Below are 49,891 nucleotides of genomic sequence, written 5' to 3'. Positions count from 1 at the left end.
GTGGCGACCGGGGGCCTTCTACTCCAGGCGGAGGTCAGGAGTCGCGCTTGCCCACCAGCGCCCAGGCGGCGGGCAGCACGCCCGCGGCCAGCGCGGTCTTGATCAAGTCGCCGACCAGGAACGGCAGCAGGCCCTTGACCAGGGCTTCGGTGACGGTGAAGTCGGCGGCGATCATCAGCCAGGGCACGCCGACGGCGTAGATCACCGCGTTGCCCAGCAGCATGGTGCCCGCGGTGCGCAGCGGGGTGCGGTCGCCGCCGCGCTGGGCGAGCGCGCCGACCAGGGCGCCGGCCAGCACGAAGCCCACGATGTAGCCGATGGTGGCCGAGCCCGCGCTGGTGTGCCACGGCACGCCTGCCAGGCCGGCGAGCAGGTAGACCAGCATGGACAGGCCGCCGCGCTGCCAGCCCAGGGTGGCGCCGACCAGCAGGGCGGCGAAGGTCTGGGCGGTCACCGGCACCGGGCTGCCCGGGATGGGCACCGCGATCTGGGCGGCCAGGCCGGTCAGCGCGGCGCCGCCGAGGACCAGCGCGATGTCGCGGACCAGGGCACCGGGCACCAGGTCGGCCAGGACCCGGCGCGGCGGGGAGACGGTGAGCACGGACACCCGTGACCTCCAGGAGACGTGGGATCTTTTGCCCGCCGACCCTAACCCGGCGTGCCCCGGCGCGAAATTGTCGAGTACCTACAAACTTCAGGCGACTTGTGGCGCTGTGACGTAGGTCGCTCCGGCTTGCGCTCTGACATCGGCTACAACCGGCGAGCCGGTGAACGCGGCCGAGACCTCGGCCGGGCCGCCAGCGGGATCAGCTCGATCGGCCTGCCCCGCCTGGCGGCCAGCACGGACACCAGCGCCGGCACGCTGAACGGCCGTGGAATGTCCACAGTGGACACGACCTGGGCGCAGCGCCGCCACAGCGCCTTTCGCGAGCGCCGCACGTCTCTCCCCTCGGCGTCAGCGAGTGCTCTCGCCGCCGCCCCGTTATCCCGCACCGCGGTGTTGCGCAAGGCGCCCAGTAGCTCCAGCTCCCTGGCGATCACCTTCCCCTGCTCGTCGTCGAAGAAGTAGGCCGGCGGCACCTGGAAGAACCCGGCGAGGGCCTCCAGGTGCCGCTTGGTCGGGTTGTCCCTGCGGCCGGTGCGCAGCTGCCACAGGTAGGTCGCGGAGAAGGTCTCGCCGGTGCTCTCCCGGCAGGCCTTGGCCACCTCCTCGTTGCTGTGCGGCTCGCCGTTGGGCCGGCGGATGACCTGGAACACGTGGTCGATCCGCTCGGCGAGCGAGCCGGTTTCCGGCCGGCTGTCCGTGGCGCCGACGCCGAGGGTGGTCAGGGGATATGTGGTGCTGGGCTGCCGCCGCGCGCGCGAGAAGGCCGCGCCCGCACCGGTCAAGGCCAGCGCGTGACCCGCTGACCTGCGCCATCGGCAACGCTGAGTGTCCACATCGGACGTTACTCCCCGGTTGGGTTATTTGACCTTCCCGAACGGGTGGCGGCGTCTGATGTGGCTACCAATCAACCACTCGCTGTCGATGAATGAACCGTGGGCGCGACCCAGGTGGCCGACAACCGGCCACCCGGGCTCACAGGGTCAGAAGGAAGGGGTGACGGCATGCACGCGAATCGTGCGTCCGGACTGCGGCGGGCTGGTGTCCGGATCGGTGTCGTCGGCGCGGCGGTCGCCGCGGTCATGAGTGCGGGCCTCACGCCCGCGTACGCGGATCTCGGCGATGCGGGCGTCGCCGAGCTCGGTTCGGTCACGGTGACGGGCGCCAGCCCGTCCAGCTCGGGCCCGATCATCCCGTGCCGGCTCGGCGAGCAGGCCTCCGCGAGCACGCCGGGCGTGAGCTACCCGGGCGTGCGGTTCGGCTCGGGCACCACCACCTGCAACCAGGACGCGGCGGGCAACGCCGACATCAAGGTCGCGGGCAACACCTTCGAGCTGAGCTTGTTCAACAAGGCCGAGTACGGCAGGCGGCTGATCAGGGTCCGCAGCTTCGAGGCCACCTGCAAGTCCACCGAGAACGGCACCAGCGCGGGCTGGAAGCTCGGCGGCTACAGCGGGTTCACGCTGCCCAGCCCGGTCCCGCAGAACCACGTGGTCACGGTGCCCGGCAAGACCGGCATGCCGCCGGTGGCCAAGATCGTGGTGAACAAGGTGGAGACGGATCAGGGCGCGATCGCGCTGACCGCGATGCACATCACGCTCGACCCGGACGACGGCTACGGCGCGATCGGCGGCACGATCACCGTGGGCGCCACCGCCTGCGCGCCGACCTGGCCGCCCCGCTAGTCAGGGGCTTGGGCCTGGAGTGCCGCCCCGGGTGGGAGCGGGGCGGCACTTCACTCACCAAAACCCTTATGCCACAGCAGGTTCACCGATCAGCTCGACCCCGGCCGCGCGCAGCTGGCTGAGCGCGATGTCCACCGTCGGCCGGGCCACCCCCGCGGTCAGCGACAACAGCACGGTGGTCTCCAGCCCGGCCGCCCTGGCATCCAGCGCGGTGGCCCGCACGCAGTGGTCGGTGGCGATGCCTGCCACGTCCACCCGGTCCACCCCGCGCTCGCGCAGCCAGTCCGCCAGCGACTCGCCCTCGGCCCCCGCGCCCTCGAAGCCGGAGTAGGCCGCGGCGTAGGCGCCCTTGGAGAACACCGCCCGCACCGGCGTGACGTCCAGCTCCGGGTGGAAGGACGCGCCCGCGGTGCCCGCCACGCAGTGCACCGGCCAGGAGTCCACGTAGTCCGGCGTCTCGCTGAAGTGCGGGCCGGGATCCACGTGGTAGTCCCTGGTGGCCACCACGAAGTCGTAGTCCTGCTCGCGCACGTGCCGGGAGATCGCCGCGGCCACCGCGGCGCCACCGGCCACCGCGAGCGAACCACCCTCACAGAAGTCGTTCTGCACGTCCACGATGATCAGCGCGTTGGCCATGTCGGGACCTCCTACGGCAGGAAGACGGTGGGGATCGCGGGCTCGCCCTGGGACAGCGCCAAGCCCTCCCACGGCACGCTGACCAGCGCCTGGCGCAGCCGTTCCCGGCCCTGTTCCAGGGTGGGCAGGCCCTCGACCCGCTGTCCAGCGCGCACCAGGGGGATCTGCAGCTCGACATCGCCGTCCTGGCGCTCCGGCTGCTCACCGGCCAAGCGGTAGATGACCTCCTCGGTCGCGGTGCCGGTCGGCTTGTGCCGCCGCAGCGCCGCCTTCCGCCCGCCCCTGGACTCCTTGTGCGAGCTGCGCTTGGCCACCGGCCTGCCCTCGACCTCGACCAGCTTGTAGACCATGCCCGCGGTCGGCGCGCCGGAGCCGGTGACCAGCGAGGTGCCCACCCCGTAGGCGTCCACCGGCTCGGCTCGCAGCGCCGCGATCGCGTACTCGTCCAGGTCGCCGGAGACCACGATCCGGGTGGCAGGCGCGCCCAGCTCGTCCAGCTGCGTCCGGGCTTGCCTGGCCAGCACGCCGAGGTCGCCGGAGTCGATGCGCACCGCGCCCAGCTCGCTGCCTGCCACCTCGACCGCGGTCTTGATGCCCTTGGTGATGTCGTAGGTGTCCACCAGCAGCGTGGTGTTCACCCCGAGCGCGGCCACCTGGGCGCGGAAGGCGTCTTCCTCCGAGTCGTGCAGCAGGGTGAAGGCGTGCGCGCAGGTGCCCGCGGTCGGGATGCCGTAGCGACGGCCCGCCTCCAGGTTGGAGGTGGCGGTGAACCCGGCCAGGAAGGCGCACCGGGCCGCGGCCACCGCGGCCTCCTCGTGCGTGCGCCGGGTGCCCATCTCGATCAGTCCGCGCCCGTTGGCCGCCGACACCATCCGCGCCGCGGCCGAGGCCACCGCGCAGTCGTGGTTGAGGATGGACAGCGCGAGCGTCTCCAGCAGCACGCCCTCGCCGAAGCTGGATGTGACAGTGAGCACAGGGGAGCCCGGGAAGTACAGCTCGCCCTCGGCGTAGCCGACGATGTCGCCGCTGAACCGGTAGTCGGCCAGCCAGCCAAGGGTGTCCTCGTCCACCACGCCGGAGGCCCGCAGGCGCTCGATCTCGGCGTCGGCGAAGCGGAACTTCTCGATCGCGTCGAGCAGTCGCCCGGTCCCCGCGACCACGCCATATCGCCGCCCGTTGGGCAGTCGCCTGGCGAAGAGCTCGAACACACAGTCGCGGTCGGCGGTGCCGTCACGCAGCGCGCCCGCGAGCATGGTGAGTTCGTAGTGGTCGGTGAGCAACGCGGTGCTCTCCGCACGATCTGCGGCCGTCATGTGATCACCGTAGTCCGCGTCCTCCCCTAACGGGGCTCCTTCGCTGCGCCGTTCCAGTGGCTCATGACACCATGGAGTCATGTCCACGCCCCTGGAGCTGGAGAGGACAGAGGTCGAGCCCACCAGCGACGAAGCAGTCGCCGCTGACCGGCCCTGGATGACCGTGGTCTGGAACGACCCGGTGAACCTGATGTCCTATGTGACCTATGTCTTCCAGAAGCTGTTCGGTTTCAGTCGCGACAAGGCGACCAAGCTGATGCTCGACGTGCATCACAAGGGGAAGGCGATCGTGTCCTCAGGGGACAAGGAGAAGTGCGAGGCCGACGTGGCGAAACTGCATGCCGCCGGGCTGTGGGCGACCATGCAGCGTGACACGTGATCGGCTGGCGCCGCGACGGCGGCCAACTCGTCGCCGAGCTGACCCAGCAGGAGGCCGCGGTGCTGCGCGGCATGGTCGGCCAGATCAAGGAGATGCTCGACGAGCGCGCTGACGAGGCGCCGCAGGACGAGCTGGCCCTGATCACCGGCATCCGCACCGGCCCGTCCACCCCGCCGGACAACCGGATCATGGCCCGCCTGCTGCCCGACTTCCACCGCGGCGACGAGGACGGCGACCTGCTGCCCGCCGACGCCGACTCGGCCGCCGCGCTGCGCTCGATCTACGAGCCGCAGCTGGTGGAGGCCAAGGTCGGGGTGGCCGAAGTGGTGCTGACCACCTGCCCGCGCGAGGGCGGGGTGGCCGCGTTGAGCGAGGAGCAGGCCGAGGCCTGGCTGTCCGCGATCAACGACGTCCGGCTGGCCCTGGGCACCGCGCTGGACATCAGCGACGACGAGAACCAGGAAGAACCGCTGGACGCCGATGACACCCGGTCCGCGCACATGGGCGTCTACCAGTGGCTGACCTGGGTGCAGGACACGCTGATCGCCACCCTCTCCGGCGACGACGAGGAATGATCCCGGGACCGCTCAACGCGCTCACCGACGTGCCCGGCCTGCTGGTCGGGCAGCACCACCGCCTGGACGAGGGCTGGGCCACCGGAACCACGGTGGTGCTGGCCCCGGACGGCGCGGTGGGCGCGGTCGACGTGCGCGGCGGCGGCCCCGGCACCCGCGAGACCGACCTGCTGGACCCCACGCACCTGGTGCAACGGGTCAACGCGGTGGTGCTCACCGGCGGCAGCGCCTACGGCCTGGCCGCCGCGGACGGCGTGATGCGCTGGCTGGACGAGCGGCACCAGGGCGTCCCGGTCGGCCCGGACCCGCACCAGGTGGTGCCGATCGTGCCTGCCGCGGTGCTGTTCGACCTGTGGCACAACGCCTGGGGCAACCGCCCGGACGCCGGGTTCGGCGCGCTGGCCTGCGCCGCCGCCACCGACGGCCCGGTCGCCCAGGGCACCGTCGGCGCGGGAGCGGGCGCGCAGGCGGGCTGGCTCAAGGGCGGCCTGGGCACCGCCAGCGCGGTCCTGCCCGACGGCACCACCCTGGGCGCCCTGGTCGCGGCCAACCCGCACGGCGACCCCCTCGCGCCCACCGGCCTGCCCTGGGCCGCCCACCTCGGTCTGCCCGGCGAGTTCCCGCTCCGAGTCCCTGACCAGCGCGAACTGGACCGGGTCAGCCGCGAGTTCCCGGCCAGCAGGCTCAACACCACCATCGGCGTGATCGCCACCGACGCCACCCTGAGCAAGGCCGAGTGCCACCGCCTGGCCGTGGTCGCGCACGACGGCCTGGCCCGCGCGGTCCGCCCGGCGCACTCGATGTTCGACGGCGACACCTTCTTCGCGCTGTCCACGGCCAAGCGGGAGCTGCCGGTCGCGGACGGGGTCTTCGGCGAGATCGGCCGGGCCGGGCGGCTGGACGAGCTGTGCACGGTCGCCGCGGACGTGGTGTCCAGGGCCATCACGCACGCGGTGCTGGCGGCCACCGGCCTCCCCGGCCTGCCCGCTTTCCGGGACCTGTTCCCCTCCGCCCTCCCGACTTCTGGACCCTCTCCCAAATCCTGAGAAGGGGTTCCCAGGGTCATTTAGGATGGTCGGCGTGCTGGTGATTCGACGTGACCTCGTGGACGCGATGGTCGACCACGCCCGCCGGGACCACCCGGACGAGGCGTGCGGGGTGATCGCCGGCCCAGCCGGGTCCGACCGGCCGGAACGCTTCATCGAGATGGTCAACGCCGAGCGCTCGCCCACGTTCTACCGGTTCGACTCCGGTGAGCAGCTGCGGGTCTGGCGGGCGATGGACGCCGCGGACGAGGAGCCGGTGGTCATCTACCACTCGCACACCGCGACCGAGGCCTACCCCTCGCGCACCGACGTCTCCTTCGCCGCCGAGCCGAACGCGCACTACGTGCTGGTCTCCACCCGCGATCCCGAGGTGCACGAGCTGCGCTCGTACCGGATCGTGGACGGGGTGGTGACCGAGGAACCCGTCGAGGTCGTCGAGTCCTACATGTTCGCCAACACCGGCAAGGACGACGTGCCGGACTCGCGCTGAGCCGCTCGCTCGCGTCCCCGTACCCCGGTTTTTGTGTCCACAGTGGACTGAAGGAGTGTCAGCAATGGCCGTCACCGTCTCGATTCCCACCATCCTGCGCACGCACACGGGTGGCGAGAAGTCCGTCGAGGCCCAGGGCGCGACCCTCGCGGAGGTCATCAACGACCTGGAGGGCAAGTTCGGCGGGCTCAAGACCAAGCTGGTCAAGGAAGGCGTCCTGCACCGGTTCGTCAACGTCTACGTCAACGACGAGGACGTGCGCTTCGCCGGTGGCCTGGAGGCCGCGGTCAAGGACGGCGACAACGTCACCATCCTGCCCGCCGTCGCCGGTGGCTAGGTACGACTCGCTGCTGGACGCCCTCGGCGACACCCCGCTGGTGGGGTTGCCGAGGCTGTCCCCAGCGGCGGAGGTGCGCCTGTGGGCGAAGCTGGAGGACCGCAACCCGACCGGCTCGATCAAGGACCGGCCCGCGCTGGCCATGATCGAGGCGGCCGAGCGGGACGGCCTGCTCACCCCCGGCGCGACGATCCTGGAGCCGACCTCCGGCAACACCGGCATCTCGCTGGCCATGGCGGCCAAGCTCAAGGGCTACCGGCTGATCTGCGTGATGCCGGAGAACACCTCCACCGAGCGGCGGCAGCTGCTGCACGCCTACGGGGCGCAGATCGTGTTCTCCCCGGCCGCGGGCGGGTCCAACCAGGCGGTCGCGGTGGCCAAGGAGCTGGCGCAGAAGAACCCGACCTGGGTGATGCTCTACCAGTACGGGAACCCGGCGAACGCGGACGCGCACTACAACTCCACCGCGCCGGAGATCCTGCGTGACCTGCCCACGATCACCCACTTCGTGGCCGGGCTGGGCACCACCGGCACCCTGGTCGGCGCGGGCCGCTACTTCCGCGAGCACAAGCCGGACGTGCAGATCATCGCCGCCGAGCCGCGCTACGGCGAGCTGGTCTACGGCCTGCGCAACCTGGACGAGGGCTTCGTGCCCGAGCTCTACGACCCCTCGGTGCTCAGTGGCCGGTTCTCGGTCGGCTCCTACGACGCGCTGCGCCGCACCAGGCAGCTGCTGGAGACCGAGGGCATCTTCGCCGGCATCTCCACCGGCGCGATCCTGCACGCCGCGCTGGCCGCCGCGGACAAGGCGGTGGCGGCGGGCAAACCGGCCGACATCGTGTTCGTGATCGCCGACGCCGGCTGGAAGTACCTGTCCACCGGCGCGTACAGCGGCACCCTTGAGGAAGCCGCCGAACGCATCGACGGCCACCTCTGGGCCTGACCTGGGGGGCTGCTCAGCCAGCGAAGGCTGTGCTGGGCAGCCCTGAGCCCACTCCTGGGAACACGAACAGCGCGCCGGCGTGCGGCTGCTCGGCCTGCTGCTCCGGCGACAGCCCGTCGCTGGCCGAGGTCACGTACAGGTCCTCGAACCTCGGCCCGCCGAAGCAGGGCGCGGTCGGGTTGGCCACCGGCATCTCGTACTCCGCGTCCAGCCTGCCGTCCGGGGTGTAGCGGCGCACCGCCCAGCCGTCCCACAGCGCGACCCAGACACAGCCCTCGGCGTCCACGCACAGGCCGTCCGGCGAGCCCCGGTCCACCTCGGCCACCGTGCGCCGGTTGCTGATCTCCCCGGCGTCCCGGTCGAAGTCGAAGACGTCCAGGCGGCCGGTCGGGGTGTCCACGTAGTACATCAGCCGCCCATCCGGGCTCCAGCCCAGGCCGTTGCTGATGGTCACCGCGTCCAGCACGACCTTGGCCGCGCCGTCGCCGTCCACCCTGGCCAGCCAGCCGCCGCCGGTGGCGGTGTCGTAGCGCATGGTCCCGGCCCACAGCCGCCCCATCGGGTCCACCGCCGCGTCGTTGCCGCGCACGCCCTCGCGGGCCCAGTAGACCAGCCAGTTGCGGCCCACGCCGTCGGCGTCCAGCAGCGCGATGCCCTCGGCCAGGTTCAGCACCAGCCCGCCGTTGGCCCTGGGCTTGGCCGCCCCGACGTGCTGCGGCACCGCCAGCGACTCGTCGGTCCCGGTGCGCGGGTTGTAGCGGTGCACCCGCTTGCCCAGGATGTCCACCCACAGCAGGGTTTCGCTGGCGGCGTCCCAGGTGGGGCCCTCGCCCAGTTCGGCGGGGGCGGCCACCGCGATCTCGGGGTGTCGATCAGCCATGGGCGGCAGCCTATCGGGCGCCTAGCTGGTGAAGCCGGGGTCGGACTCGCGCGGGGCGGCGACGCGGCCCTTCGGCTCCTCCCAGTCCTCGTGCCTGCCGCGCGCGGTGATGTCCAGCAGCCGGTAGGCGTGCATCATCACCTCCACGCCGCGGCCGTAGGTGGCGTAGGTGTGGAAGACCTCCTCGCCCTCGCGCAGGAAGGCGCTGACCCCGGGCTGCTCGCCGACGTAGTCGATCAGCCAGCCCTGCCCGGCCGCGGTCAGCTCCTCGCCGGAGCGGAAGTTGTAGCGGTTGGGGCCGGTCGCGGGGTCCATCGTGGCGTCGAAGTCGTAGTTGAAGTCGCTGCCGTGCGAGGAGTACCAGGGGAAGGTCCAGCCCCTGCTCTGCTTGTAGGCGGCCAGCTTCGGGTACGGCGCGCGGGAGACCGCGGCGAAGGCGGTGTCCCTAGAGGCCAGGTGCGCGCGGGCGCCCTCGCTGAGGTCGTCGGCCATCGCGGTGCAGCTCGGACAGCCCGCGTCCCAGGACGGGTCGAACATGAAGTGCTGCAACACCAGCTGGCCGCGCCCGTCGAACAGGTCCAGCAGCCGGACCTCGCCGTCCGGGCCGGTGAAGCGGTAGTCCTTGTCCACCCGGGTCATCGGCAGCCGCCGCCGGTCGGCGTTGAGCTTGTCCAGTGCCCTGAACAGCTCCTTCTCCTTGACCAGCAGCTCCTTGCGGGCGGCCAGCCACTCGTCCCTGCTCACTACCTGCGGTTGGTCCACGACGTCCTCCCGGGTCGTTGACTTGCGTGATGCAAGTAACCGTAGGGCGGCAACTTGCATCACACAAGTGGAAACCGGATCATCCAGCCTGTGCTCGGTCGGATGTATGAACGCGAGAACTGCTCAGCGGCCCGCGCGCTGGAGATCGTCGGCGAGCGGTGGAGCCTGCTGATCATCCGCAACGCGGTCTTCGCGGACATGACCCGGTTCTCCGACTTCGAGCGCAGGCTCGGCGTGGCGCCCAACATCCTGGCCAAGCGGCTGGACGGGTTCGTCGCCGACGGGCTGATGCAGCGGCGCGAGGGCCGGGAGTACGTGCTCACCGAGAAGGGCCGCGAGCTCGCCACGGTGCTCATCGCGCTGACCGAGTGGGGCGACCGCTGGGCCGCGCCGCAGGGCCCGCCGGTCCTCTACGAGCACCAGGACTGCGGCGGCCCGGTGCACGTGCACGCCCGCTGCGCGCACTGCGGGGCGGAACCCGCGCCCGGCGAGGTGCTCGCGGTGGCCGGTCCGGGCGCGCATCCGCACCGCCGCCCGCCGCGCGACCCGAGCCCGCTGCACGCCGCCATGCTCGAACTCAGGGACAACCCCGAGGTGAGCACCGCGAAAGGCCAGTAGCCTCGATCTCGTGCAGCCGCTACCAGTGCCAACGTCACCGCGCGACGACTCGGGCCGGATCTTCCCGGCGCGGCCCAAACAGGCCGCCCTCGTCATCCTCGGCTTCGCCGCACTGCTGTACCTGCTGGAACTGGTGGACGCGTTCTCCGGCCACGCGCTGGACTTCGGCGGCATCGTGCCGCGCGAGTGGTCCGGGCTGGACGGCGTGCTGTGGGCCCCGCTGCTGCACCTGGGCTGGGACCACCTGGCCGCGAACACGGTGCCGTTGCTGGTGCTCGGCTTCCTCAGCTTCGCCGGCGGCCTGCGCCAGTTCGTCGCGGTGACCGCGACCATCTGGCTCGTGGGCGGGCTGGGCACCTGGCTGACCGGGGAGTCCGGCTCGATCCACCTCGGCGCCTCCGGCCTGATCTTCGGCTGGCTGACCTTCCTGCTGGTGCGCGGCATCTTCGCGCGCCGCGCCGGACCGATCCTGCTGGCCGTGGTGCTGTTCTTCTGCTACGGCTACCTGCTCTGGGGCGTGCTGCCCGGCACCCCGGGCGTGTCCTGGCAGGGCCACCTCTTCGGCGCGGTGGCCGGTGTGGTCGCGGGCTGGCTGACCGGCAAGGCGAGCCGCCGTCCCGCCGGGAGCAACCTCGGGGCATGATCGAGGCGTGAGCACCGCGCCGATCGGCATCTTCGACTCCGGCGTCGGCGGGCTGACCGTGGCCCGCGCGATGCTGGACCAGCTACCGGCCGAGCGGCTGCGCTACGTCGGCGACACCGGCAACGGGCCCTACGGTCCGCTGTCCATCGCCGAGGTGCGCCGCCACTCGCTGGCCATCACCGACTCGCTGGTGGAGAGCGGGGTGAAGCTGCTGGTCATCGCGTGCAACACGGCGACCGCGGCCTGCCTGCACGACGCGCGGGAACGCTACGACATCCCGGTGGTGGAGGTGCTGCGGCCCGCGGTGCGCCGCGCGGTGGCCACCACGCGCAGCGGCCGGATCGGCGTCATCGGCACCAGGGCGACCATCACCTCCAGGGCCTACGAGGACGCCTTCGCCGCCGCCCCCGACCTCACCGTGACCAGCGTGGCCTGCCCCCGGTTCGTGGACTTCGTGGAACGCGGCATCACCTCCGGCCGCCAGGTGCTCGGGCTGGCCCAGTCCTACCTGGAACCGTTGCAGCGGGCCGAAGTGGACACCGTGGTGCTGGGCTGCACGCACTACCCGCTGCTCACCGGCGTGATCCAGCTGGCCATGGGCGATGCGGTGACCCTGGTCTCCAGCGCGGAGGAGACCGCCAAGGACGTGGTCAAGGTGCTCACCGAGGCGGACCTGCTGCGCGATCCGGACAGCCCCGAACTGGCCCATTCCTTCACCGCCACCGGCCCGGCCGAACCGTTCGCGAAACTGGCCCGCCGCTTCCTCGGCCCGCAGCTGGGTACCGTCATGACGGGCGCTGTTCCGAGATCGTCTGCCATGCCAGGCTGATCCGGTGCTACTGACCGTTCTCGGCTGTTCCGGCAGCCTGCCCAGCGCTGACTCGCCGGCTTCCGGTTACCTGGTGGAGTCCGACGGGTTCCGTGTGCTCCTCGATCTCGGCAATGGGGTGCTGGGGGCGCTCCAGCGGCATGGCGACCCGTTCGGCGTGGACGCGCTGGTGCTCTCTCACCTGCATCCGGACCACTGCGCGGATTTCGCCGCGCTGACCGTGCTCCGCCGGTACCACCCGGACCCGCCGTATGACACCAGGGCCCGGCGGCTGCCGGTGTACGCGCCCAGCGAGGCGGCCACCCGGCTGGCCGCGGCCTACGCGCCGAGTGCCGCCGAACGGGCCGAGACCGACCTCAGCGATGTCTACCAGTTCCACCGGCTCACCCCCGGCACCGTCCACATCGGACCGTTCGAGCTGACCACCGAACAGGTCGCGCATCCCTGTGAGGCCTTCGGTTTCCGGCTCACCGCCAGTGGCAGGACACTGGCCTACACCGGCGACTCCGGCCCCTGCGAGGCGCTGCGCAAGCTGGCCGACTCGGCGGACCTGCTGCTGGCCGAGGCATGCTGGCCGCACGACCCCGAGGCGCACCCACCCGACCTGCACCTGTCCGGACTGGAGGCCGGGCAGTTGGCGGCGGCGGCCGGGGTGCGCAGGCTGGTGGTCACGCACGTGCCGCCGTGGGCGAACCGCGAGCAGATGGCCGAGGAGGCCGCCACCGCCTTCGCCGGCCCGGTCGACCTGGCCTTCCCCGGCGCTTCGTTCACCGTGGGCTGCTGACCCGGCGCTACTGGCCACCAACCCCGTTCCACACCGCGGTGGAGCCGCTGTGCCCGATCCGCACCACCTGCACTGTGCTGGCCACCCCGGCCACGGCGACCAGCACAGCGGCCACCACCGCCACCCGCCGCCAAGTCGCCGGCCCGTCCGCGGTCTCCTGGTCCGCCTTCCGGCCCACCAGCAGGAAGGCGACCACGAGCACGCCGAAGGCCAGCGCGTACGGCAGCAGTTCCCCACCGAGGTCCGCGTGCCGCTGGATCAACGGGTTGGCCACCCCCAGCGCGCCCTGCAACTGCTCACCGCTCACCTGCGCCACCGGCACCGCGGCCACCCCGGCCACGGTCAGCGCGAGCACCGGCCAGCCGAAGCGCCGCCGCCAGGCCGGGCGGAGCGCGATCAGCAGGGCGCACAGGGCGGCCAGCGGCAGCAGGACCACCACGGCGTGCACGACCAGCGGGTGCAGCGGCAGGCCGTCGACGGTCGTCAGGTTCATGGGCACCTCTCAGGGAACTGTTTCCGCACGTGACAGGAGCACCTGCGTTGGACAGCGGACCACATCAGTGTGGGAATCCGGGTGATCACGCGTTCGTTGATCACCCGCTTGGGTGGCAAGTCTGGCCTGTCTCCAGTGACAGCCGGCGATCCCGGTCCGCGTCCATGGCATACGACGGCCGTGCCAGGACGGTTCACCTGGGTGACTAGGCTAGCCGCGTGGTGCGCATCGATGGCAGAAGCGACGAGGCCCTGCGGGATATCAAGATCACCAGGGGCTACCAGGACTGGCCCGCCGGCTCGGTGCTGGTGGAGTTCGGCAAGACCCGCGTGCTGTGCGCGGCCAGTGTGTCCGAGGGGGTGCCGCGGTGGCGCTCCGGCTCCGGGCTGGGCTGGGTGACCGCCGAGTACGCCATGCTGCCCTCGGCCACGCACAGCCGCAGTGACCGGGAGTCCATCAAGGGCCGGGTCGGCGGGCGCACGCACGAGATCAGCCGCCTGATCGGCCGGTCGCTGCGCACCTGCATCGACCTCTCCGCCCTCGGCGAGAACACCATCGTGATCGACTGCGATGTCCTCCAGGCCGACGGCGGCACCCGCACCGCGGCGATCACCGGCGCCTACGTGGCGCTGGCCGACGCGGTCACCTGGCTCGGCGCGGCCGGCAAGCTCGCCGACCCCAAGCCGCTGTCCTGCCAGATCGCCGCGGTCAGCGTGGGCGTGGTGGACGGCCGGGTGCGGCTGGACCTGCCCTACGAGGAGGACTCGCGGGCCGAGGTGGACATGAACGTGGTGGCCACCGACGCGGGCACCCTGGTTGAGGTGCAGGGCACCGGCGAGGGCGCCACCTTCGCCCGCTCCACCCTGGACAAGATGCTCGACCTGGCCCTGGCCGGGGTGGCCGACCTGTGCCGCCTGCAGGCCGAGGCGCTCGCGCTGCCCTACCCCGGCACGCTGCCCGAGGGGAAGAAGGCATGAGGGTCCTGCTGGCCAGCCGCAACGCCAAGAAGCTGGGCGAGCTGCGGCGGATCGTGGCGGCCGAGCGGCTCGACGGCATCGAGATCCTCGGCCTGGACGAGGTGCCCGAGTTCCCGGAGGCGCCCGAGACCGGGGCCACCTTCGAGGAGAACGCCATCGCCAAGGCCGTGGACGCGGCCGCCGCGACCGGCCTGCCCTCGATCGCCGACGACTCCGGCATCGCGGTGGACGCGCTCAACGGCATGCCCGGCGTGCTCTCCGCCCGCTGGTCCGGCAAGCACGGCGACGACCTCGGCAACCTGGAGCTGCTGCTCGGCCAGCTCGGCGACGTGCCGGACGAGCGCCGCGGCGCCGCGTTCGTGGCCGTGGTCGCGCTGGCGGTGCCCGGCGCGGAGCCGGTGGTGGTGCGCGGGGAGTGGCGGGGCACGCTGCTGCGCGCGATGCGCGGCGCCAACGGCTTCGGCTACGACCCGATCTTCGTGCCCGAGGGCGAGACCAGGACCTCGGCGGAGATGACGCCAGCGGAGAAGGACGCGGACTCCCACCGCGGCCGCGCCCTTCGCCTGCTGCTGCCGCACCTGCGCGCGCTGGCCGAGCAAAGTTCTTAGAACAGACCAGCCAGCGCGCCCGCACCCGTGTTGAGCGACTTGGCGGCGCGGGCGTAGCTGGTGCCGGGGGAGTGCGTGCTCAGCAGCACCACCACCCTGGTGCCCTCGGCCAGCACTCCGCTGGTGTGCAGGTCGGTGCCTGCGCGGCCGGTCGCCCAGCCCTGTTTGACCGCCCACTGCACCTTGGGCAGCCCGTTCGGGATGCCGAAGTGCTGGTCGAACCGGTCCGCGGCGATCTTCGGCGCGGCGGCCAGCGCGCTCATGATCAGCTCGCGGTGCGCCTTGGGCAGCTCGGTCAGGATGTGCCGGTACATCTTGGCCACATCCCGCGCGCTGACCTTGGTGTCGCCCCAGTGCATCGGGTCCAGCGGCGGCAGGGTCCGGCTCAGGCCCATCCGCCTGGCCTGGCGCTGCACCATGGTGTTGCCGCCGAGTCGCACCCACAGTTCGCTGGCGATGCCGTCGTGGCTGGCCGAGAGCATGGTGCGCAGGTCGGTGGCGGTGGACGCGCCGGACTGCAGCGCGTCCACCGCGATCAGCAGCTTCACCAGCGAGGCCGAGCGGAACTGCCGGTCCGGGTCCACGCTGGCCAGCTCCCGCCAGCCGTCGACCTCCAGCACCAGCAGGCCGACCCCGGTGGCGCTGCCGCCCGCGCGCACCGCCCGGTTCACCGCGTTGCCCAGCTCGGTGGGGGAGCCCTTTTCCTGCTTGGGTCTGGTCGTCGGACCCGGCTGCACCACCTCGGTCGGTTCCGGGCCGGGCGCGTCGCTGGGCGGCAGCGCCACCGTGGTCATGTTCGCCTGGTTGGGCGTCTCCGGCGGCCCGGACGGACCGGCCTCACCGAGCAGATGGATCGACAGCAGACCGGCAGCGCACACCACGAACACGCTGGCCATCGCCCCCACGGAGTTCTTCACGACCCGTTTACGCGAAGCCCCGCAACGAAGTTGGCCTAGTTGTCAGGCAACTTTCCCGGTCGGTTCGGCGTAGGTGCGGACGGTCGGATCCGGTTGCACCGCAAGGGGAATCTTCAGTATTCGCTCAGACGCCGAGGTCCCTGCGCAGTTTGGCCACGTGCCCGGTGGCGCGCACGTTGTACTGCGCGGTGGCGATCTTGCCCTCGGGGTCCACCACGAAGGTGGATCGGATCACCCCGGTGACGGTCTTGCCGTACATCATCTTCTCGCCGAAGGCGCCCCAGGCGGTGAGCACCGCGCGCTCCGGGTCCGACAGCAGCGGGAAGGTCAGCTCCTGCTCGTCCCGGACCTTGGCCAGCTTGGCCGGCTTGTCAGGGGAGATGCCGAGCACGGTGTAGCCCGCGCCGTTGAGCTCGGCCAGGCTGTCCCGGAAGTCGCAGGCCTGCTTGCTGCACCCCGGGGTGCCCGCGGCCGGGTAGAAGTAGACGATCACGTGCTGCCCGCGGAAGTCCGCCAGCGAGACGGGCTTGCCGTCGGCGTCGGGCAGGGTGAACCCGGGCGCGGGGTCGCCGGGGGAAAGACGTTCGGTCATGACCGAACGCTAGAGGATCACCCCGACACCCCGCGCGGGCAGCAGCACGGGGGCTCGGGTCAGGTCTGGCCCGGGTGGCGGTGGACGTTGTCGGCGCGGGACGGACCGGGAGTGGCTTCGGCGATCCAGGCCCCTGGCAGGGAGGGATCGAGGATGCCCTCCTCCACCCAGGTGTGCTCGCCCACCATCACCTGGCGGGCCAGGCGGGAGTCGGTGTCGTCGGTGTTGGTCCACAGCCGGGTGAACAGCTCCTCCACCCGCACCCTGGCCTGGCGGCAGAAGGCCTCCGCCAGGTCGCGGGCGGCCGGGGTGTCCAGCCACTGGGCGCGCACGCAGGTGGCGCTGATGGCGAACAGCTCCGCGCCGATGTCCACGATCCGGCCGAGGAACGCCTGCTTGCGCTCCATCTTCCCCTGCCAGCGGGACATCGCGTAGAAGGTCTGCCTGGCCAGCTTGCGGCTGGCCCGCTCCACGAACCGCAGGTGCCCGGCCAGCGGCCCGAACTCGGTGAAGCTGCTGGGCAGCTGGCCCTTGCCGACGGCCAGCGTGGGCAGCCACTTCGCGTAGAACGCCCCGGCCCGCGCCGCCGCCTTGACCTTGCGGTTAGTGTCGGCCTCCGGGTCGATGATGTCGCCCGCCACCGACAGGTGCGCGTCCACCGCCTCGCGCGCGATCAACAGGTGCATGATCTCGGTGGAGCCCTCGAAGATCCGGTTGATCCGCAGGTCGCGCAGGATCTGCTCGGCCGGGATGCCGCGCTCGCCGCGGGCGGCCAGCGACTCGGCGGTCTCATAACCCCGGCCGCCGCGGATCTGCACCAGCTCGTCGGCGACCAGCCAGGCCATCTCCGAGCCGTAGAGCTTGGCCAGCGCGGCCTCGATCCGGATGTCGTTGCGCTCCTCGTCGGCCATCTCACTGGACAGGTCCAGCACCGCCTCCAAGGCGAACGCGGTGGCCGCGATGAAGGCGATCTTGCCGGCGACCGCCTCGTGCTCGCCGACCGGACGGCCCCACTGCACCCGCTCCGCCGACCACTCGCGGGCGATCTTCAGGCACCACTTGGCCGCGCCCGCGCACATCGCGGGCAACGAGAGCCTGCCGGTGTTCAGCGTGGTCAGCGCGATCTTGAGGCCCTGCCCCTCCTCGCCGATCCGGTTCTCCGCAGGCACCTTGACCTGGTGGAACCGGGTCACGCCGTTCTCCAGCCCGCGCAGGCCCATGAACGCGTTGCGGTTCTCCACCGTGACGCCCTCGGCGTTGCCCTCCACCACGAACGCGGTGATCCCGCCGCGGTGACCCTCGGACTTGGGCACCCTGGCCATCACCACCAGCAGGTCGGCCACCACGCCGTTGGTGGTCCACAGCTTCACGCCGTCGAGCAGGTAGTGCCCGTCGTCGGTGGGCACCGCGGTGGTGCCCAGCCGGGCCGGGTCGCTGCCCACGTCCGGCTCGGTGAGCAGGAAGGCGCTGATGTCGGTGCTGGCACAGCGCGGCAGGTACTTCTGCTTCTGCTCCGGCGTGCCGAACTGCTTGAGCGGCTGCGGCACCCCGATGGACTGGTGCGCGGAGAGCAGCGCGCCGATGGCCGGGCTGACCGACCCGACGAGCATCAGCGCCTTGTTGTAGTACACCTGGGACAGCCCGAGGCCGCCGTACTCCGGGTCGATCTTCATGCCCAGCGCGCCGATGCGGCGCAGGCCGTCGAAGACCTCGTCCGGGATCCTGGCCTCGCGCTCGATCCGCGCGCCGTCGATCTCCTGCTCGCAGAACTCCCGCAGCCGGGCGAGGAACTCCTCGCCGCGGCGCCGGGTCACCTCGTCACCCCGCGGATGCGGGTGGATCAGTTCCAGGCGTAGTCGCCCGAGGAACAGCTCCTTGCCGAAGCTGGGTTTGCGCCACTGCGTCTCGCGCGCCTGCTCCGCTACCTGACGGGCCTCGCGCTCGGTCGTGCGGGCTGGATCCACTGCGGTCATCGCTGACCCCCTGCCGTCGGATTACCCGACGGTACTACCGACCGGTAACGCGCGCAGGTCGCCGCTTGGGTGACCTGTCAGTTCGGCGGCAGGGGCTCTGCGTTGCGTTCGACCAAGCGGCGGTCCAGCACGTCCAGCTCGGAGTGCTGGGCCTTGAGGATGTTCTCCGCCAGGTTGCGCACCACCGCGAGCCGGGCGTTCTTGCGGCCGTAGTTGGCCATCTCCGCGCCGCCGATGTGGTGCCGCCGCATGAGCTGGAGGAAGTACACCTCGAACTCCACGCCCCTGAGCTTGCGCAGCTTGGACATCTCCTCCTGGTTGGCCATGCCCGGCATCGTGTAGGTGCCGACGGACTGGCCGGGCTGCACCGGCGCGTGCCCGTGCCCGGGCGGGGCGTCCTTCATCCACTCCATGTACTTGCCGGTCGGCGACTGCTCGGGATGCCCCCACAGCGCCAGCCAGCCCTTCATCCGGCCGACCTGCTCCAGCTGGGTGCTCTGGATGTCGAAGGCCAGCTCCCGGATCAGCCGGTCCTCACTGCGGTCGGGCACCATCGCGGCCATCTCCACCGCCTGCAGGTGGTGCACGGACATGTCCTGGGCGAAGCCGGTGTCCGGCCCGTCCAGCGGCGGTGTGGAGCTGTCCGCGGACGGCTTGGGCAGGTTGATCAGCAGACCGCCCGCCGCGCCGAGCATCAGGATCGCCAGCACCGCGGCGGTGGCCACCAGGATCCGCATCGCGCGGGACGGAGCCCGGCCGGAGACCTGCTCGGTCTCCGCCGGGTCCGTCTCGTCCACGATCCGGGGGTCCGGCTCAGCCACCGGGCGGCGGGTTCTGGCTGCTCGGCGGGTTCTGGCCGCTGGGCTGGCCGGGCTGACCGCCAGGCTGCCCACCGGGCTGACCAGGCTGGCCGCCGGTCTGCTCGTCAGGGGCCTTGGTGCCACCGTCCATCGGCACCGCGTCCGGGCCCGGCTTCTCCGCCACGAACGGCGGCGCGTTGTCCGGGTCGAAGGCGTTGGTGGCGCAGGTGGCGCCGATCTCCGGGTAGATGTACTGGTTGCGGCGCACCGCGGAGATGAACTGGTCGATCCGCTGGTCGTCGGCGCTGTCCAGCTTCAGCTGACGGCCCCAGCCCTGCAACGAGATCGGCTTGTCCAGGCCGGGGTACGGCGACATCATGGTGAACTGCTGGCCCTGCGCGCGCGCCTTCAGCTTGTCCAGGTCGCCGCCCTTGACCTGGTCGGGGTTGTAGGCGATCCAGACCGCGCCGTGCTCCATGGAGTGCACCATGTTCTCGTTGCGCACCGGGTTCGGGTACACCACGCCGGTGCAGGTCGCCCACACCTCGTCGTGCGGCCCGCCGATGGGCGGGTAGTGGTCGTAGGCCACCCGCTGCGTGGCGGGCACGTGCTTGCCGGCCTCGTACTTCTGCTTGAGCACGCCCTGGATCTTCTCCGTGGGGTCCTGGTTGGACTCCGAGGGCGTGTACTCGGCCAGCGCGGCCTGCTTCGCCGCCTGGTCGGCGTTCTGCACGTAGGCGTAGCCGAACACACCGCCCGCGAAGACCAGCACCGCGAGCACGGCGGCGATCGTGCCCCAAGGCTTGGGCTTCTTCATCGCGATCGGCACGCGCGGTGCTGACGCCCGCGCGTTCTTGCTGCTCTTACCGCTGACCATGTCTGCCCGGCCCCTGTCTCACGCCGTACGGGTTACCGCGCGTCAGTGTAAGGATCGGCTGTCAGGTGCGAGTCAGCTCTTTGGGGGAAGCTTCCGGCGCAAGGCCGGCTACCCAGCATTACTTCCGAAACCTCATACAGTTGGATACAAGGTCGAACGGGTATCGAGGCCGCCATAGACTACGAGCCGTGACTCCTGCTGCCTTGGCTGACCTGGTCCGTTCCGTCGCCCATGACGTGCTCACCGCGCGCGGGCTGGACACCGCGGTGCTGCCCGCGGCGGTCACGGTGGAGCGACCCAGAAACCCCGAGCACGGCGACTACGCCACCAACCTCGCGCTGCAGATCGGCAAGAAGCTCGGCCTGGTGCCGCGCGAGCTGGCCGAGGAGCTGGCCAAGGCGCTGGCCACCCAGGACGGCATCACCGCCGCCGAGATCGCCGGACCCGGCTTCGTGAACCTGCGGCTGGCCGCGGACGCGCAGGGCCAGCTGGTCAAGGAGGTGCTGACCGCGGGCGAGGCCTTCGGCCGCGGCTCCGCGCTGACCGGGCAGAAGATCAACCTGGAGTTCGTCTCGGCCAACCCGACCGGGCCGATGCACCTGGGCCACGCCCGCTGGGCCGCGGTCGGCGACGCGCTCGGCCGGGTGCTCGCGGCCGGTGGCGGCGAGATCACCCGCGAGTTCTACATCAACGACGCCGGCGCCCAGATCGGCAGGCTGACCAAGTCCCTGGTCGCGGTGGCCAAGGGCGAGCCGGTGCCCGAGGACGGCTACGCGGGCGACTGGATCACCGACGTGGCCGCGAAGATCGTCAAGCAGGAGCCGGACGTGCTCTCGCTGGATGACGAGCAGCGCGACGCCAGGTTCCGCGAGCTGGGCGTGGAGCTGATGCTGGAGTCGATCCGGCAGAGCCTGCGCCAGTTCCGCACCGAGTTCGACGTCTACTTCAGCGAGAAGTCCCTGCACAGCTCCGGCGAGGTGCAGACCGCGCTGGAGGTGCTCAAGAACTCCGGCCACCTGTACAAGGAGGCCGGGGCCTGGTGGCTGCGCTCCACCGACTACGGCGACGACAAGGACCGCGTCGTCATGAAGGGCAACGGCGAGGCCGCCTACATCGCCGCGGACATCGCCTACTTCCGGAACAAGCGCACCCGCGGCTTCGACCGGCTGATCTACATGCTCGGCGCGGACCACCACGGCTACATCGGCAGGCTGCGGGCCGCCGCGGCCGCCTTCGGCGACGACCCGAACTGCGTCGAGGTGCTCATCGGCCAGATGGTCAACCTGGTCAAGGACGGCGTGCCGGTCCGGATGGCCAAGCGCGCGGGCAACGTGATCACCCTGGACGACCTGGTCGAGGCGATCGGCGTGGACTCGGCCCGGTACGCGCTGATCCGCTCCTCGGTGGACTCCACCCTGGACATCGACCTGGACCTGTGGACCAAGACCACCAACGAGAACCCGGTGTTCTACGTCCAGTACGCGCACGCCCGGCTCTCCTCGCTCGCCCGCAACGCCGCCGACCTGGGCATCACCGTGCCCGCCGCGGCCGAGATCACCTCCGAGCTGCTCGGGCTGCTCGCGCACGAGAAGGAAGGCAAGCTGATCCGCACCATCGGCGACTTCCCGAAGGTGCTCGCCTCCGCCGCCGAGCTGCGCGAACCGCACCGGGTGGCCCGCTACCTGGAGGAGCTGGCCAGCGCCTACCACAAGTTCTACGACAACTGCCGGGTGCTGCCGCAGGGCGATGAGGAGCCGACCGCGCTGACCACCGCGCGCCTGCTGCTCTGCGCGGCCACCCGCCAGGTGCTGGCCAACGGGCTGGGCCTGCTGGGCGTGAGTGCGCCCGAGCGGATGTGACCAGGGTCTATGCCGCCGGACGGCCGCGCGGGCGGTGTGTGAGGATTAACGACCGTGAGGGCACACCCCGCCGGTCCTCGGCACGCTGACGTCATTGTTCCCGCGACGGCCGGACCCCGGCCGTCCACCGCCGACGCGCTCGGCGAGCTGCCGGAGTCCGTGTGGCCGAGGAACGCCAAACGGGGGCCGGACGGCGCCGTGCGGGTGGCCGGGGCCGACCTGCGCGAGCTGGCCGAGACCTACGGCACGCCGCTGTTCGTGATGGACGAGGCGGACTTCCGCGCGCGCTGCGCCGAGCACGCCGAGGCCTTCGGCGACCCGACCCTGGTGCACTACGCGTCCAAGGCCTTCCTCTCCGTGGAGATCGCCCGCTGGGTGGCCCAGGAGGGGCTGAGCCTGGACATCTGCAGCGGCGGCGAGCTGGCCGTGGCCCAGCGCGCGGACTTCCCCAGCGAGCGGATCACCTTCCACGGCAACAACAAGTCCGTGGCCGAGCTGCGCGCCGCGGTGCGCGGCCGGGTGGGCACCGTGGTGGTGGACTCCTTCCACGAGATCGCCCGGCTGGACCAGGTCGCCCGGGAGGCCGGGATCGTCCAGTCCGTGCTGATCCGGGTCACCGTGGGTGTCGAGGCGCACACGCACGAGTTCATCGCCACCGCGCACGAGGACCAGAAGTTCGGCTTCTCGCTGGCCTCCGGGGACGCCGCCGAGGCGGCCCGCCGGGTGCTGGCCGCCGATGGCCTGCGCCTGGTCGGCCTGCACAGCCACATCGGCTCGCAGATCTTCGAGGCGGACGGCTTCGAGATCGCCGCGCACCGGGTGATCGGGCTGCTGGCCGAGCTGCACAAGGAGCACGGCGCGGACGCGCTGGCCGCACTGTCCACTGTGGACTTGGGTGGCGGCCTCGGCATCGCCTACACCGCCGAGGACGACCCGCCGCCGCCTGCCAAGCTGGCCGACCAGCTGCGCGCGATCGTGGCGCGGGAGTGCGAGCTGGCCGGGCTGCCCACGCCCAAGGTCGCGGTGGAGCCGGGCCGGGCCATCGTCGGGCCGGGCACGGTGACCCTCTACGAGGTGGGCACCATCAAGGACGTCACGGTGACCGGCGGGTCCGTCCGCCGCTACGTCAGCGTGGACGGCGGCATGAGCGACAACATCCGCACCGCGCTCTACGACGCGGTCTACGACTGCCGCTTGGTCTCCCGCGAGGTCGAGTCCGAGGCGGTGCTGTCCCGGCTGGTGGGAAAGCACTGCGAGTCCGGTGACGTGGTGGTGCGAGACTGCTGGCTGCCCGAGGACATCGCCCCGGGCGACCTGGTCGCGGTGGCCGCGACCGGGGCCTACTGCTACGTGATGGCCAGCAGCTACAACCGGCTGCCCCGGCCGGCCGTGGTCGCCGTGCGCGACGGCGAGCACCGGCTGGTGCTGCGCCGGGAGACCGAGGACGACCTGCTGCGCCTGGAGGTGCTGTGACCAACGGCGGAGAGCCGATCAAAGTCGCGCTGCTCGGATGCGGGACCGTCGGCACCGAGGTGGTGCGGCTGCTCCGCGAGCAGGCCGAGGACCTCACCGCGCGCATCGGCGCCCCGGTCGAGCTGACCGGCATCGCGGTCCGCCGCCCGCACAAGCACACCGACGTGCCCGCCGAGCTGCTGACCACCGACGCCGCCGCCCTGGTCAACGGGGACGCCGACGTGATCGTCGAGGTCATCGGCGGCATCGACCCGGTGCGCGGGCTGCTCGGCACGGCGCTGACCAACGGCAAGTCGGTGGTCACCGCGAACAAGGCGCTGCTGGCCGAGCACGGCGCGGAGCTCTACGCCGCCGCGGACGCCTCCGGCGCCGACCTGTACTTCGAGGCCGCGGTGGCCGGGGCCATCCCGCTGCTGCGCCCGCTGCGCGAGTCGCTGGCCGGTGACCAGATCACCAGGGTGATGGGCATCGTCAACGGCACCACCAACTACATCCTCTCCGCGATGGACGCCACCGGCGCCGGCTACGGCGAGACGCTTGAGGAGGCCTCCCGGCTGGGCTACGCCGAGGCCGACCCGACCGCGGACGTGGACGGCTTCGACGCCGCGGCCAAGGCCGCCATCCTGGCCTCGCTGTCCTTCCACACCAGGGTCACCGCCTCCGACGTCTACCGCGAGGGCATCGCCTCGGTCACCGCCTCCGACATCGCCGCGGCCCGGCTGCTCGGCCGCACGGTCAAGCTGCTGGCCATCTGCGAGCGGGTGGTCGGCGAGGACGGCGCGGACAGCGTCTCGGTGCGCGTGCACCCGGCGATGATCCCGCGCACCCACCAGCTGGCCAGCGTGAACGGCGCGTTCAACGCGGTCTACGTGGAGGCCGCGGCGGCCGGTCAGCTGATGTTCTACGGCCCTGGCGCCGGTGGCGCGCCCACCGCCAGCGCGGTGCTCGGCGACCTGGTCGCGGTGGCCCGCAACAAGGTGCTCGGCGGCCGGGGCCCTCGTGAGTCCGCCTACGCCCAGCTGCCGGTGCGGCCGATGGGCGAGACGCTCACCGCGTACCACATCAGCCTGGAGGTCGAGGACCAGCCGGGCGTGCTGACCCAGGTGGCCGCGATGTTCGCCGAGCACGGCGTGAGCATCGCCGCGGTCCGCCAGGAGGGCCGCGAGGGCTCGGCCAACCTGGTCGTGGTCACGCACATGGCGCCGGACGAGGCGCTGCGCTCCACCGTGGAGAAGATCGCCGGGCTGCCCATCGTCCGTGAGGTGGCCGCCGTGATGCGGGTGGAGGGTGAGCAACTGTGACCACGCTTGCTGCTGAGTCGTCGACGCGTCCGGGCTGGCCGGGGATCATCAACGCCTATCGGGACCGGATCGCGGTGCCCGAGGGCGCGGAGATCATCACCCTGCACGAGGGCGGCACCCCGCTGCTGCCCGCGGCGCACCTGTCCGAGCTGACCGGTTGCCAGGTCTTCCTCAAGATCGAGGGCGTCAACCCGACCGGCTCGTTCAAGGACCGCGGCATGACCGTGGCCATGACCTACGCCAAGGCCGAGGGCAGCAAGGCGGTCATCTGCGCCTCCACCGGCAACACCTCGGCCTCGGCCGCGGCCTACGCCGCCCGCGCCGGGCTGACCAGCGCGGTACTGGTGCCGCGCGGCAAGATCGCGCTGGGCAAGCTGGCCCAGGCGGTGGCCTACGGCGCGCGCATCCTGCAGGTCGACGGCAACTTCGACGACTGCCTGGAGCTGGCCCGCAAGACCGCCTCCGCGCACCCGGTCTACCTGGTCAACTCGGTGAACCTGGTGCGCATCGAGGGCCAGAAGTCGGCCGCGTTCGAGGTCTGCGACGTGCTCGGCCGGGCCCCGGACATCCACTGCCTGCCGGTGGGCAACGCGGGCAACATCACCGGCTACTGGAAGGGCTACCGCGAGTACGCCGCGGACGGCGTGGTGGCCTCGACCCCGCGCATGTTCGGCTTCCAGGCCGAGGGCGCGGCCCCGCTGGTGCTGGGCCACCCGGTGTCCAACCCGGAGACCATCGCCACCGCCATCCGGATCGGCAGCCCGGCCTCCTGGACCGGCGCGGTCGAGGCCAGGGACGAGTCCGAGGGCCTGTTCCACGCGCTCTCCGACGAGCACATCCTGGCCGCCTACAAGCTGCTGGCCGCCCGCGAGGGCGTGTTCGTGGAACCGGCCTCCGCCTCCAGCGTGGCCGGTCTGCTGGCCACCGCCGAGGACGGCAGGCTGCCCAAGGGCTCACTGGTGGTGTGCACGGTCACCGGCCACGGCCTCAAGGACCCGGACACCGCCCTGCTCGGCATGACCGAGGTCGAGCCGCTGCCGGTGGACCCCGGCGCGGTGGCCGCCGCGCTCGAGCTCGGCTGAGCGGGAGGTCCCCGCGATGGCTCTCCGCCGCTGGGCGCTGCTCGCGGTGCTGGGGACCGGCCTGACCGCCTGCACCGACGCGCCGCCGGGGCCGGAGACCAGCGCGGTGGTCAAGGAGTGGACCAGGGTCGCCAGCCCCAAGTCGGTGGACAAGGACTTCCGGGTCAACCCCTGCGAGACGCTGACCGAGGCCGAGCGCCGCGACCTCGGCCTGCCCTCGCCCCCGGTCACCAGCGCGCAGGCGGACCCGGCCGGCTGCACCTGGCGGGACCAGGACAGCGGCACCGCGGTCCTGGTCGAGCTGGACCCGCTGTCGCTGGCCCAGCGCTACGACCGGGAGCCCGGCTCGGCGGGCGTGTCCGTGGTCAAGGTCGCGGGCTACCCGGCGGTGCGCGCCCAGGAGGGCGGCGACGGGCGGGGCTGCGAGTTCCGGATCGGGGTGTCGGCCACCGAGGCGCTGCACGTGGCCTTCAGCGCGCCGAAGGCCGTCCCGGACGCCTGCGGGAGCGCCCAGCGGGTGGCCGAGGCAGTCATCGGGAAGCTGCCCGCGGGCAGCTGAACCTCCGTATGCTCGCTGCCGTGACGGTACGACGTTGGTTGCTCGGGTCCGTGGTGGTGTTGTCCGCGGTGCTGGTCACCGCCTGTGGGGGCGAGGCGCCCGCGCCGACGCAGCCCCCGGCCCCGACCACCTCGGCCGCGGCCGCGGGGGACTGGACGAAGGTCACCACCCAGCCCAAGACGGTGGAGGGCGCCTTCCGCACCGCGCCCTGCGAGATCCTGCCCGCGGCCCAGCTCAGCAGCCTCGGCCTGCCGGACAAGCCCAAGCCCGCGGCGGCCAGCTGCGCCTGGAGCAACTACGCCAACAGCCGCGCCGAGGTGCGGGTCGAGCTCTACCGGGACACCCTGCTGAAGAAGTTCGGCGCGGAGGCCCCCAAGGCGGGCTCCGGCCTGGAGGTCGGCAAGGTCGCAGGCTACCCGTCCGTGCGCTCCCTGGACGGCGCTGACCAGCGCGGCTGCATGGTCTTCACGGCGATCTCGGACACCGAGACGCTGCGCTCCTACTTCACCTCGTACAAGACCATGCCCGCGGTCACCCCGGACGCCTGCGGGTTCGCCGAGAAGGTGCTCAGCGCGGTGATCGAGAAGCTCCCGGCGAAGACTTGATCCGCCGAATTTGCGAATGTCATGTGAGCTGGCTCACCTGTGGACAAAGCGGGGAACCGCCGTCATGGGTTGTGACATCCTAGGTCCCGTCTGGGAGGACGTTGCTGGAGGGAACCCATGGCGGATCGAGTGATGATCAAGCCGGCCGAGGTGCCGGGGCTGATCGCGAAGCTGGAAGCCGAGCTGGAAGAGGCCAAGGACCTGCGGGAGTACACCGCGGCGATCGGCATCCAGGAGGCGCCCGCCAACGACCCCGCGAGCATCGAGCTGGCCAAGCGTCTCGACCTGCCCGCCACCGGCCCCACCGGGCTCGTGGCCGCCGCCGACAAGTTGATCGCCTCCATCCAGGCGATGATCACCAACTTGAAGAGCGGTCTCGCGGACTACGAGCGTCAGGAGCAGGCCAACCGCTCCTCCATGAAGCGGGCCTGAGCCGCACGGGCACAACTGGGGTGAGGACATGACCAACTGGGACGCGTACAGCCACGAGCAGATCCACAAGATGATCAACGAAGGCCGTGGGCACTATGCCCTGAGCAGTCGTGATCTGCTCTGGGAGAAGCAGGCCGAGCGGCTGGGCCGGATCGGCGAGAACGTGAAGAAGGCCTTCGAGGCCGCCACCGGCGTCATGCAGGGCAAGTCCTTCGACCAGATGCAGGAGCGCGTCTCGCCCGCGCACCAGTGGGCCACTGAGGCTTCCAGCATGGCCGACCTGATGCGGACCACCTCGTCGACCAGCACGAACACCTTCGTCGACACGCAGAAGAAGATCGAGCCCGCCAAGCAGGTCACCTCCAGTGACAACTTCATCTCCCGCGGCTGGGCCTCGCTCACCGGCGGGATGACCGACAAGCAGCAGGAACAGCAGGACAAGGACAACGCCGAGCGCAAGGCCCGCGAGACCATGCGCGGCTACGAGTCCACGGTGCTCTCCTCCACCTCGAACCTGCCCGTCTTCGTCGCGCCCGACCCGATCGACGTCGGCGTCGGCGCCTCCGGCGGCGGCAAGTCCGAGGTCGGCAACCCGGTCGCCACCCCGACCCGGCGCGGCGGCAACTTCGACCAGTCCGACCCGACCCGGCGCGGTGTGGTGGTCGGCGACCGGGACGGCGACGGCATCCCGGACGACCGGGACCCGGTCGACGACCGGAACAACAACCGGGACAACAACCGCCCCGGCGACCGGGACGGCGACGGCATCCCCGACGACCGGGACCCGATCGACAACCGCCGCAACGACGACTGGAACCGGAACCTGCCCAACGACCAGGTCGACCCGAACCGGGTCATCCCGTCCCCGGTGGTCAACCAGCCGCTGCCGATGAACAACCCGGTGCCCACTTCCGGCCCCGGGGGCGGTTCGAGCTTCGGCCCGGTCCCGGTCGGCGGCATGCCCGGTGGCTTCGGCCCCGGCAGCGGCTCAGGCTCGGCGGGCATGCGCCCCGGCTTCGGCCCCGGCGGCATGGGCGGCATCGGCTCGGGTGGCCCCGGCGGTCCCGGCAGCGGCTTCGGTCCCGGTGGCCGTGGTGGCGCGCCCGGCATGGGCGGTCCCATGGGCGGTGGCGCGCGGGCCAACGGCGAGGAGGACAAGGAGCACAAGCGTCCTGACTACCTCATCGAGACCGACGACATCTTCGGCGAGGGCACGCTGGTCGCGCCGCCGGTGATCGGTGAGCGTCCGGGCCTGTGACCGTTTCACTCGACCTCGAACTGAACGCACTGGAGTTCGAGGTCCTCTGGGAGCACCTGCGACTGGGCGACAAGCCCACCGAGCTGAACACGCTGTCCCACGGCGTCACCGACGAGGAACGCGCGCACTTCCGCCGCCTCGCCTGGTCGTCCCTTGAGCAGCGTGGCCGCGCCGAGGACGGCCGGTTGGACGTGGAACTGGAGGACCTGCTGGTCCTGCTGGCCCGCCCCAACCGGTCCATCGACATCCGGTTCTCCTGGCGGGTGGGCGAGCAGATCCTGCCCGAGGTCAAGGCGCTCTGCTCGGCCGTCGGCGACACCGGCGTGTTGGCCGTGCACGACGGCGACCGGTACCGCTTCGGCTGGGTCCGCAGCACCGGCCTGGCCCCCGCGGCCGCCGGCCTGCTGCCCCAGCCCCCACCGGGCCGCGTCGGCTCGGTCACCGTCGCCGCCGACGTGCTGGAGTCCGCGGTCAGCCAGGCCGCCGACCAGGGCAAGGCCTTCGTCCAGATCCTCACCAGCCGAGGCGTCCGCCCAGAAGACGCCCAGCTCCTGTGGGAAATCGGCGACGCCGACCGCACCCTGTACGCCCAGTTCGGCGCCACCGCCCGCGACCAGTACGGCCGCAGCCTGCGCGCGAGCAGCGTGCTCAACGTCTTCGACATCCAGGCAGGCCGCATCGGCAGCCGGGAACGCAACGGCTGGATCAACTTCTTCGGCGTGGACAACCGCAAGGTCGCCGAACAACTCGACAGCCTGCTGGCCGAGGTCGTGGACCGCTGATCCGGTGTCTTTCCCGGAGTTCGGGTGCCGGATCGACGTTGATCCTCTAAGTTCGGTCGCGGACCGACCTGGGGGAGGCGTCGGTCCGGACCGCAGGGGGATGCATGTCGCCGTCCGGCGATAACTGGCTGAGCAAGTTCACTGAGGACTGGGACGAGGAAGAACGGCCCAGAGCACGGCAAGACCAGGGGGAGCCGCGCGACGCGGAGCCGGCGCGGGATGAGCCACCAGTCCAGGTGACGGTGGACCAGTCGGGGCTCGTGGTGGACGTCACCATCGTTGAACGGTGGCGGGACTCGGTGCCACCGCGCGAGCTCGGCGAGCTGCTCAGGACCACGGCGAACACGGCCCTGCTCGAGCGGGTCACCGCGCAGCTGGCCGAGGGTGCGCCCAGACCATCGGGGCCCGCCCAGCCCGCCGCGGCACTGGGAGACGCGGGCGGGGATCCGGCAGGAGTGGTGGCGCGAGGGCTCAAACAGGAGCTACAGCACCTCCTGGCCCGGTTTGACACCGAGCTGGAGCAGTACCGGGCCGAGCTGACCAAGGCCGCCCAGACGCCGACGACCGGTGTGGCGGCCAATGGCGTGGTCTCCGTCTCATTGGGCGGCAACGGCTTCACCGCGGTCGAGCTCGAACCGGCCTGGTTGCACACGGCGCGGCACACCGAGATCAGGGTCACCGTGCTCAGCGCGTTCCAGGACGCCCAGCGCAGGACGGCGCACGCCGCCATCGCCCCGCCCGCGTCCGTAGCCCGCCTCGTGGAGCTCGGCAGTGACCCACAGGCCCTGCTCCGGGCGCTGGGCCTGGGCGGTTGAGCCGGTTTTCACAGAAGGGGGAGCGATGTACCCGTGGGGAAATCCGAAGATCAGCGTCGCACTCGACGCATTGCGGTCGGACGCGGCACGATGGTCAGCCGCGGCTGAGGAGATGCGCACCGCCGCCGAACGCGCGAGCAGGTTCATCCTGACCGAACAGGACTTCTCGGTATTGCTCGGATCGGAGCTGGCCTCGTCCTACTCCACGATCCGGAGCAAGCTCGAGCACCTGTTGACCGGCGCGCACACCGAGTTCGAGCGCATTGGTTCGACATTGCTGCAAGTGGCCGCGACCTACGAGCGCGAGGACGCCGAAGGAGCCCACGAACTCAAGCGGGCCGGGGGTGATCGCCATGGCGCATGAGGACCCGGTCTTCGAGATGTCGCTGCAAGCCATCGAGCAGGGAAAGCGCCAGGTCATCCGCGATGTTGAGACAGTGCGGAGCTGCATCGGGGCGCTGATGGGGTTCTCACCGCCCCTGGCGATCCAATATGCGCTGTCACAGCAAGGTGTGCTGGGGACTGAGGCGAGTGCGGCGGTCGACAAGCTCAACTCGATCTTCGACCGCCCGGGCTCACCGGCCGCTCTCCGCGCTACCGGCGAGGCTTGGACCAGACACGTTGGTGCCGTCACCGACCAGCTGGCAGGCGCGTTGCGCGCGGAGCGACTGGCCACCAACGACGAGTGGAGCGGTAAAGCCGCGAAAGCGTACAGCGACGCGGTGACGCTGCAGAACGAGGCGCTGTCGGTGATCAAGTCGATCACGGACGGGCTGCACACCTCCCTGGTGGACGCAGCGGCGGCGTTGGAGTCGTTCTGGGCCGCGCTCGCAGCCGCGCTGAAAACCCTGCTGTGGAAGTTGACATTGGCCATCGCTGCCTGTGCGGGCGTGGCCACCCTCCCAATTGGTCTTGGCCTGGCCATCGAGGCGGCCAGCGCGTTCTCGGACGCCATGACCTCGATCACCCAGGCATTGACCAAGTTCCAGACAGCCTCAGCCGGGCAGCGGGCAAAGCTGATGCAACTCGTCGCTGGTGGCAAGGCGTACCCGGATGGCTCCTGGCCGAAGGTGGTACCGGCACGATTGGCCGATGCCAGCGTCAAGGACGGGGACGACAGTCAATGGGAACCCAGCTGATGACGGCCATTGACCAGCTCACCGGGCGCGCTGGATGACCGAGTGGCGGTTCTTGCTGGGCGCCCACCGGACCCGGGGTTCGGCGCTCGGCATGGCGATCTTCCTGTGTCTACCGGCCCTTTTGGTGTGGTTCCTGGGCGTCACACTGGGCCCCACCGATTACCCGGAAGGTTCCTGGCCCGCGCGGTTCGTCACGGCGCAGGCGGTGTTCCTGGTGAGCCTGTTGCTGGCGGCTGGACTGCTCCTGCTGTTGCTGCGGCAGACGATCCGGGCCGACCACGTGAACCTGCCGTTGCTCCGCCGACTCCGGACGCTGTACGCCTGGTTCGCCGGTGTCACGGTCCTGCTGTCCCTGACCGGTGTGGTCATCGGGCTGTTGGCGCTCGAGCAAGCCAGGGCCGGGATGGCGGGCTCAGCGGCGACAGCCCAGGTGAGCATGAGCGGGGTGGCCGTGATGTGCCTGCCCATGCCGTACCTGTTCGCGGCCTCGCTCCTCAGACGTGTGAAACAGGCCGAGCGGGCGCGCACCGAGCACGGCTGGCTGTCGTGAACCCCGGACCGCCCGCACCGCCCGTGGCCTGGGTGTTCGTGCGCGGTGCGAGCGAGACCAGGCAGCACTGGACCGGCGTGAGCGTGCTGTTGGCCCTGGTGGGTGGGTGCTCGCTGGTGGCGGGGCTGGCGATGCTGCTGGAGGCTTCGCCGGCAATCGGGAGCCTCGGCGGCATGTGGAAGTGGGCGCTCCCGGTCTTCCCGGTCGGCCCGCTGTGGCCGGTGGTCTTCCTGGTCTGGGCCCGCCGGCTGGTGGTCAGGGACCACGTCGACCTGGCCAGGATGCGCCGGTGCCGCCGGGCCGCGGCCGTCGGCTCCTGGACGATCGGCGGCCTCGCGGCCCTCGCCGTGGTGCCCGCCGTCGTGGTGCCCTGGATCGCCGGCGGAGCTTTTCACGTCCTGCTGATCCTCCCGGTCCCGATGCTCTACCTCTGCTGGGTGTGCGCGAGCCTGCCGTTGGACATGGTGCGCAAGCTGGAGGGCCAGGTGGAGCAGGCGGTCAGGGCCGGATGGGGGCCTCCGCGCCTGATCTAGGGTGTGCGGGTGCGGATCGGAACTGGTGTGCGGGTCACGGTGCCCGCGTCGACGGCGAACCTCGGGTCGGGGTTCGACTCCCTTGGTCTCGCGCTCGCGCTCTACGACGAGGTGGAGGTGCGGGTCGCGCCTGCCGGTGAGGTCCGGGTGCGGGTCGAGGGCCAGGGCGCTGACTCGGTTCCCGCTGATGGGCGGCATCTGGTGGTGCGGGCGGCGCTGGCCGCGCTGGAGCGGTGCGGGGTGCGCGGGGTGGGGCTGGAGCTGGTGTGCCGGAACCGGATTCCGCACGCTCGGGGGCTGGGGTCCTCCGCGGCGGCGGCGGTGGCCGGGGTGGCAGCTGGGTTCGCGTTGGCGGACCGGGAGCTGGATGACGGGGTGTTGCAGCTGGCCGCGGAGTTCGAGGGGCATGCTGACAACGCCGCGGCCAGTGTCTACGGCGGGATCGTGATCGCCTGGCAGGACGACGAGCAGTACCAGGCCATCCGGCTGGAGCCGCACGAGGAGCTCTCACCGGTGGTGCTGGTGCCGGAAACGCGGTCCGAGACGAAGACCACACGCGGGTTGTTGCCGGAGCTGGTTCCGCTCCGGGACGCGGCCTTCGCGGCGGGGCGCTCGGCGCTGGCCGTCTACGCGCTGACCACCGATCCCTGGCTGCTGCTGCCCGGCACCGCGGACCGGTTGCACCAGGAGTACCGCCGCCCCGCCTTCCCGGCGACCATGGCGCTGGTGGACTCGTTGCGGGCCAGCGGGGTGCCGGCCATGGTCTCCGGGGCGGGACCCACCGTGATCGCCTTCCCCCGCGGTGGTCACCTGCCCGAAGAGGCGGACCTGTCCGGGTTCACCCCGATGGCCCTGCCGATCGACCAGGGCGGGGTGGTGGTGGAACCGATCGGGGGTCCGGCCAACCCGTCTGAGGGAGCAAAGCCGAGGTAGCCAAGGCCCTTCCCGCCACGCCACGACCGACCCGGTTGTTGCACCGTGCTGACCCGGGGTCTACCCTCAGAGGCAATCAGTCACCGCGCGCACGGTCGCCGGTGCCGTTCCCGGGCCTCGTTCCCGGGTCGCATCCCCGTTGAAGTAGGTTCCGATCCGTCCAGGGCGGAATCCACGCTGACGGGTACACCGAGGCGGTGATTGACAGTCCCGTGCCGAGTCTTCTCACCGGTACTGGACGACCTGCTGTCCCGCGTTCCGTCGGGCGGCAAGTCCGCTGGTCCACGTAGGAGGCGGGGACCGGTCAGGAAGGACATTCGTGAGCGAAACCGAACTACTGGGCGGCGACGCGGTCGAGACGACCGCTGCCAGCCCTTCGGCCAATGGCACGGCGACTCGACGTCGTGGCGGCCTTTCCGGGATGGTGCTCGCCGAGCTGCGTCAGCTCGCTGGTGAGCTGGGCATCGGCAACACCAGTGGGATGCGCAAGGGCGATCTGATCGCTGCCATCAAGGAGCGGCAAGGCGGCGGTTCGGCGCCACGCGCCGAGGCTGCCAAGCCGGCCAAGGCCGAGACCGGCCAGCTGGCGCTGGGTGCCGAGAGCACCCCGGCGCCGAAGGCCGCCGCGGTGGAGAGCGCCCCACCGGCGCCCGCCGCCACCCCTGCTGCCGCGGACAACGCGGCTGGTGAGGGCGACGCCGGGGGCGACAACGCCCGGCGCAACCGCCGCCGTCGGGCGGCCACCCGTCCGGCCGGGAGCCCGGAGGGCGAGCAGCGGAACCCCCGCGAGCGCGCCCCCGAGCAGGTCCAGGCCGACAAGCCCGTCGAGCAGGCGGAGCAGCCCGCCGCCGCTGCCACCGAGCAGCGGGAGCGGCCGGCCGAGCAGCAACCGCGTCAAGAGCGCGGTGAGCGGCAGGAACGCGGCGAGCGCGGGGAGCGGGGCGACCGGGGCAACCGGAACGACCGCAACCGCAACCGCAACGACCGCAACGATCGTGGTGACCGTGGGGACCGGGGCGAGCGCGCCGCGTCCCAGGGTCAGCCGCAGGGTGTGGAGGACGACGAGGACGAGGACGGCAGGGGGCGGCGGGGACGCCGTTTCCGGGACCGCAGGCGCAACCGTGGCCGGGATGGCGACGGCGGCGGCACTGACCGGGGTGACCGCGGGGAGCGCGGCGGCCGGGGCGGTGGCGGCGGTGACACGGAGGTCCGCGAGGACGACGTGCTGCTGCCGGTCGCGGGCATCCTGGACGTGCTGGACAACTACGCGTTCGTCCGCACCTCCGGTTACCTGGCCGGGCCCAACGACGTCTACGTCTCGCTGTCGCTGGTCCGCCGCTACGGCCTGCGCCGTGGCGACGCGATCACCGGCGCGGTGCGCCAGCCCCGGGACGGGGAGCAGCAGCGGCAGAAGTTCAACCCGCTGGTGCGGGTGGACTCCATCAACGGCCTGGAGCCGGATGCCGTCCGCGGCCGTCCGGAGTTCACCAAGCTGACCCCGCTGTACCCGAACGAGCGACTGCGGCTGGAAACCGAGCCGCACATCCTCACCACGCGCGTCATCGACCTGGTGATGCCGATCGGCAAGGGGCAGCGCGCGCTGATCGTCTCCCCGCCCAAGGCGGGCAAGACCTCGGTGCTGCAGGCGATCGCCAACGCGATCACCACGAACAACCCGGAATGCCACCTCATGGTCGTGCTCGTGGACGAGCGGCCTGAGGAGGTCACCGACATGCAGCGTTCGGTGAAGGGCGAGGTCATCGCCTCGACCTTCGACCGGCCGCCGGGCGACCACACCACCGTGGCCGAACTCTCCATCGAGCGCGCCAAGCGCCTGGTGGAGATGGGTCACGACGTGGTCGTGCTGCTGGACTCGATCACCCGTCTGGGCCGCGCCTACAACCTGGCCGCCCCGGCATCGGGCCGCATCCTGTCCGGTGGTGTCGACTCCACCGCGCTGTACCCGCCCAAGCGCTTCCTCGGCGCCGCGCGCAACATCGAGGGTGGCGGTTCGCTGACCATCTTCGCCACCGCGCTGGTGGAGACCGGGTCCACCATGGACACGGTCATCTTCGAGGAGTTCAAGGGCACCGGCAACGCCGAGCTCAAGCTGGACCGCAAGATCGCCGACAAGCGGACCTTCCCGGCGGTCGACGTGGACGCCTCCGGCACGCGCAAGGAAGAGCTGCTGCTCTCCCCTGACGAGCTGGCGGTCACCATCAAGCTCCGCCGGGTGCTGGCGGCGCTGGACGACCAGCAGGCCATCGACCTGCTGCTGGACCGTCTGCGCAAGACCCGCACGAACATCGAGTTCCTGATGACGGTCTCCAAGAACGCCCCGGGAACGAACGACGACTGATACTCGTCAGTAAGTAAGCGGGCGCTTTCGGCCATGGCCGGGAGCGCCCGCTTTTTTGTCGCCGAACGGACGACCCGATTGTGACCCGTTCGCGCTGTTGCCCCAGAACGATGCTTTTTGGGAGTCGACAAATCCGCCGAGTTAGCCGATCGCCAACAGCGCTGCCCGGGAGTCAGCGGCTGACGATGGATCGGTTGGCAGCGTGTGCAGTAGTCCAATGGGCTGATCAGCCCTGACCGAAAGGCGGCATGGGTAGTCGCGGAGACCGGAAACGCATTGGGCCGTTTAGGTGACGGCTTCTGTTTTGGCTGGTTGCGCGGTATGCATGCCAGGTATTTACCTACTGGGAGTGGTGGGCGGAACGGTGACACGGGCGTCTAGTGGGAGGCGGCTGTCGGTGTGGGCGGGCGGCGCGAAGCGCAAAGCCCCTGACGTGCTCCTGGTCGGAGTGCTCGGGGCGCTGGACCTGCTCGCGCTGTTCCTGGTGCCCGCGCAGCCCTGGCGGCTGGCCGCGGGGGCGCTGGCGGCCTACGGGGTGACCCTGCCGCTGCTGTTGCGCAGGCGCAGGCCGGTGGTGGTCTTCCTGATCGTGGGCGCGATGGTGCTGGCCAGGGCGGCGATCGGCGCGCCGGAGGCGACCGGGGTGATCCCGCTGTTCGTCGCCGCGCACGCGCTGGGCCGCTACGGCGCCCGGCGGCACCGGCCCTGGGTGGCCTGGGTGGTGGCCGGCTGGGGCGGCGCGCACGCGGTGGTGGTCAGCCTGATGTACACCGCGCAGATCCAGCTGGCGGACTGGCTGGTGGCGGCGCTGGCGGTGGGCCTGGCCTACCTGATCGGCAGCCACCAGCACCGCTTCGCCGCGCACGTGGGCTCGCTGCGCCGCAGCGTGCACCGGCAGCGCGAGCGGCGCACCCGCGAGGTGCGCTCGGCGGTGGGCGCCGAACGCGAGCGGATCGCGCTGGACCTGCACGACGTGGTGGGCAACCACCTCAGCGCGCTGTCGGTGCAGACGCACGTCTTCGAGGAGCTGCTGGCCAGGCGGGACCCGCAGGCGGTGCTGGCGGCCAACCAGATCCGCGAGTCCAGCAGGCAGGCGATGACCGAGATGGTCCGGCTGCAGAACCTGCTGCGCGGGATCGCCGACGCGCCCGAAGGGGCCGACTGTGGGCCGGAGGGGGTGACCCGGCTGGCCTCGGCGGTGCGCAACGCGGGCAACGACGTGGAGTTCTCGGTGGCCGAGCTGCCGCGCTCGATGAGCCGCGAGGTCGGCGCGGAGGGCTTCCTGGTGCTCCAGGAGGCGCTGACCAACGTGGTCAAGCACGCCTCGCCGACCAGGGTGAGCATCGAGGTGGGCGTGGACGCCGAGGCGGACGCGCTGCGGCTGCGGGTGGTCAACGAGCCGCCGAGGGCGGCCCGGCTGCCCTCGGTGCCGGGCAGCGGGCTCGGCCTGCTCAGCATGCAGGCCAGGGTGGCCAGGCTGGGCGGTGAGCTGAGCTCGGCGGCCGCGCCGGACGGCGGTTACGTGGTGGACGCGCGGATCCCGCTGCGGAGCGCCTCGTGACCATTCGCCTGCTGCTCGTCGACGACGACGCGGTGGTCAGGGCGGGGCTGTCCACCCTGCTCTCGCTGCGCGAGGACCTGGAAGTGGTGGGCGAGGCGGCCACCGGCGGCGCGGCGCTGGCCAGGGCGGCCGAGCTGTGCCCCGACGTGGTGCTGATGGACGTGCGGATGCCCGAGCTGGACGGCATCGCGGCCACCCGGCGGCTGCTCGGCGAGTGGACCGGGCCCGCGCCCCGGCCCAGGGTGCTGATGCTGACCACCTTCGACTCCGACTTCCACGTCTACTCCGCGCTGGCCGCCGGAGCGAGCGGGTTCCTGCGCAAGGACACCTCGCCGGATGAGCTGGCGCACGCGGTCCGGGTGGTCTCCCGCGGCGATGCGATGCTCTCGCCCGCGGTGACCCTGCGCCTGATCGAGCACACCGTGCACCGGATGGTGCAACCCGATCCGGCGGTCGCCAAGGGAATTGACCTGCTTGGCGAGCGGGAGATCGATGTGGTGAAGTTGGTGGCCACCGGTTGGTCCAATGCCGCGATTGCGGAAAAGCTGGACACCACCGAGTCCTCGGTCAAGAGCCGGGTGACCAGGGTGCTGGCCAAGCTGGACCTGGACAATCGTGTTCAGCTGGCCATCTTCGCATACCGGACCGGGCTGGTCTCGATTTCCCCCGAGTAGCAACGGATTGCTTGCGACTAAAGTTGCACGCCAGAACGGGTGCGCGACTTTCGTGGCGGAAAAGGTAGACCGCGTGGGCTATTGAGAAACATTTGCGGCGGGGTAGGGTTTATTTCTGGATCGAGGGGAAAATCTAGAAATAACTGGGGAGGTGTGCCGGCATGATTGAAGTCGAATATGAGAAGTATTGTTTCGTCGACCGCTACTTCTACGACTCGCCGGCCCACCGCACCGCCGCGGTCGAGCGGTACCCGCTGGTCAGCGCGCCGCTGCCGCCGCAGTGGCGGCGCAGCAGGCGGGAGTCCTGGGTGATGCTGCACCCCAGGGGCGCGGCCACGCCCGAGCAGGGCTGGAAGATCCACGTCTCGGCCACCCCCGACGGCGCGGCCGAGGTGCTGGCGGCGGTGGCCGAGGACTGCCTGCTGCACCGGGTGCCGTTCAAGTTCCTGGACAGCAGGGCCGCGGTGCTCGCGCACAACGCCAAGTACGCCGCCCGCGGCTCCAGCGGCAAGTTCATCACGCTCTACCCGGCCGACGAGACCGAGCTGACCCGTCAGCTGCGCAGGCTCGGCCCCCGGCTGGCCGGGCGGCCCGGCCCGTACATCCTCAACGACCTGCGCTTCGGCGAGGGCCCGCTCTACGTGCGCTACGGCGCCTTCACCGAGCGGTACTGCCAGTCGGCGCGCGGCGAGTTGGTGCCCGCGCTGGCCGACCCCGAGGGCAACCTGGTGCCGGATGAGCGCGGCCCCCGGTTCAGCCCGCCGTCCTGGGTGGCCATCCCGGAGGTGCTGCGACCGCACCTGGACCGTCGCCGGGCCAGGGCCGCGCTGCCCTACCGGGTGCTGCGCCCGCTGCACTTCTCCAACGCGGGCGGGGTCTACCTGGCCGAGGAGCCGGCGACCGGGCGCACCGTGGTGCTCAAGGAGGGCCGCCCGCACGCCGGGCTGGACACCGACGGCCACGACGCGGTGCACCGGCTGGCCAACGAGCACGACATGCTCACCCTGCTGGCCGGACTGCCCGGCGTGCCCGAGGTGCTGGGCCGGTTCCGCTGCTGGGAGCACGAGTTCCTCGCGCTCAGCCACGTCGAGGGCGTGCCGCTGGCCACCGAGCTGGTCCGCCGCTACCCGCTGGCCGGGGCGGCCGCGGACGAGGCCGAGGTGGCCTCGTACACCCGGTGGGCGCTGGAGATCGTGGACAAGGTCACCGCCGCGGTGGCCGCGCTGCACGAGCGTGGCGTGGTCTTCGGCGACCTGCACCCGAACAACGTGATGGTCGGCCCGGACGGCCGGGTGACCCTGCTGGACTTCGAGCTGGCCGCACCGGTGGACGCGGCGACCCGGCCGCCGCTGGGCGCGCCCGGCTACACCGCGCCGCCCGGCGTCGGCGGCTTCGACGTGGACCACTACGCGCTGGCCGCGCTCCGGCTCGCGCTGTTCCTGCCGCTGAACTCGTTGTGCGCCTTGGCACCCGGCAAGGTCCGCTCGCTGTGCGCGGCCGTGCTGGCCCGGTTCCCGGTGCCGCCGGAGTACGTGCGGCCCATCCTCGACCGGCTCTGCGCGGGCTCGGTGCCGCCGCCGGAGGCCGCGGAGGCGGTGCCGCCGATGTTCCCGACCGGACCGGCTGACCTGGACCGGCTGCGCGAGCGGATCACCGCGGCGATCCTGGCCTCGGCCACCCCGCAGCGCAGCGACCGGCTCTTCCCGGGTGACATCGCCCAGTTCGCCGAGGACGGGCTCGGCCTGGCGCACGGCGCGGCCGGGGTGCTGCACGCCTTGCACACCAGCGGTTGCGGGCGCTTCCCCGAGTTCGAGGACTGGCTGCTGCGCGCGCTGATCCGGCGCGGCGCGGGCCGGCCCGGCCTGTTCGCCGGACGGCACGGCATCGCGCTGGTGCTGGCCGAGTTCGGGCACACCGGGACCGCGCTGGAGCTGGTAGAGCGGGCCGCCGCGAGCACCGAGGCCTGCGCGGGCGCGGACCTGTACGAAGGTCTCTCCGGCATCGGGCTGACCCTGCTGCACCTGGGCCGCACGGTCGGCCGGAGCTGGCTCACCGAATGGGGTCTGGACCTCGCCGACCGGGTGGCGGGCCGGGTGCTCGCCGGGGTGGAGGCGGTCCCGTTCGGGCTGCCGGGGCTCAGCCGCGGCGGCGCGGGCGCGGCGCTGTTCCTCAGCCACGCGCACGCCGAGGGCGGCCCGGACCGGCTGCTGGACGCGGCGGGCACCGCGCTGCACCGGGACCTCCAGCACGCCGAGCTGACCGCCGCCGGCGCGCTGCACGTGCGCGCGGGCCGCAAGCTGCTGCCCTATCTGGCCGCGGGCACCGCGGGCATCGCCATCGCCATGGCCGAGCTGTTGCGGCGGCGGCCGGACCCGGTGTTCCTCGGCGCGCTGCCCTCGGTGCGCAGGGCGCTGGAAGCCGAGTTCACCGTGCACAGCGGGCTGTTCACCGGCCGGGCCGGGCTGGTCTGCGCGCTCGCCGCGCTCCGCGGCCTGCCCGAGGTCGACTCCGATCAGCTGGACGCCGCGCTGCACCGGCACGTCAGCAGGCTGGCCTGGCACGCGGTGCCGCACGGCGGCGGCCTGGCCTTCCCCGGCGACGCGCTGCTGCGGCTGTCCCACGATCTCGCCACCGGATCGGCGGGTGTGCTGCTCGCGCTGCACACCGTGGCCACCGGGGCGTTGCCCCTGTTCGGCCGAGTGCGCGAGGGGAGGTGACAACCCGGATGGACGTTCTTGACCTGCAGGCCATCGAACCTGCCGAGGTCGACGGCTCTGCCGAGCTCGGCATGGGCCTGATCAGCACCCTGAGTCTGCTGATCTGCTGGTGATCCACCGCACACCGTGTGTGCCATCGGGGGATGCTCTCGCCGCGACCGGGAGCATCCCCCGACCTATGCCAGGGCCGATCCCGCGCCCGCATCGACATCTCGTACCCCGGCGCGTCCGCTTCGACCGCCTTGCGGGCCCGCGGGCGCAACGTGCCCGACTCTCACTTCGCTGATCCACAGCGGTGCCGCCGCTGGACTTCCAGCCTCGTCCGTGCAGTCCCCGGGCCGCCGGTCGCCCGGCCCGCGGTGTCCGCGCTTCCGTGCAGGTGGGAGGCGCCTGGTCAGCCCGGTGCGCGCCGCCGGGGGCCCGGTCCGAGGAGGCCGCGCGGGGCCGGTGGCGGGTTCACGTTCTTCCGCCCGGCAGTGGGCTATTCGCCGACACACTTTGCACAGGCTTGACGTCTTTTCCCGGAAAAGCGGGGAATTCGGTCGTCTGTTCAATAATAGACTTCGTGTCGGTCGCAAGGGCGAGGGAAAGGTTTGCCGGAGTTAACGCGATGTGTGTCAGCGGGTCGCATTGCACACTCTCCGGGACACGCGAACGGGGTTGACTGATCCGTTCAGCCGGGTGCTTAATGGGCTGTACGGCTTAGTCCCGACGTGAACCGGACTAGGTAGGACGAGCCTGCCCCGTCAACGCCGGTCTGCCGGTCCGGGCGGCCCAGCGGGCCGGACGTCCGGTGATCGGGGCAGATCAGGACGGGTATGGCGGTTCTCCGCAGACGCGGGTGGCGGACTGCCTCCATCGAGCGGTACCTCAGGCGCCGATCGAGTGCGGACGGTCGCGGGGCCCTCGCGCCGGTACTTGCTTCAGGAAGTTTTATCCAGCCGGAAGAACGTCAGAAAGTTCTCATTGTCGAAACGCGACGGTCCCCCGGTAATTTGAGTGGGTGTTCCGACCAATGCTGGAATTGATGGCTCGGAACCGTGACCGGTGGCGGGTCACGAGGAACTGGGGTTGCTGACCCGGGTGGGAACCCACCGTCAGCGGGCCGACACACAACGTGATCAAAAGTAACGCATTGACACTCCGGTAGGCAATCGCGCGTGTCCGTACTCCGGGTACGGACGCGGCCACGCCGGGGTAAACCGGGCGAGGGGTGGGAGACCAGCGGTGGAACCTGTGGCAGCCAGGTTGGTGACAGCGAACTCCGTGCGATCGGCGGCAGAGGTCGAGCAGGACGCGCTGCGGGTGGCCGCGGCGCTGCGCGCACGAGGGCTGTGTCCAGGCAGCCGGGTGATCCTCAAGGCGGACAACTCGGCCGGGTACGTCACCGTGCTCCTGGCCCTGGTGCACCTGGACACCTCGATCGTGCTGGTGGACCACCGGCAGACGCCGGAGGAGACCGCGCGCATCACCGCCTTCGCCAGGGCGGGCTGGGCGCTGGTGCGCCCTGAGGTCAGCAAGGACCTGACGGTGCTGGACCCCGACCACGTGATCAGCCTGGACGGGTTGCTGGAAGAGGCGCAGTCGATCCCCGCGCTCGGCGGCTCACTGTCCTTTGTGGACTGGTTCACCCGGCCGGACGCGCTGATCGCCTGGTCCTCGGGCACCACCGGCGAGCCCAAGGGCATCGTCCGCTCCGGTCGTTCGTTCCTGGGCAACATCGAGCGCACCCAGCAGCGGATGAACTACACCGAGGCCGACGTCCTCATGCCGCTGCTGCCCTTCTCCCACCAGTACGGGCTCTCGCTCGTGCTGCTGTGGTGGGTGGCCCGCTGCTCGCTGATCGTGGCGCCGTACGCCCGCCTGGACCACGCGGTCGACATGGCGGGGCGCTACCGGGCGACCGTGGTGGACGCGACCCCCGCGACCTACCACACCATGTTGAAGCTGGTGGAGCGCAGGCCGGAGTCGGCGGCGAGCCTGCGGGACGTGCGGATGTGGTGCGTGGGCGGCGCGCCGCTGGACCGCGCGCTGGCGGAGAAGTTCATCGCGGCCACCGGCCAGCCCCTGCTGGACGGCTACGGCAGCACCGAGGTCGGCAACATCGCGCTGGCCGCCCCCGGCAACGCGGTCGGCTGCGGCCAGCCGCTGGACGGGGTGGTGGTGCGGATCCTGGACGAGGACGGCAACGCGGTCCCACCGGGCGAGATCGGCGAGATCCTGGTCAGCTCGCCGGGCCAGCTCACCGGCTACCTGGCCGCGGACGGCTCGGTCACCGAGCACACCGAGGACGTCTACCGCACCAACGACATCGGCTACACCGACGCCGAGGGCAACCTCTACGTGGTGGGGCGCAAGTACGCGGTGCACCGGATGGGCCACACGCTCTACCCGGAAGCCTTGGCGCGCAAGGCCGAGGAGGCCGGCGCGCCGGTCAAGGTGGTCGCGCTGGACGACGAGCGCCGGGGCAGCCAGCTGGTGTTCGTGGTGGCCGACCCGGAACTGCGCGAGGCCCGCTACTGGCGGGAGAAGATCTGCGCGCTGCTGCCCTCCTACGAGCAGCCCAACCAGGTGCTGGTGGTCACCGAGTTCCCGTTGAACAACAACGGAAAGCCCGACCTGACCCGGCTCACCGACCTGGCCGCGGTGCCGCACCCGCAGCGGCTGGCCGCCCTGCGCGCGGTGGCCGAGTTCATCCGCAGCGACCCGCAGCCGCTGATCGACGTGCTGACCGAGATCTCCAACCACAAGGCCGTGCTCGACGAGGTCGAGGCCGGGCTGAGCGCGCTGGAGGGCGCGCTGTCGGAGGTCTCGGCCTACCGCCCCGGCCGGGTGCCGAAGATGGCGGTCTTCATGTCCTCCAACGTGTTGTTCTACTCCTACGTGCTCTACACGCTGATCCCGTCGCTGTACACCGACGAGATCATCTTCCGGCCGTCCAGCCAGGTCACCGGCACCACCAAGCGGCTGCACGAGCTGCTCGCGCCGGTGCACAAGCTGGACAACATCGAGCTGACCACGTTGAGCCAGCGGCAGTTCGTCGAGGTGCCGGTGGCCGAGGCGGACGTGCTGGTGTTCACCGGCGCGTACCAGAACGCCGAGCTGGTCCGCGCCGAGCTGCGCGATGACCAGATGCTGCTGTTCTTCGGCCAGGGCGTGAACCCGTTCATCGTGACCGAGGGCGCGGACATCGACCTCGCGGTCACCGACGCGGTGCGCATCCGGATGCTCAACTCCGGCCAGGACTGCTTCGCCCCCGACGTGTTCCTGGTGCACGCCAACGAGGCCGACGCCTTCGTGGACCAGCTCACCAAGCGGGTCTCCGAGCTGCGCTACGGCAGCTACACCGACCCCGGCGCGGACTACGGCCCGCTGTACTACGAGACCGCGATCGAGGCGGCCGCGGACTACCTGCGGCTCAACCGCGAGCACATCGTGGCCGGCGGGCGGCTGGACTTCCGCTCCCGGCACCTGGAGCCCGCGGTCCTGGTGCGGCCCTACAACAAGAAGATGCCGATCGAGGAGACCTTCGCCCCGATCTTCAACGTGGTGATCTACCAGAACACCCAGCAGCTGCGCGCCTTCGCCAACCACCCCACGGTCAACGAGCGGGCGATGGGGGCGATGGTCTACGGCGACGCGCCCGACGTGGTCGCGGCACTGGGCAAGCGGCACATCGTGTCGGTGAACCTGACCGTGCTGGACACCGACGACGGCAACAAGCCGTTCGGCGGGTACGGCGTGGCCGCGAACTACGTGGCGTACCAGGGGCAGCGGGTGGCCGAGCCGCTGCTGATCTCCAAGGCCGTCGCCGAGCACCTGCCGGCAGCCCGCAAGAACCGGATGGCCAACGCCTGACCGGCGGACACACGAGGTGGAGAAGAGCTGATGTCGGTAGAGGAGTTCAGGAAGCGGCGGCCCAGGGTCGTCGTCACCGGCTGGGGAGCCATCAGCCCGGTCGGCCTGACCGCGGAGGACACCTGGGCCGCGTTCATGGCCGGGCGCAGCGGGATCGCCCGGATCACCACCTTCGACGCCGAACCCTTCCCGACCCAGATCGCCGGTGAGGTCAAGGGTTTCGTCGCCGAGGACCACATGCCACGCAAGCTCAGCAGGCGGATGGACCTGTTCGCCCAGTACGGGGTGGCCGCCTCGATCCAGGCGGTGGAGTCGGCCAAGCTGACCATCGACAGCGAGCTGGCGCCGCGCACCGGCGTGCTGCTGGGCACCGGCTACGGCGCGATGAAGTACATGCAGGACTCGGTGAAGCTGTTGCAGGAGAAGGGCGGCCGCGCGGTCGGCGCCTACCAGGCGATCACCGGCGCGCACGACTCGCCCACCGGTGAGGTCAGCCTGATGTTCGGCGCGGCGGGCCCGACGCTGGCGATCAGCGCGGCCTGCGCCACCGGCACCGACGCCATCGGCACCGCGACCAGGTGGATCCAGTACGGCGAGGCCGACGTGGTCATCGCCGGTGGCACCGAGATGAGCGTCACCCCGCTGGACATCGCCTCCAGCTCCAACGCCAGGGCGCTGTCCCGGCGCAACGACGACCCGGAGCGGGCCAGCAGGCCCTTCGACGCCGAGCGGGACGGCTTCATCATGGCCGCCGGCGCCGGGGTGGTCGTGCTGGAGTCGCTGGACCACGCGCTGCGCCGGGGCGCGCCGATCCTGGCCGAGGTGGTCGGTTACGCGGCGACCTCCGACGCGCACCACTGGACCGCCCCGCACCCGGAGGCGGCGGGCGCGGTGCGCGCGATGAGCCGGGCGCTGGCCGACGCGGGCATCGCGCCGGAGCAGATCGACTACATCAACGCGCACGGCACCAGCACCGAGCTCAACGACAAGACCGAGACCTTCGCCATCCGGCAGGTCCTCGGCGAGCACGCCACCAAGATCCCGGTCAGCTCCACCAAGTCGATGACCGGGCACATGATCGGCGCGGCGGGCGCGGTCGAGCTGATCGCCTGCGGGTTCGCCATGCGCACCGGGATCGTGCCGCCCACGATGAACCTGCACCAGCCGTTGGACGCGGAGATGAACTTCGTGGCCAACGCGCCGCAGGAGCACGAGGTGCGGTACGCGATGAGCAACTCCTTCGGCTTCGGCGGGCACAACGCGGTGCTGGTCGCCAAGCGCTGGGACGGCTGATCGCCTCAGGAAAGCCGGAAACGGCGCGTCCCCGGGCCTGCGGGGGACGCGCCGTTCCCGTTTCAGCAGGGGAGCGGGCTAGGTGGAGCTGATCAGGTCCCTGGTCTCGGCGCAGCCGCCGTCGGGGTCCACGGTCTGCAGCTGGCGCAGGGTGCGCACGAGCAGCAGCAGGCAGGGCACGCCGATGGCCACCGCCAGCCCGGAGGGCAGCTCGACCCCGTCCAGCGCGACCCCGGCGGCCACCACCGCGATGAGGTAGGGCCAGCGCAGGCCGTGCCGCTGCCAGGACGCCCGCCAGGCGATGTTGCGGCTGGTGAGCACGCCCATCGCGGCGCCGACGCCGAACATGGCGCTGAACAGCTCGGTGGGGGAGCCGACCGCGAGCAGGCCCAGACCGCCGATGCCGATCATCGACCCGATGACCAGCAGCGGGATGCCCAGCCAGGTCCGCATGGGAAGCCGCCAGCTCGCTGCACACAGCACGTGGTCAGTGTGCTGCTCGCAGTCACCGATAACAGCAGTCTGCGCTGGCAATGCGCCCGATGGTCCGGCCATTGCGCCCGGAGGTCGGTTTCTGGAGGTGAGCGGTCCCACGGCGAGAGCACCCCCGAAGACCTGGCATACTCACAGGTCGGAATAAGGCTCCGGTTCACCCCGTTGTACGGCTGGTGGGGACCCGGCGGCCCCTGAGAAAGGACACAACAGGTGAAGAGCGGTATCCACCCAGACTACGTGGTCACCCAGGTGAACTGCGGCTGTGGCAACACCTTCGAGACCCACAGCACCAAGAAGACCGGCCAGATCACGGTCGAGGTCTGCTCGAACTGCCACCCGTTCTACACGGGCAAGCAGAAGATCCTCGACACCGGCGGCCGGGTGGCGCGCTTCGAGGCCCGCTACGGCAAGCGCAACAAGTAGCCGACTTCACGGCGCCCATCCCATCGGGGTGGGCGCCGTTGTCGTGTCGGCTACCGCCAACGGAAGGACCGCCGTGGACACCGCCTCCCTGGACACCCTGCTCACCGAGTACACCGAGCTGGAGGGTCGGCTGGCCGATCCCGCGGTGCACGCCGACCAGGCCGTGGCGCGCAAGCTGGGCCGTCGCTACGCCGAGCTGACCCCGGTGGTGCGCACCCTGCGCGAGCTGGACCAGGCCCGCTCCGACCGGGAGGCCGCGCTGGAGCTGGCCGGCGAGGACGAGGCCTTCGCCGCCGAGGCCGCCACGCTGGCCGAGACCATCCCGGCGCTGGAGCGCAAGCTCACCGAGCTGCTGCTGCCGCGCGACCCGCACGACTCCGCCGACGTGGTCATGGAGATCAAGTCCGGCGAGGGTGGCGAGGAGTCCGCCCTGTTCGCCGGCGACCTGCTGCGGATGTACCTGCGCTACGCCGAGCGGCAGGGCTGGAAGACCGAGGTGCTCGACTCGGTGGAGTCCGACCTGGGCGGGTTCAAGGACGTCACCATGGTGGTCAAGAGCAAGGGCGGGGCCGAGCTGGACGGCGTGTGGGCCCGGCTGAAGTACGAGGCCGGCGTGCACCGGGTGCAGCGGGTGCCGGTGACCGAGTCCCAGGGCCGCGTGCACACCTCCGCGGCCGGGGTGCTGGTCTACCCCGAGCAGGAGGACGTCGAGGTCGAGATCGACGAGAAGGACCTGCGGGTGGACGTCTTCCGCTCCTCCGGCCACGGCGGCCAGAGCGTGAACACCACCGACTCCGCGGTGCGCATCACCCACCTGCCCACCGGCATCGTGGTCTCCTGCCAGAACGAGCGCAGCCAGCTGCAGAACAAGGCCCGCGCGATGACCGTGCTGCAGGCCAGGCTGGTCGCCCTCGCCGAGGAGGAGGCCGCCCGCAAGGCCTCCGCGGACCGGCGCAGCCAGGTCCGCACGGTGGACCGCTCCGAGCGGGTGCGCACCTACAACTACCCGGAGAACCGGATCTCCGACCACCGGGTCAACTACAAGGCCTACAACCTGGACCAGGTGCTCGACGGCGAGCTGGACGGGGTGCTGGACGCGCTCACCTCCGCGGACAAGGCCGAGCGCCTCGCCGCGGCCGGAGCCACTGCCTGAGGCCTCCAGCGCACCGCGCGGCCGAACTACGCACGTTCGATGGCCCCTCCCCGGAACGAATGAACTTGCCGCCGAAGCCAGTGAGCGGCTCCCCGGAGAGCTGACTGCCGACCGGCGCAACGCGTCGATCAATCGAGTGATACCCGGTAGCCAGTAACCTCGCGCGTTGTGAACCGACAGCCGTTGCGCCTCGCGGTCATGGACGCCGAGCGGATCCTGACCCAGGCCGGGGTGGCCAGCCCGAGGGTGGACGCCGAACTGCTCGCCGCGCACGTGCTCGGCGTGGACCGGATGAAGCTCGGCCTGATCCCGCTGGTCGACCCGCCGGTGATCGAGGCCTTCCACCGGCTGGTCCGCAGGCGCGCGCAGCGGGTGCCGCTGCAGCACCTGACCGGCCGGGCCTGGCTGGGCTCGCTGGAGCTGGCCGTCGGCCCCGGCGTGTTCACGCCGCGGCCGGAGACCGAGTTGCTGCTGGAGTGGGGCCTGCGCGCGCTGACCGGGGTGAGCAGGCCGGTTGTGGTGGACCTGTGCACCGGCTCCGGCGCGCTGGCCCTGGCGGTGGCGCACGAGCGGCCGGACGCGACGGTGCACGCGGTCGAGCGCGACCCGGCCGCGCTGACCTGGGCCCGGCGCAACGCCGACGCCCAGGCCGACCGGGGCGACACCAGGGTGCGGCTGCACGCGGGCGATGTGGCCGATCCCGGCCTGCTGGCCGAGCTGGACGGCACCGTCCACCTGGTGCTGTGCAACCCGCCGTACGTGCCGGAGGGCACCCCGGTGCCGCCGGAGGTGGCCGAGCACGACCCGCACGCGGCGGTCTTCGCCGAGGACGAGGGGCTGGCGGTGATCCGGCACGTGGTGCGCTGCGCGGCCCGGCTGCTGCGGCCCGGTGGCGGGCTCGCGGTGGAGCACGACGACACCCACGGCGAGGCCGCGGTGGCGCTGCTGTCCACGCGCAGGGTGCTGGCCGAGGTCACCGGGCACCTGGACCTGGCCGGCCGTCCGAGGTTCGTCACTGCCCGACGCACCCAATAAGGGCAGAAGTAGACCATTCGGGGGTGTTGCATGCGGGCAAGTGGACGTGATTAACGCCACTAAGTGTCCGATTTTTGCAACCCGGTAGCCCGTTCCGGCAACTTGCTCACGAACGCGCCAACTTCGGGAGCAAGCACGCATGAGGTCACTAGCCCACTCCGAGTACCTGGCCATGCGCCGTTTCGACGGCCTGGACGGGCTCCGCGCCATCGCCGCGCTGATGGTCGTCTTCTTCCACTACGGCGGTCCGGACCGGTTGCAGGGCTGGATCGGGGTGCAGGTGTTCTTCGTGCTCTCCGGCTACCTGATCACCACCTTGATGCTGCGTGAGGAGAGCCGCACCGGCAAGGTCGCGCTCAAGGCGTTCTACCTGCGCCGGGCCTTCCGCATCCTGCCGGTGTACTTCCTGGTCCTGGCGGTCACCGCGATCTGCGCCCTGGCCACGGGCACCTACGCCAGCTCCAACCTCGGCCCCGAGATGCCGCTGTACCTGACCTTCTTCAACGAGTTCGCCGGCGGCACCCCGTACGGCCACTCCTGGTCGCTGGGCATCGAGCAGAAGTTCTACCTGCTGTGGCCGCTGCTGGCCTTCGCCTTCGGCGCGTTCAGCCTGCGCAAGCGACTGGGCATCACCGGCCTGCTGATCGCGCTCGCGGTGGTGGCCACCCCGTTCACCATCGCCCCGCTGGCCTCCGGCTGGCCCGCGCACTACGTCTCGATCCTGCTGGGCTGCGTGGTGGCGCTGCTGATGCACCACAAGAGCGGCTACCGGTTCCTGCAGCCGCTGACCCACCCGGCGGCCGCCATCGGCATGGCCATCGCGGTCGTCGTGCTGCACAGCTTCCTCAAGCCGCTCGGCGACGCGCTCAACGGCCAGGCCGGCATCCCCGGCTTCGTCTGGGTGCTCTCCTTCTACCCGCTGGCCATCGCCCTGCTGCTGCCCGCGGTGGTCGCGCCGGGTCCAGTGCAGAAGCTGCTGTCCTGCCGCCCGATGGCCTACATCGGCGAGCGCTCGTACTCGCTGTACCTGGTGCAGTCCCTCGCGGCCAGCATCGTCGTCAGCCTCGGGTTCGGCCTGGAGGGCAGCTGGCTGGCCACCGCGGTGACCGTGGTCGCGCTGGCGCTGGCCGCGGTGCTCTACCGCACGGTCGAGGTGCCGATGATCAACCTGGGCCGGCGGGTGATCGCGGGCAAGCCGAAGGCCGAACCGGAGGAGCAGCGTCCGGCGCTGACCCCGGTCT

Annotated in this window: 51 protein-coding genes and 1 pseudogene (1 of these 52 only partly in view); 39 read left to right on the top strand and 13 right to left on the bottom strand. The window is 71.3% G+C overall.

All coding sequences use genetic code 11. From position 1 onward, the window contains the following. Positions 1-34: 34 nt before the first annotated feature. Both M8C13_RS30245 and M8C13_RS30240 read right to left on the bottom strand, forming a co-directional pair. The gene (locus M8C13_RS30245; protein ID WP_252484139.1) at positions 35-607 is read right to left on the bottom strand and encodes a biotin transporter BioY; all 573 of its coding nucleotides are present in this window, start codon (positions 605-607) and stop codon (positions 35-37) included. Between the two features lie 347 nt (positions 608-954). Next, a pseudogene (locus tag M8C13_RS30240) lies at positions 955-1,329 on the bottom strand (XRE family transcriptional regulator); the annotation flags it as partial. Between the two features lie 279 nt (positions 1,330-1,608). On the opposite strand from M8C13_RS30240, the gene M8C13_RS30235 reads away from it, so the two are divergent. Then, entirely contained in the window at positions 1,609-2,289 is a 681-nt protein-coding gene (locus M8C13_RS30235) for a hypothetical protein (protein ID WP_252484138.1), read from the top strand. A gap of 66 nt (positions 2,290-2,355) precedes the next feature. Here the strand turns inward: M8C13_RS30235 and M8C13_RS30230 are convergent, their stop codons facing one another. Next, positions 2,356-2,925, bottom strand: a complete 570-nt coding sequence (locus M8C13_RS30230) for an isochorismatase family protein (RefSeq protein ID WP_252484137.1) — start codon at positions 2,923-2,925, stop codon at positions 2,356-2,358. Positions 2,926-2,936: 11 nt separating this feature from the next. Then, a complete protein-coding gene (locus tag M8C13_RS30225) occupies positions 2,937-4,238 on the bottom strand; it encodes a nicotinate phosphoribosyltransferase (protein ID WP_252484136.1) in 1,302 nt (433 codons plus the stop codon). 79 nt (positions 4,239-4,317) lie between these two features. Between M8C13_RS30225 and clpS the strand changes: the two genes are divergently transcribed. The 6 genes from clpS (at position 4,318) to M8C13_RS30195 (ending at position 8,008) form a co-directional block, all read left to right on the top strand. After that, positions 4,318-4,617, top strand: coding sequence for an ATP-dependent Clp protease adapter ClpS (clpS, locus tag M8C13_RS30220; RefSeq protein ID WP_252484135.1), 300 nt, complete (start codon positions 4,318-4,320; stop codon positions 4,615-4,617). After that, positions 4,614-5,192, top strand: a complete 579-nt coding sequence (locus M8C13_RS30215; protein WP_252484134.1) for a DUF2017 domain-containing protein — start codon at positions 4,614-4,616, stop codon at positions 5,190-5,192. Before clpS ends, M8C13_RS30215 begins: the two co-directional genes overlap by 4 nt. Then, positions 5,189-6,238, top strand: a complete 1,050-nt coding sequence (locus M8C13_RS30210) for a P1 family peptidase (RefSeq protein WP_252484133.1) — start codon at positions 5,189-5,191, stop codon at positions 6,236-6,238. The genes M8C13_RS30215 and M8C13_RS30210 overlap by 4 nt, the downstream gene beginning before the upstream one ends. 34 nt (positions 6,239-6,272) lie before the next feature. Next, on the top strand, positions 6,273-6,728 hold the full coding sequence (locus M8C13_RS30205) for a M67 family metallopeptidase (protein ID WP_308202876.1): 456 nt from the start codon (positions 6,273-6,275) through the stop codon (positions 6,726-6,728). 64 nt (positions 6,729-6,792) lie between these two features. Beyond that, positions 6,793-7,065: a MoaD family protein gene (locus M8C13_RS30200; RefSeq protein ID WP_252484131.1), complete on the top strand. Its 273-nt coding sequence runs from the start codon at positions 6,793-6,795 to the stop codon at positions 7,063-7,065. Further along, on the top strand, positions 7,058-8,008 hold the full coding sequence (locus M8C13_RS30195) for a PLP-dependent cysteine synthase family protein (RefSeq protein ID WP_252484130.1): 951 nt from the start codon (positions 7,058-7,060) through the stop codon (positions 8,006-8,008). Before M8C13_RS30200 ends, M8C13_RS30195 begins: the two co-directional genes overlap by 8 nt. Positions 8,009-8,021: 13 nt before the next feature. Here the strand turns inward: M8C13_RS30195 and M8C13_RS30190 are convergent, their stop codons facing one another. After that, positions 8,022-8,888, bottom strand: coding sequence for an SMP-30/gluconolactonase/LRE family protein (locus tag M8C13_RS30190; protein ID WP_252484129.1), 867 nt, complete (start codon positions 8,886-8,888; stop codon positions 8,022-8,024). Between the two features lie 21 nt (positions 8,889-8,909). Beyond that, positions 8,910-9,650: a DUF899 domain-containing protein gene (locus M8C13_RS30185; protein ID WP_252484128.1), complete on the bottom strand. Its 741-nt coding sequence runs from the start codon at positions 9,648-9,650 to the stop codon at positions 8,910-8,912. Positions 9,651-9,752: 102 nt separating this feature from the next. On the opposite strand from M8C13_RS30185, the gene M8C13_RS30180 reads away from it, so the two are divergent. Genes M8C13_RS30180 through M8C13_RS30165 form a run of 4 tightly spaced genes read left to right on the top strand, consistent with a single transcriptional unit; the run spans position 9,753 to position 12,524 of the window. Then, the gene (locus tag M8C13_RS30180) at positions 9,753-10,268 is read left to right on the top strand and encodes a helix-turn-helix domain-containing protein (RefSeq protein WP_252484127.1); all 516 of its coding nucleotides are present in this window, start codon (positions 9,753-9,755) and stop codon (positions 10,266-10,268) included. Between the two features lie 10 nt (positions 10,269-10,278). Beyond that, a complete protein-coding gene (locus tag M8C13_RS30175; RefSeq protein ID WP_252484126.1) occupies positions 10,279-10,911 on the top strand; it encodes a rhomboid family intramembrane serine protease in 633 nt (210 codons plus the stop codon). A 7-nt stretch (positions 10,912-10,918) separates the two neighbouring features. Continuing rightward, a complete protein-coding gene (gene murI, locus M8C13_RS30170; protein WP_252484125.1) occupies positions 10,919-11,740 on the top strand; it encodes a glutamate racemase in 822 nt (273 codons plus the stop codon). Between the two features lie 4 nt (positions 11,741-11,744). After that, positions 11,745-12,524, top strand: coding sequence for an MBL fold metallo-hydrolase (locus M8C13_RS30165; protein ID WP_252484124.1), 780 nt, complete (start codon positions 11,745-11,747; stop codon positions 12,522-12,524). 7 nt (positions 12,525-12,531) lie between these two features. Here M8C13_RS30165 and M8C13_RS30160 read toward each other — a convergent pair whose 3' ends face one another. After that, entirely contained in the window at positions 12,532-13,017 is a 486-nt protein-coding gene (locus tag M8C13_RS30160) for a DUF2231 domain-containing protein (protein ID WP_252484123.1), read from the bottom strand. A 218-nt stretch (positions 13,018-13,235) separates the two neighbouring features. Here M8C13_RS30160 and rph point away from each other — a divergent pair, with 218 nt between their 5' ends. Both rph and rdgB read left to right on the top strand, forming a co-directional pair. Then, positions 13,236-13,994, top strand: a complete 759-nt coding sequence (gene rph, locus M8C13_RS30155; protein WP_252484122.1) for a ribonuclease PH — start codon at positions 13,236-13,238, stop codon at positions 13,992-13,994. Beyond that, positions 13,991-14,602 (top strand): RdgB/HAM1 family non-canonical purine NTP pyrophosphatase, encoded by a 612-nt coding sequence (rdgB, locus tag M8C13_RS30150; RefSeq protein ID WP_252484121.1) that lies wholly within the window; start codon positions 13,991-13,993, stop codon positions 14,600-14,602. The genes rph and rdgB overlap by 4 nt, the downstream gene beginning before the upstream one ends. On the opposite strand, the gene M8C13_RS30145 is transcribed toward rdgB, so the two are convergent. The 5 genes from M8C13_RS30145 to M8C13_RS30125 all read right to left on the bottom strand — a co-directional run bounded on the left by M8C13_RS30145 (position 14,599) and on the right by M8C13_RS30125 (position 19,761). Next, complete coding sequence (locus tag M8C13_RS30145) at positions 14,599-15,519, bottom strand: serine hydrolase (protein WP_252484120.1); 921 nt, start codon at positions 15,517-15,519, stop codon at positions 14,599-14,601. The genes rdgB and M8C13_RS30145 overlap by 4 nt on opposite strands. A gap of 124 nt (positions 15,520-15,643) precedes the next feature. After that, entirely contained in the window at positions 15,644-16,111 is a 468-nt protein-coding gene (gene bcp, locus M8C13_RS30140) for a thioredoxin-dependent thiol peroxidase (RefSeq protein ID WP_252484119.1), read from the bottom strand. Between the two features lie 59 nt (positions 16,112-16,170). After that, complete coding sequence (locus M8C13_RS30135; protein ID WP_252484118.1) at positions 16,171-18,084, bottom strand: acyl-CoA dehydrogenase family protein; 1,914 nt, start codon at positions 18,082-18,084, stop codon at positions 16,171-16,173. A gap of 77 nt (positions 18,085-18,161) precedes the next feature. Next, positions 18,162-18,905, bottom strand: coding sequence for a DUF305 domain-containing protein (locus tag M8C13_RS30130; protein ID WP_252484117.1), 744 nt, complete (start codon positions 18,903-18,905; stop codon positions 18,162-18,164). Next, positions 18,898-19,761, bottom strand: a complete 864-nt coding sequence (locus M8C13_RS30125) for a DUF3105 domain-containing protein (protein ID WP_252484116.1) — start codon at positions 19,759-19,761, stop codon at positions 18,898-18,900. Before M8C13_RS30125 ends, M8C13_RS30130 begins: the two co-directional genes overlap by 8 nt. A 188-nt stretch (positions 19,762-19,949) precedes the next feature. On the opposite strand from M8C13_RS30125, the gene argS reads away from it, so the two are divergent. The 22 genes from argS to fabF all read left to right on the top strand — a co-directional run bounded on the left by argS (position 19,950) and on the right by fabF (position 45,544). Beyond that, positions 19,950-21,620 (top strand): arginine--tRNA ligase, encoded by a 1,671-nt coding sequence (gene argS / locus M8C13_RS30120; protein WP_252484115.1) that lies wholly within the window; start codon positions 19,950-19,952, stop codon positions 21,618-21,620. 54 nt (positions 21,621-21,674) lie between these two features. Then, the gene (lysA, locus tag M8C13_RS30115; RefSeq protein WP_252484114.1) at positions 21,675-23,093 is read left to right on the top strand and encodes a diaminopimelate decarboxylase; all 1,419 of its coding nucleotides are present in this window, start codon (positions 21,675-21,677) and stop codon (positions 23,091-23,093) included. Beyond that, positions 23,090-24,394 (top strand): homoserine dehydrogenase, encoded by a 1,305-nt coding sequence (locus tag M8C13_RS30110; protein WP_252484113.1) that lies wholly within the window; start codon positions 23,090-23,092, stop codon positions 24,392-24,394. Before lysA ends, M8C13_RS30110 begins: the two co-directional genes overlap by 4 nt. Further along, a complete protein-coding gene (thrC, locus tag M8C13_RS30105; RefSeq protein WP_252484112.1) occupies positions 24,391-25,476 on the top strand; it encodes a threonine synthase in 1,086 nt (361 codons plus the stop codon). The genes M8C13_RS30110 and thrC overlap by 4 nt, the downstream gene beginning before the upstream one ends. Before the next feature lie 16 nt (positions 25,477-25,492). Then, a complete protein-coding gene (locus M8C13_RS30100) occupies positions 25,493-26,035 on the top strand; it encodes a DUF3558 domain-containing protein (protein WP_252484111.1) in 543 nt (180 codons plus the stop codon). 20 nt (positions 26,036-26,055) lie between these two features. After that, entirely contained in the window at positions 26,056-26,640 is a 585-nt protein-coding gene (locus M8C13_RS30095; protein ID WP_252484110.1) for a DUF3558 family protein, read from the top strand. A 117-nt stretch (positions 26,641-26,757) separates the two neighbouring features. After that, complete coding sequence (locus M8C13_RS30090) at positions 26,758-27,072, top strand: hypothetical protein (RefSeq protein ID WP_252484109.1); 315 nt, start codon at positions 26,758-26,760, stop codon at positions 27,070-27,072. Positions 27,073-27,100: 28 nt separating this feature from the next. Then, positions 27,101-28,330 (top strand): hypothetical protein, encoded by a 1,230-nt coding sequence (locus M8C13_RS30085; protein WP_252484108.1) that lies wholly within the window; start codon positions 27,101-27,103, stop codon positions 28,328-28,330. Further along, positions 28,327-29,112 (top strand): ESX secretion-associated protein EspG, encoded by a 786-nt coding sequence (locus tag M8C13_RS30080; protein ID WP_252484107.1) that lies wholly within the window; start codon positions 28,327-28,329, stop codon positions 29,110-29,112. Before M8C13_RS30085 ends, M8C13_RS30080 begins: the two co-directional genes overlap by 4 nt. A gap of 236 nt (positions 29,113-29,348) precedes the next feature. Then, complete coding sequence (locus M8C13_RS30075; protein WP_252484106.1) at positions 29,349-29,927, top strand: hypothetical protein; 579 nt, start codon at positions 29,349-29,351, stop codon at positions 29,925-29,927. A gap of 25 nt (positions 29,928-29,952) precedes the next feature. Beyond that, positions 29,953-30,291, top strand: a complete 339-nt coding sequence (locus M8C13_RS30070; protein ID WP_252484105.1) for a hypothetical protein — start codon at positions 29,953-29,955, stop codon at positions 30,289-30,291. Continuing rightward, positions 30,281-31,066 (top strand): WXG100 family type VII secretion target, encoded by a 786-nt coding sequence (locus M8C13_RS30065; RefSeq protein WP_252484104.1) that lies wholly within the window; start codon positions 30,281-30,283, stop codon positions 31,064-31,066. The genes M8C13_RS30070 and M8C13_RS30065 overlap by 11 nt, the downstream gene beginning before the upstream one ends. Positions 31,067-31,100: 34 nt before the next feature. Beyond that, positions 31,101-31,616: a hypothetical protein gene (locus M8C13_RS30060; RefSeq protein WP_252484103.1), complete on the top strand. Its 516-nt coding sequence runs from the start codon at positions 31,101-31,103 to the stop codon at positions 31,614-31,616. Further along, positions 31,613-32,149 (top strand): hypothetical protein, encoded by a 537-nt coding sequence (locus M8C13_RS30055; RefSeq protein ID WP_252484102.1) that lies wholly within the window; start codon positions 31,613-31,615, stop codon positions 32,147-32,149. Before M8C13_RS30060 ends, M8C13_RS30055 begins: the two co-directional genes overlap by 4 nt. Before the next feature lie 3 nt (positions 32,150-32,152). Beyond that, positions 32,153-33,082: a homoserine kinase gene (gene thrB / locus M8C13_RS30050; RefSeq protein WP_374213198.1), complete on the top strand. Its 930-nt coding sequence runs from the start codon at positions 32,153-32,155 to the stop codon at positions 33,080-33,082. Between the two features lie 319 nt (positions 33,083-33,401). Beyond that, on the top strand, positions 33,402-35,441 hold the full coding sequence (rho, locus tag M8C13_RS30045; protein ID WP_252484100.1) for a transcription termination factor Rho: 2,040 nt from the start codon (positions 33,402-33,404) through the stop codon (positions 35,439-35,441). 433 nt (positions 35,442-35,874) lie between these two features. Then, complete coding sequence (locus M8C13_RS30040) at positions 35,875-37,002, top strand: sensor histidine kinase (protein ID WP_252484099.1); 1,128 nt, start codon at positions 35,875-35,877, stop codon at positions 37,000-37,002. Beyond that, positions 36,999-37,676: a response regulator transcription factor gene (locus M8C13_RS30035; protein WP_252484098.1), complete on the top strand. Its 678-nt coding sequence runs from the start codon at positions 36,999-37,001 to the stop codon at positions 37,674-37,676. The genes M8C13_RS30040 and M8C13_RS30035 overlap by 4 nt, the downstream gene beginning before the upstream one ends. 161 nt (positions 37,677-37,837) lie before the next feature. Next, complete coding sequence (gene lanKC, locus M8C13_RS30030) at positions 37,838-40,393, top strand: class III lanthionine synthetase LanKC (protein WP_252484097.1); 2,556 nt, start codon at positions 37,838-37,840, stop codon at positions 40,391-40,393. Between the two features lie 8 nt (positions 40,394-40,401). Beyond that, positions 40,402-40,506, top strand: a complete 105-nt coding sequence (locus M8C13_RS30025) for a SapB/AmfS family lanthipeptide (RefSeq protein WP_252484096.1) — start codon at positions 40,402-40,404, stop codon at positions 40,504-40,506. 1,153 nt (positions 40,507-41,659) lie between these two features. Next, a complete protein-coding gene (locus tag M8C13_RS30020; protein WP_252484095.1) occupies positions 41,660-44,251 on the top strand; it encodes an aldehyde dehydrogenase family protein in 2,592 nt (863 codons plus the stop codon). Between the two features lie 30 nt (positions 44,252-44,281). Continuing rightward, the gene (fabF, locus tag M8C13_RS30015) at positions 44,282-45,544 is read left to right on the top strand and encodes a beta-ketoacyl-ACP synthase II (protein ID WP_252484094.1); all 1,263 of its coding nucleotides are present in this window, start codon (positions 44,282-44,284) and stop codon (positions 45,542-45,544) included. Positions 45,545-45,622: 78 nt separating this feature from the next. Here the strand turns inward: fabF and M8C13_RS30010 are convergent, their stop codons facing one another. Beyond that, positions 45,623-45,997 carry a hypothetical protein gene (locus M8C13_RS30010; protein ID WP_252484093.1) on the bottom strand — a complete coding sequence of 125 codons (375 nt, stop codon included), beginning with the start codon at positions 45,995-45,997 and terminating at the stop codon, positions 45,623-45,625. A gap of 252 nt (positions 45,998-46,249) precedes the next feature. Between M8C13_RS30010 and rpmE the strand changes: the two genes are divergently transcribed. The 4 genes from rpmE to M8C13_RS29990 form a co-directional block, all read left to right on the top strand. Next, positions 46,250-46,462 (top strand): 50S ribosomal protein L31, encoded by a 213-nt coding sequence (rpmE, locus tag M8C13_RS30005; RefSeq protein ID WP_252484092.1) that lies wholly within the window; start codon positions 46,250-46,252, stop codon positions 46,460-46,462. Positions 46,463-46,535: 73 nt separating this feature from the next. After that, positions 46,536-47,615, top strand: coding sequence for a peptide chain release factor 1 (gene prfA, locus M8C13_RS30000; protein ID WP_252484091.1), 1,080 nt, complete (start codon positions 46,536-46,538; stop codon positions 47,613-47,615). Between the two features lie 168 nt (positions 47,616-47,783). After that, on the top strand, positions 47,784-48,650 hold the full coding sequence (gene prmC / locus M8C13_RS29995) for a peptide chain release factor N(5)-glutamine methyltransferase (RefSeq protein ID WP_252484090.1): 867 nt from the start codon (positions 47,784-47,786) through the stop codon (positions 48,648-48,650). Positions 48,651-48,789: 139 nt separating this feature from the next. Then, a protein-coding gene (locus M8C13_RS29990) for an acyltransferase (RefSeq protein WP_252484089.1) crosses the window boundary here: on the top strand, positions 48,790-49,891 show its 5' portion. It continues 5 nt past the right edge of the window; the window shows 1,102 of its 1,107 coding nt (coding positions 1-1,102); the start codon lies at positions 48,790-48,792; its stop codon lies off the right edge, out of view.

This window comes from Crossiella sp. SN42 (genome assembly GCF_023897065.1).
Taxonomy (GTDB): Bacteria; Actinomycetota; Actinomycetes; order Mycobacteriales; family Pseudonocardiaceae; genus Crossiella.
This window is presented reverse-complemented; position numbering and strand designations above follow the sequence as displayed.

Coding starts and splice junctions, on each gene's coding strand:
- M8C13_RS30225 (WP_252484136.1), bottom strand. CDS start 4,238: ATGACGGCCGCAGATCGTGCGGAGAGCACCGCGTTGCTCACCGACCAC.
- M8C13_RS30010 (WP_252484093.1), bottom strand. CDS start 45,997: ATGCGGACCTGGCTGGGCATCCCGCTGCTGGTCATCGGGTCGATGATC.
- M8C13_RS30065 (WP_252484104.1), top strand. CDS start 30,281: ATGGCGCATGAGGACCCGGTCTTCGAGATGTCGCTGCAAGCCATCGAG.
- bcp (WP_252484119.1), bottom strand. CDS start 16,111: ATGACCGAACGTCTTTCCCCCGGCGACCCCGCGCCCGGGTTCACCCTG.
- M8C13_RS30060 (WP_252484103.1), top strand. CDS start 31,101: ATGACCGAGTGGCGGTTCTTGCTGGGCGCCCACCGGACCCGGGGTTCG.
- M8C13_RS30100 (WP_252484111.1), top strand. CDS start 25,493: ATGGCTCTCCGCCGCTGGGCGCTGCTCGCGGTGCTGGGGACCGGCCTG.
- M8C13_RS30160 (WP_252484123.1), bottom strand. CDS start 13,017: ATGAACCTGACGACCGTCGACGGCCTGCCGCTGCACCCGCTGGTCGTG.
- M8C13_RS30090 (WP_252484109.1), top strand. CDS start 26,758: ATGGCGGATCGAGTGATGATCAAGCCGGCCGAGGTGCCGGGGCTGATC.
- M8C13_RS30025 (WP_252484096.1), top strand. CDS start 40,402: ATGGACGTTCTTGACCTGCAGGCCATCGAACCTGCCGAGGTCGACGGC.
- M8C13_RS30210 (WP_252484133.1), top strand. CDS start 5,189: ATGATCCCGGGACCGCTCAACGCGCTCACCGACGTGCCCGGCCTGCTG.
- M8C13_RS30070 (WP_252484105.1), top strand. CDS start 29,953: ATGTACCCGTGGGGAAATCCGAAGATCAGCGTCGCACTCGACGCATTG.
- rdgB (WP_252484121.1), top strand. CDS start 13,991: ATGAGGGTCCTGCTGGCCAGCCGCAACGCCAAGAAGCTGGGCGAGCTG.
- M8C13_RS30125 (WP_252484116.1), bottom strand. CDS start 19,761: ATGGTCAGCGGTAAGAGCAGCAAGAACGCGCGGGCGTCAGCACCGCGC.
- M8C13_RS30200 (WP_252484131.1), top strand. CDS start 6,793: ATGGCCGTCACCGTCTCGATTCCCACCATCCTGCGCACGCACACGGGT.
- fabF (WP_252484094.1), top strand. CDS start 44,282: ATGTCGGTAGAGGAGTTCAGGAAGCGGCGGCCCAGGGTCGTCGTCACC.
- M8C13_RS30235 (WP_252484138.1), top strand. CDS start 1,609: ATGCACGCGAATCGTGCGTCCGGACTGCGGCGGGCTGGTGTCCGGATC.
- lanKC (WP_252484097.1), top strand. CDS start 37,838: ATGATTGAAGTCGAATATGAGAAGTATTGTTTCGTCGACCGCTACTTC.
- M8C13_RS30230 (WP_252484137.1), bottom strand. CDS start 2,925: ATGGCCAACGCGCTGATCATCGTGGACGTGCAGAACGACTTCTGTGAG.
- clpS (WP_252484135.1), top strand. CDS start 4,318: ATGTCCACGCCCCTGGAGCTGGAGAGGACAGAGGTCGAGCCCACCAGC.
- M8C13_RS30190 (WP_252484129.1), bottom strand. CDS start 8,888: ATGGCTGATCGACACCCCGAGATCGCGGTGGCCGCCCCCGCCGAACTG.
- M8C13_RS30180 (WP_252484127.1), top strand. CDS start 9,753: ATGTATGAACGCGAGAACTGCTCAGCGGCCCGCGCGCTGGAGATCGTC.
- M8C13_RS30135 (WP_252484118.1), bottom strand. CDS start 18,084: ATGACCGCAGTGGATCCAGCCCGCACGACCGAGCGCGAGGCCCGTCAG.
- M8C13_RS30085 (WP_252484108.1), top strand. CDS start 27,101: ATGACCAACTGGGACGCGTACAGCCACGAGCAGATCCACAAGATGATC.